This window comes from Kosakonia sp. R1.Fl (genome assembly GCF_023516815.1).
In the GTDB taxonomy this organism is placed as follows: domain Bacteria; phylum Pseudomonadota; class Gammaproteobacteria; order Enterobacterales; family Enterobacteriaceae; genus Kosakonia.
The window spans coordinates 3,558,824-3,616,494 of record NZ_JAMGSQ010000001.1 but is presented as its reverse complement, the minus strand read 5'-3'; the positions used below and the strand labels follow the sequence as shown (position 1 = coordinate 3,616,494).

Genomic DNA, 57,671 nt, shown 5'->3' with positions numbered 1-57,671 from the left:
TAAAGGTATAAAACAGGTAGGAGCCGATAACCGAGACAGCAATCACCGTCAGCGTCAGCGAAATCATAAACGCCAGAACCTGGCGGCTTAACGGATGGCCTCTGTTCATTTGTTTTCACCTAATCGGTAACCCATGCCGCGAATACTTTCCGGAACCCCCTTTAACCCGCAGTTTTCCAGCTTTTTGCGCAATTTGCTCATATGGCTGTCCACCGTGCGATCCAGCGTATCGCCTTCCGGCAGGCAGGCATTGAGCAACTCTTCGCGCGAGCAGACTTTGCGCGGGTTACGCGCCAGATAGGCCAGCAGTTTGAATTCGGTCGTTGTCAGTAAGGGAGAGATAACCTCGCCGCAACCATTGATCTCCACATAAAAATCTTGCGGATACACCGTTAAAAAGGGGGTGCGGATAGGCTTGTTGTGGAGTTGTTCGTGGCTGGCCTTTGCCCTGCGCAGCACGGCTTCGATACGTGCAACCACCTCAGTGGGATTGAAGGGTTTAACGACATAATCGTCCGCGCCAAGCCGCAGCCCCATCAGTTTGTCGATGTCCTGATCCAGGGCCGTTACCATGATGACCGGAATATTGCTCTCTTTTCGCAGTGTGGAAAGGACAGTCCAGCCATCGAACACCGGCAACTGGATATCGAGTAACACCAAATCGGGCTTTTTCAGCCGGCAGGTATCTATTGCCTGCTCACCGTCCGCCGCGCGCAGGTTGCGCATTCCCGAACGCTGAATATAACTGGTCAGAATATCCGCTATTTCATCATCATCTTCAGCAACAAGAATAAGATAGTTATCGTTCATGATTTCTCCACTCACCCCTGATATGGCAGGCATTCTGTGACCTGTCTTGCGCGAAAGCATACACCGGTGTTTTCGCTGCGGTTAATGCACTGATGCAAATGCCGTTTTTCTAAGCTGTTTCTGAAGCCAGGCAATAACGCGCAGGTCATCAGCGAACATCAGACCCGCTTGTGCGACGAAAGTTGCATCCAGGTAAACTCGCTGACGTCTCATTTTTTCTCAATGTCTGACGGCAACATCCGCAAGTGAATATTTACCAGGCAGACGTACACACTCGCTCCACATTCGGGTAATCAATTTTCCACAGTCCTGGATAACAATAGAAAGTAAGACATAGAAAATAACCTGTTACTGGAAAACGATGACATAAATAAACACGGTAAAAACATCTCATTTCATTACCGGTAACGCTATCTTTCGGAGTAGAAATATCAATGAAGTACTTACGGAAGCTCACCGCTGAAAAAATCAGTTCATTAATGATATTTTCGCTATGGTTATGGGGAATGTTCTATATATGGCTTATTTTGATGCACAACGTTGAGGAAAAAGTAGGTGCGACGCTGCTTTCATCGCCGTTTATCTATTCGGCGTTAAGCGTTTCACTTTTATTGTTTTTGCTACAGGAAAAAGCAGGCGTACTGAAAGAGCTGGCTATCGTAACCTTCTTTTTGGTTATCATTTTTCTTCATCTTATTCTTATCTTTAACCTTCTCTTACTCAGGCTCCCTGATATTTATGACGTTAGTTTTTATTATGAGTGTTTTTTGATTATTTTCCTCGGCGTCACACCGATGTATCTCTTATTAAGAATCATCTGAATATTATTGAATATGAAGCGGTGAACTTTTCCGATGCGCGTGGTGACAGGGAATCAGAAAATCCTGCATCGTTACATCGCAGGGGAATTAGCCGCCTCCATAGAACCTCCATAAAACATGCATTCTGCGTAAACATCAAAACGATAGAGTGCATCAACGCACTGTAATCCTGGCGCATATGTTAATCGGCTCGCAATGAAAGCGCATGGGTGATTAAGCATAAAGGTAAGTCAGGATTGTTCATCCATACCGGGTAGATACTTTTTTATAATGACGTCGATAAATAAAAACCCACCGTCCTCCACTGAAAATGTGAAAAGGACATTAAAACATCTGGCCGTAAAAAACGGGAAAAAGCTTTCTGTGACTTTTTTTCTGGTTATCGCGGAAAATGTGACCTATTTACTGTATCCCGTGCTGGCAGGCATCGCTATCAACGCGATTCTGGCGGGGAATGCTCTCACAGCCGCGCTGTATGGGCTGATGATCCTCTTTATCTGGATCCTCGGTGCAACCCGTCGCAGCATCGATACGCGCACCTTTGCACGCATTTATGCCGGTCTTGCCGTATCGGTTATTATTGCGCAGCGTAAATATCAGCTTAATCACTCAACCATCGCCGCACGGGTGGTGTTAGCCCGCGAATTTGTTGATTTTTTTGAGATGCATCTGCCCATGCTGATGACCTCGATTATTTCCCTTTTCGGCGCCGCCATTATGCTGCTCATTATTGAGTTTCACGCCGGGGTGATGTGTGTGGTTATCGTCATTATTCTGTCGTGTTTTCTTAAAGGTTATACCCGTAAAAATGAGTTGCTGTTTAACCGGCTAAATAACCGACTGGAGAAGGAGGTGGACTATGTGCATAAAGCCACCACGCTCTCGCTTAACCGCCATTATTCCTCCCTTGCCCGCTTGCGAATTAGTCTTTCCGATCGTGAAGCGCTGGGATACCTGGCGATCGGCGTGCTGATCGCCCTGCTCTTTACCCTGACCATTATATTAATGACCTCAACCCAGGGGGTGAACGCCGGGCATATTTATTCGGTAATGACGTATATGTGGATGTTTGCCACCAGCCTTGATGATGCTCCGCAACTGCTGGAGAAGTTTTCACAACTTAAAGACATTGGTCAACGCGTCAAGACGGATGATGTCGATACCGGGACATTATCACCGCAGCAGAAACCTTGAATTTACTCATCTCGCCTTAATTGTTCGGAATTGATTTCATGCCACAGTTTTTTATTGACCGGCCTGTCTTTGCCTGGGTTGTTGCACTGTTCATTATATTGAGTGGGTGTTTATCTATACCTCATCTTCCGGTCGCGCAATACCCGGCGGTCGCGCCACCGAGCATTATTATTTCGGTCAGTTTTCCTGGCGCGTCGCCTGACATGATGAATAGCTCGGTGGTTTCACTGATTGAGCGAGAGATCACAGGTGTCGACAATTTGCTCTATTTCGAGTCCACCAGCGACACCACCGGGATGGCGTCCATCACCGTGACGTTTAAACCCGGAACGGACAGCAAACTCGCGCAGATGGATTTGCAAAATAAGATAAAAACGGTGGAGCCGCGTCTGCCCCAGGCGGTGAGACAAAACGGCGTCAGCGTTGAAGCAGCCGAGTCTGGCTTTCTGCTGATGGTCGGTCTGAAATCCGATACGGGCGCTTATCAGGAGGCAGATCTGAGTGATTATTTCGCCAGGAATATCAGCGATGCGCTTCGCCGCGTGCCAGGCGTAGGTAAGGTTCAGCTGTTCGGGGGGGAAAAAGCCATGCGCATCTGGCTTGACCCGGTAAAAATGCACCATTACCAGCTTTCGGCCAGCGACGTCATCAGCGCGGTGAGCCAACAGAATGTGCTGGTTTCACCCGGCAGATCGGGAGACGAACCGGCGCTGCCGGGCCAGGACGTCACTTATCCGTTAACCGTGAAAGGGCAACTCACCTCTGTTGCGGAATTTAAAAATATCACCCTCAAAGCGACCACGGACGGCGCGCGTCTGACGCTTGGCGATATCGCACGCGTGGAGTCTGGGTTACAGAGTTATACCTATGGCATCCGGGAAAATGGCGTTCCGGCAACGGCAGCAGCGATTCAGCTTTCGCCAGGCGCGAATGCCATCAGCACTGCCGCCGGGATTCATCAGCGGCTGGCCGAACTGAGCACCGCGCTGCCGCAGGGCATGGCGTTTACCGTTCCGTTCGACACCGCCCCTTTTGTCAAAGTGTCGATCATGAAAGTGGTACAAACGTTAGCCGAAGCGATGGTGCTGGTTTTTCTGGTGATGCTGATCTTTTTGCACAATATCCGTTGCACGCTCATCCCGGCCATTGTTGTCCCGGTGGCGCTTCTCGGCACATTCACTGTGATGATGTTAAGCGGCTATTCCATCAATATCCTGACCATGTTTGGCATGGTGTTAGCCATTGGCATCATCGTCGATGACGCGATTGTCGTCGTCGAGAACGTTGAGCGACTGATGGCAGAAAAAGGCCTCCCGGCGCGCGAGGCGACCCGCGAAGCGATGCGGGAAATCACACCGGCGATTATTGGCATTACGCTGGTGCTCACCGCCGTGTTTATCCCGATGGCCTTTGCCAGCGGTTCGGTCGGGGTGATTTACCGCCAGTTCACGGTTTCGATGGCGGTATCGATCCTGTTCTCCGCTTTTTTAGCTTTAACGCTAACGCCTGCGCTCTGTGCCACCCTGCTGAAGCCGCAGCGGGAAAACGCGTCGTCAGCGGGAAGATTTGCCGCCGGGTTTAACCGTTATTTTCATCTGCTCACTTCGCACTATACCTCGGGGCTGGGGTATGTCGTAAAGCGAACCGGGCGGATGATGCTGCTCTATGCCGCGCTGTGCGCGGCCCTGGTGATGGGGTTAATCACGCTGCCATCCTCTTTTTTGCCCGAAGAGGATCAGGGCTATTTTATGTCCTCCATTCAGCTTCCCTCCGAGGCCACGATGCAGCGCACGCTCGCGGTGGTGAAACGCTATGAAGATGAGGTAGCCGCACGGCAAGCCATTGAAAGCAATATTATGATCCTCGGTTTCGGTTTTTCAGGCTCGGGGCAAAACTCCGCGCTGGCCTTTACAACATTAAAAGCGTGGTCATCGCGCAAGGGGATCGCAGCCCAGGATGAAGCCGATCTCATTCAGTCAAAAATGCAGTCCGAACCCGACGCGGTGACCATGAGCCTGCTGCCGCCCGCCATCTCCGATATGGGCACCTCTTCCGGCTTCACCTTTTATGTTGAAGACAGAGCGGGCAAAGGCTACGAGGCGCTGAAACAGGCCGCAGACACGCTGGTTTTACAGGCAAACAAGAGTGCGAATCTTGCGGATGTTTATATCGATGGATTACCCGAGGGCGCGTCTATTTCCCTGAACATTGATCGGGAAAAAGCGCAAGCGTTAGGCGTATCGTTTGAGGAGATCAATCAGGCCATTTCGGTTTCCTCGGGTTCAAACTACGTTAATGACTACACCAATGCTGGTCGTGTCCAGCAGGTTATTGTGCAGGCCGATGCAGCCTATCGAATGCAGCCTGAAACGCTGTTAAAAATATCCGTAAAAAACAGGCTCGGGGAAATGGTGCCGCTTTCAGCGTTTGTCACCTCGTCATGGCACCAGGCGCCACAGCAACTCAATCGTTATCAAGGATACCCGGCCATACGCATTACCGGCAGCGCTGCTCAGGGTCACGCCAGTGGTGAGGCGATGAAAACCATGGAGCAACTGGCAAAGGCATTACCGCCAGGGTTTACCGGCGAGTGGGCGGGCAGTTCGTTGCAGGAGAAAGCCTCGGCTTCCCAGTTGCCAGGGTTAATCCTCCTGTCTGTGCTGGTGGTATTTCTGGTGCTGGCGGCACTGTATGAAAGCTGGTCAATTCCCGTTTCCGTGATGCTGGCCGTACCGTTGGGTCTTATCGGCGCGCTGATTGCTGTCAGCGCAGCCAGTATGACCAACGATGTGTTTTTCAAAGTGGGCTTGATTACCCTGATTGGTCTTTCAGCCAAAAACGCTATTCTGATTGTCGAATTTGCCCGTCAGCTACGCAGTCAGGGTATGAGCACCCTGGAGGCGACATTACTGGCGTCCCGACAACGGCTGCGTCCGATTTTGATGACGTCGTTAGCCTTCACGCTGGGCGTTGTTCCCCTGATACTCGCCACTGGTGCCAGCGCCAGCACGCAGAATGCCATTGGTATTGGGGTTTTCGGGGGCATGATCAGCGGCACCGTATTCGCAATTTTCTTCGTGCCGGTATTTTTTATCGTGGTGACCACCTTTTTTGACGGGCGTTTGCGTTCCTTAAATGGACGAAAAGCGTGACGCATACACAGGCCGGTAATCCAGTCAGTGTTTGTTTAACAATGCCAAAACGGGCTGGATAAAATTTGCTTGTGGCATAAAGGGAACGGGCAACGCGGGTGTCTGTTCCCGCCTGTCGCCCGGCGTCATGCTTTAGTCAATAATATGGACATGACATTGACTGTTGTTATTCCAGGCAAAAAGCACCAGATGCCAGAGCCCTGGCGCTTTACGGGAAGGGTCAATTAAACCATTAAAACCGAGTGATTCCAGACGATTACGCACACCCCATGAACCGGGAACCCTACCCTCATTCACAAGGTTTTGCCATGGCGCAAGTGCATCTTGAAGATTAATGCCCGCAGCCAGTATGGCATCTGCACTCCGGAGATCAAAAATTTTATTCGCGATAACCCTGACTTTGACTATTTCAAGGCTGTCACTTCTGTTGCCACGGTGGGATTGCATGGCTGCCTCTACACCTGCCGGCGATGAGCTCAGGTACAGCGTTGGTTGATGGCGGTCAGAATAGCGCCCTGACGCTCTGGAGCCGGCTAATGCAAAGTGCCGGTAGGCCGGATCAACTGCGCGATAAAAGACCCCGTCAACCTCTGTAAAATGCGTGGTCAGATCCATAAATCTCCTCATTGTGTTCTGAGAAAAAGTCTGTCATGGCAGCAGCGTCGACTCTGCTTCGTTTAATGGCCTGATTTCCGGTCTGCATGCCTGTGCTGATACGGGGATAAACTTGATGCTGCTCAATATGTAGTCCGATCCGCGTTGCAAGGTCAACAAGCGAGGCGTATCACCGTCGATGGCACTTTTGCCATTCTTTGGGGACGGAAACATGGCTGACAGAAGACCACTTAATCCAGACGTCGTCGTACCTAAACCTGGTGGTGGCACACAACCTCGCGATCGCAACAATAACGGAAGGGTTCGTGAGAAACGCTCGGACGCAGGTAAATCGAGAAAATGATGACCGGGGCCACCTTGCGGTGGCCTTTTTGTTTTGTACGCTAAGCGAATTGGCAACGCAACCCTGCAAAAACTCTGCGAAATAACAGGCTTAAGAAAGTACTTAAAGCCAGGCAAAACAGACAGCCATGCAGCCATCCGGGCGTGTAAGTGGTTAAAATAAAAAAACATAAACATTGCCAAATCGAACTCGCTATGTCTTAATAGCGCCATCGGTTTGGAATACAGACCTTATGAAAGCAGTTTTAGTAAAGCAGTCCTCAGTTCAAGAGTTATCCAAAGATACCCTTCTTCGTGAGCCTCCTCCTAAGTGCCAAATAAGTCACTCTATAATCACAGGCCATTATCGCCGCGCTTCGTGGCTCATTAATTAAGGAAATATCAATGTCTAATAAAATGACTGGTTTAGTAAAATGGTTCAACTCTGACAAAGGTTTTGGCTTTATCACTCCGGACGATGGCAGCAAAGATGTGTTTGTTCACTTCTCTGCAATCCAGAGCGACAGCTACAAAACCCTGGATGAAGGTCAGAAAGTCTCCTTCACCATCGAAAGCGGCGCGAAAGGCCCGGCAGCTGGTAACGTTACCGCGCTGTAAGCCCCGCCCTTTATCAGCGGGCTTACCACAGCGATGAAGGCAAACGGCCTGAGCAGCTAAGCACGACTGAGAATAAAAACCCGCCTGGTGCGGGTTTTTTGTTGCCTGCATGTCGGGAAAACTGACAGCACTGCCGTAAAACAAGCATGGTGCTGTTTTGACAGGCCAGGAAACCAGAAAAGCGACATTGAGAAACATCCTGCCAGATGAATAAATATTGAGAGCCCGCCCACATTTAATTCTCTGCTATCGCCAAAGAACATAGAGCACTAATTAAAACCAGGCTAACCGGTAATTTTACATACCCGGCCATATGAATAATGGCACATATAATATATTCCCTCTAAGCTTTACCGTTGCCAATAAAACCTTTGCTGACTCATGATTACAACGGTTATCGAATAAAAGCGCCCTGCTTTTGTGATATCCATAATGCAATGTGCTTCATTTACATAAAATATATTTTTCATCTTTAATTTTTTCTTTTTTTCATTAAACAAAGCGCAGCAATTGTCGATAAGTAATTTGATAAGCCCTATCTCCAGCGTCCTCTTAAGAAGTGAAGACACCTGCAACCTGATAAGAAGTGAAAATGAAACCGTCTTTTGAATATTAAGAATTAATATTGAGGATACCTCTATGACAAAGCTGTTACCGTCAATAAAAAACCTGCCTGTTGCTGCCAAGCTGTTTGGTGGATTTGCAGTTTTGATAATTATCATTGTCCTGTCTTCACTTATTAGCATTCAGCAATCCAGCAATATCCGTGACCACGCGTTAAAAGGTAAATTAATTAATGAAATCAGTACGGAGCTAAACACTGCGCGGCGCAACCGTTTGACGTATCAATTAAACCACGATGAAAAATCTCTTGAGGCGAACAAAGTCGCCATTGAAAAAATGGACCAGAAAGCGGTTTCTGGCCTGGACTTCACCTGGGACGATGACGCCCGCGTGTTGTTTGATGAATTGCGCAGCACTATCCCGGATTACGCCACTCACCGGGACACGTTTGTTAAGCTGGAAAAAGTGACCGTCGGGCAGTCACAGAACCTGACATCAGCTGATATGAAAACCCTGCTCAATCAATTCACTACCCGCCTTGAGCAGCAGGAAACCACCACCAAAAACGAGATAGCGTTGCTGAACCGCCTCAATAATATCTGGACGACGGCGTATGAGATCCAATCATCGGCGGGTAAGCAAGGAATGGACATTTTTGCCCGTCAGTACGATGAAGCAACAAAAATGCTTAACGCTGAAAATGCGGCGTTTAGCGCTGAAGACAAAGAGATGGCGCAGGCGTTTCTCAGCGGCCTGCAGGGGCACGTCACAGCATATGCGGCTGCATTAAAAGAGTCGCAGAAGGCGGCGACAGAATTGACCGCCGTGGCAGAAAAAATTAATACCGTTACCTCGAATTTGGTTACAGGCCAGACGCAGAAAAATATCGATATCATTCAGCGGGTGATGATCATCATGGGCGTGGTTGCCCTTTGCGCCGTACTGACGGGGTTACTGGTCGCCTGGCTCCTTACACGGCAGATGACGCGGCAGATAAAACACAATCTGACACTGGCAGAACGTATTGCCGAAGGTGATTTGACCGCAACCATTGAACCTCAGTCAAAAGATGAACTGGGTCGCCTGACGCTGGCCATGGGCGTGATGAACGACAAGCTTCGCGAAATGATCACCCAGATAAAAGAGTCGGTGGTTCATGTTGCCAATGCCTCTTCGGACATTTCAGCAGGCAATACGGATCTGGCCTCCCGCACAGAACAGCAGTCTGCCGCCGTGGTTGAAACGGCGGCCAGCATGGAAGAGTTGACCTCAACGGTTAAGCGTAATGCCGACAATGCGCGCGAAGCCAGCCAGCTCGCGGTGCTGGCGGCGGAACATGCACGTTCCGGTGGGAAAATTGTCTGGGATGTCGTCAGCACAATGGAGACCATCACCGAAAGCTCAAACAAGATCACCGATATTATCAGCGTCATCAATGGCATCTCTTTCCAGACCAATATCCTGGCGCTTAACGCAGCCGTTGAGGCGGCGCGCGCAGGCGAACAGGGTCGCGGTTTTGCCGTGGTGGCGGGAGAAGTAAGAAGCCTTGCATCGCGCAGCGCCCAGGCCGCCAAAGAGATCGAAAGCCTGATTAAAGAGTCTGTACAACGTGTGGTGACCGGTTCAGAAATGGCCAATAAAGCCGGGACGACGATGGAGCAGATTGTCTCTTCTGTCACCAATGTGAGTGGCATCATGAACGAAATCTCAAGCGCCTCGGAAGAGCAGAGCAGAGGTATCGATCAGATTGGTAAGGCGGTCACCGAGCTGGATTCAACGACACAGCAGAATGCCGCATTGGTTCAGGAGTCGTCGGCGGCTTCATCATCTCTGGAACAACAGGCTGAACAGCTTGCACAACTGGTTTCGGTGTTCAAACTGCGTTCCGATACCGTTAAGCCGAAAAACAGCGTAGCGGCGCCTCACCGCAAGGTTGATCTGAAGCCCGCAACGTCGACCGGTCATAGTGCTGACTGGGAATCGTTCTGACGGTTATGACTTTCCAGTAAGTGCCCTCCTGATGAGGAGGGCACGGTTCACGGCCAAGTGATAAACGGTGGCGGCTTATTACCTGTCTGACAGCCAGGGTTCAACGATGGATACTTTCTGATTGTCAAAATCAATGGTGAGTGTTGAACCAAGGGGTAAAGTCAGCATCGGATGCGTATGGCAACAATCGAAACCATCCACGATCGGAACGTTTTCGTCACCTAAAACTTCGCGTAATACATCGTAAGGCGTCCGGCCGCTTCCGGCGTTATCGAATAATTCATGTTTACCAAGAAGGATCGCCCGTACTTTTTTAAATACACCATTGAGTTTCAGCATAGCGAATGAACGTTCAACGGTGGCAATGTCTTTTAAGCTATCTTCAATAAACAGAATGTCACCGGATCGTATTTCAGGCATCCATTCGCTACCCCAGATACCCGACAAAGTATTAAGGTTACCGCCAATAACGCGCCCTGTTTGTAACCCTTGCCCTATGAACCGGCAGTTATTCGCATACAGTGTTTTAGCGCGTACCGGCTCGGCATCATCCCAGTTAAGCCGTTCATCCGTCCATTTTTCCGGTAAAACATAGTCGTAGTGACCGTTATTCTGTCCGCAAAGTATTTCAATAAAAGCGTGATATGTGGCATCAACCAGCGGCGGAAATTCACCAAATGAAGCAACCAATGCCGGACCATAAAAGGTAATTAACCCTGTTCGCGCATAAATTCCCGCCAGTAACGCGGTGGTATCTGAATAACCGATGATTATTTTCGGGTCTGCTTGCAGGGCGTCATAATCAATATAAGGCAGCAAGGCGTTACTATTATTTCCCCCGATTGTCGACATCACACAGCGAATGTGCGGATCGCGAATAAGTTCGTTGAACTCCTGCGCCCGCTCAGCAATCGTACCGGAGCGATAGAAATCAGACTTGCCGGTCAGACGACCAGCTTTAAGACGAAACCCTTTCTCCTCCAGGAAGCGTTTTCCACGGCTAAACCGATTGGGTGCCGTGGTGGTTACCGGCGCTGATGAAGAGAAAAAACCAATGGTGTCTCCGACCTGAAGAGGCGGCGCCAGAAGAGGCTTGCTGAAGTTAATCACTGGGATCCTTGTCTGTACTTACCTGCCAGCTTGCGGGCAAACCTGTTTAGCACGCTTACTTAACGCCACGACTGACGGCCTGTTGCCGACCTGCCCGGCACTGATTTTTGCGGGCAGGAGCGAACGGTGCTGGCGCTATTTTTTCTTATTCAGCATCGATTTTAAATCGGCAAAGGGGTTATACGTTGCGGCCCCGACATCTTTTTGCGCGTCTTCCCCCGCCACTACGGTAGTGCCGAACTGATCGGCTTCCGTATATTTCGAGTGTTCGTGGTCATGGCAAAACAGACACAACAGCTCCCAGTTACTGCCATCTTCCGGGTTATTGGTATGGTCGTGATCGATATGGTGAACCGTTAATTCGCGCAGATTTGAATAGACAAACTCGCGGGAACAGCGCCCACACACCCACGGATAAATTTTAAGTGCTTTCTCACGATAACCGCTTTCCAGCCGCGCGTAGTTTTTTGGGATCAAAGCCATTGCCAGTGCCACCTGTTATAAAAAGATAATTTTCTACTATATCCCAAAAGCGACGCACTGGCGTAACCCGCGGCGGTGACTTTGCTCAAAGCACCGCAGATGGCCTGATTTTTAACCAGATAAACGCACAGCCGTTTTACCTCGCTCAAGCAACTGTGCACTGACAGCCGCTTTATCGCCGCTGCATCGCGGTTCGACACCCGGCAAAGATATCCAGTGCGGGTTGATAAACACGGCTTTGCACTGTGAACAGCCCGAGAATCGAGTGATAGAGATGGTCATGGCTATAGCTGTTGCTATCGGCATGGCTGCGCATACAGGAGAGACTGATCCCGGCATGCTGTACAAACGCGGGCGAAAGCCACATCACCAGCGGGACATGAGTTTGCTCCTCGGGCGCAATAATGTACGGCGTGCCGTGCAGGTACATCCCCCGCTCGCCCAAAGACTCACCGTGGTCGGAAACGTAAATCATCGCCACGTCGCGCTGTGCTGCATAGCCTTGCAACACCGTAATGGTTTTACCCAGCATCCGGTCGGTGTAGACCAGCGTATTGTCGTACGTATTGAGCAGCGCCTCGTTACTGCACTTCTCAATCTGATTGCTGTCACAGGTAGGGCTGAAGATGTTGGCCTGCGCCGGGTAACGTTCGAAGTACGTTGGCCCATGGCTGCCAATCTGGTGCAACACAATTAATGCATCCCCCGCCATCGCATCAATACGCGCTGTGAGCTGGTGCAACAACACTTCGTCATAACAGGTGCCATCTTTATTGACGCAGAGACCGGCAATGTTCTGTGCGGGCATATCATCGGTGGGCACGCGCGCGCAGATACCTTTGCAGCCGCCGTTGTTATTATTACGCCAGAGAATATGGATGCCGGTGCGTTGCAGGATGTCGAGCAGGTTCTCTTCCGTTGCGGCACGCACGTCGTTGTATTGCGAACGGGTCATGCGCGAAAACATGCACGGCAGCGAAATGGCCGTCGCCGTGCCACAGGATGAGACATGTTTAAAACTGATGATATCCTCGCGCTGCGACAGCGTTGGGTTGGTCGGGCGTGCATACCCATTAAGCTGGAAGTTCTGCGCCCGCGCCGTTTCCCCAACCACCACAATCACCAGTTTTGGCCGCTCCGCAACCGTACGCGTGGCATCTTCCGCCACCGTGCGTAAAGGCTGCGATTTCACGCTGTACTTGCGTTTCAGGTAGCCATTGGTATTGCGGACAACGTTAAACGGCAGCGCCTGGTCTTTTATCTGCATATTGTTGCGCAGCAGCGAAGCGTAATCCTTATAGAACGCCAGCGTCACGGCGGCAAAAAGGGTTAACGTCACAACAATTTGGCATAGCCACCAGAACAGGTGTTGTAGGGGACGGCCGATATTTTTGCCGGGCAGCAACACCATCGCCGCCGCCGGCACCACGCCCAGAACAAGTAGCGTAAGCACCAGCGGAACAGAAAGATACGAAGTGAGCTCAGCCTGATTCGTTTCAAAGAAATTCTGCACCATGCTGCGGTCGATCAGCACGTTGTAGCGCAGCATAAAATAGCTGCAACTGGCGCTGATAACGACCAGCGCCGCCAGCAGCGGTTTACGCAAGTACGGCAGCATCATTACCGGTGTCAGCAACACGTTAAAAAAACAGAACAGGAAAACCGGCAGGCTGATGACAAACAGCAAATTGTGCAGACTGTTGATCTCAATTTTGGACCACAGCGTTTGCCACAGCGCAATATTGCCAAAGGTGGTAAAGAACAGAGCGGCGACCCAGGTCAGTTGCACCGGGTTGAGCCGAAACGACGACAGACGTTGAAACATGCGCAATTCTCAATGGGTTAGAAATGTGCGCAGTATCAACGCCCCGGTGTCAGGAAGTTGTTAAGGTAGCCGGCTCCTTTTTCCCAAAGCCGGTTTTCTATGACTCGCCTGCTCATTATCGAAGATAACCCTGAGTTGGTGGCCAACCTGTACGACTTCTTTGAGCCGCTGGGCTACGTGCTGGATGATGCACGAGATGGTGCCACCGGCCTGCGTATGGCCACGCAGAATGACTACGATGCCATCCTGTTGGATCTGATGCTGCCACGCCTGGATGGCATGACGCTGTGCAGCAAACTTCGCCGCGAATATCAAAACCCGGTGCCGGTACTGATGCTGACCGCGCGCGATCCGGTCGATGACCGCGTGCAGGGTTTTGCGCTGGGCGCAGACGATTACCTGGTAAAACCCTTTTCACTCAAGGAGCTGGACGCACGTATCCAGGCGCTGGTGCGCCGCGCCCAGGGGCGGCAGGTGCAAGGCACGCTAAGCTGGGAAGATCTGCGGGTAGATACCCGCGCGCCGCAGGCATGGCGGCAAGGCCAGACCATCAATTTGACGCCGACCACCCACAAATTGCTGCTGAGTCTGATGCGCGCCGCACCCGGCGTCGTCAAAAAGCAGGAGATGGAGTACCTGCTGTGGGGCGACGAGCCGCCGGAAAGCGGCGCACTGCGCACACATATTCATGACCTGCGCCAGCGAGTTGACAAAAACTTCACATCTGCACTGATAGAAACGGTACATGGCATCGGTTTACGCCTGCACAAGCCTGGGGAGGCTTGCGCAGAATAATCATCAGAGGCAGAGCATCTACCATGAAATCCCTTTACCAGCAGATGACGCTCAATACGCGCATTACTGTTTCATTTGTGCTGTTGATGGTCGCGGTGATGGCATTTGTGGTCGTGGCTGAGCAACTCGACTACGACGAACTCCGCGCCTGGGCGATGGCGGAAAGCCTGCGCGACGAAGCCCCCCGGCTGGAAGAGGAGATTGCCAGCGGCATCCTCCCCGCTATGCCGCAAGGTAGCCAACTCTACAACGTGCAGACCGCACCCGATGCATTGCGCCAGTACACACCGGGCTATCATCGCCTGAAAGCACCCGACGAACAGCACTTACTGGTATTCACGCTGCATAACCAGCGCTACTACCTGCTGCAGGATGGCAGTCGTTATGCCTGGCTGGAGTGGATGATTGACGGTTTCGCGCCGCTTATCATTCTGTTGTGCGTGCTGTGCGCCTTCTGGATTGGCCGTTTAACATCGGCGCGCGTTACCGTTCCCATTACACGGCTGGCCAACGCCGTCGAGCGCAATCAAAAGCCGTTACCTTTCCAGGACGCGAACGATGAGATCGGCGTGCTGGCGCGCGCATTTGCCCAACACAGCGAGGAACTGGAGCGGTTTCTCCAGCGTGAGCGCTGCTTTGTCGGCGATGCCAGCCATGAATTGCGCACCCCGCTGGCGATCATTGGCGGTGCGGCGGAAACCATCATGCATCAGTTACCTGCCGACAGCCATCTGGTGCCAGGCGCGGAGCGGATCGTGCGCACCACCCAGGAGATGCAGCGCCAGTTGACGTGCCTGTTGCTGCTTTCACGCGATCCGCAAACCCTGCCCCGCAGCGAGGTCGCGCTTCGTCCTTTGCTCGAAGAGTGCATCGCGCGCTGCCAGCCCTGGCTGGCAAAAAAGCCCGTCGCGCTGATACTGGACGCCGCGGAGCAGACCCACATACAGACCAATGCTGAGCTGGCGCGCAGCGTTTTCTGGAACCTGCTGCGCAATGCCTGCCAGTACACCGCAGCGGGAGAGATCCGCCTTGCGCTGCATGGCGCAACCCTGACCATTTCGGACACCGGCCCTGGCCTGCCGTCGAGTATCGATCCGCGCCATTTTCAGCGCTTTCACTCCGGCATGCAGCAAAATGGCGAGGGGCTTGGTTTATCGATTGTGCAACGCATTGTGGAGCATCTTGGCTGGCGCATGACGGTCGAAAGTTCGGATCAAGGCTGCCGCTTTACGCTGGATATGCAGCGCACGCGCTAACCACGGCTATTTATTGCCAGGTTTCTGTTTCCGGTACGGTTTTGACAATTTCCTGACATCTCGTTTTGCATACTGCGCGCTCAAATCTTTCTTCAGGAGATGCACATGCAATCGTCAGGCCCCAGCGCAACTGGCAAATATTCTCACGGCAAAACCGGCATCGCGCGGATCGTCAGTACACTTATCTATTCGCGCGACGGTTTTCTTACCGCTGTGTATAGCGAGGCGGCGTTCCGCCAGCTGCTTGTTTTACATAGCGTATTGATGATTACCGCTTTGGTTGTCAACGTCAGCGGGGTTGAGCGCGCGCTGCTGCTCGCCGTGTGCTTTATCAGCCTGTTAGTGGAGTTGCTAAATTCTGCTATCGAGGCGGTAGTCGATCGCATTTCACTGGAGCGCCACCCGCTGTCTAAAAACGCCAAAGATATGGGCAGTGCCGCCCAAACGACGGCGCTGCTGATGGTCGCCGTTGTCTGGGGTGTGATTTTGCTGGCATAACCGTTACATACCGTCTGCATCGTCAACCGCATTGATGATGCAGACTTACCACACGTTTGCAGTCGACCGCCTTTCACACTCCCCTTCGCCAGCACGACAGAATGTTACATTTATGTATCACATGATTGACGTGAAAGCCGATTATTATCCCTTCTCACAGTTGTGAGATACGGCATCTGTTTTGTCTGCCACCCGCTGAAAGGGATAACAATACGCTTTCAGGATGCGGAACCCACCGATACTTCAGGAACGCTGCACCATGGACACAAAAAAGGCTTCTATGCCGTTACGATCGCTGCAGGCACTCTGTTTAGTGAATTTTTTCATGGCGGATGTCAGGGATGGCCTTGGCCCCTTTTTGGGGATATTTCTCACTGAACATCACTGGCAAGCCGACAACATTGGCTGGATGATGACAGCTGGCGGTCTGGCGGGTCTGGTGGCGACCATGCCTTCCGGGCTGGTCGCTGACGCCACCCGGCATAAGCGCGGCATCCTTGTTGCCTGCTGCTTGCTGATCACCGCCGCCACGCTGTTACTCTGGGCGTATCCGACACTTTTTGTCGTTGGTTTTTCACAACTTGTCACCGGCGTATCCGCCGCGTTTATTGCGCCGCTGTTAATGGGTATTACGCTTGGCTTAACCGGCTCGCCAGGGTTTAACCAGCAGATGGGCAGGAACGAGGCGTTTAACCACGGCGGAAATATGAGTGCCGCGATGCTGGCGGGCATTCTGGTGTGGTATTTCGGTACCGATGCCGTTTTTATTCTGATGACCGGCATGGCGATATGCGCAACGTTCGCGGTATTTGCTGTTCGCAATAACGACATTGATAACCGCGCCGCACGGGGGCTCAGTCACAATGAAGATCCGGCAACCGTCCCCCGACTTTCCGCGATTATCACTCACCCCGCCCTTATCGCGACCGGCGTGACGCTGATGCTGTTTCATCTGGCTAACGCGGCGCTGCTGCCGATGCTCAGTATGCGTGTGGCCTCCGCGCCAGGCGCGGAAATGAGCGCCGGTGTATATGCGGCGGCGACCGTCATTATTTCGCAACTGGTGATGATCCCCGTCGCCTTATTTGCCGCCGCCAGGGCGGGAAAATATGGTTACCCGCTGCTGATTACCGCAGCGTTGCTGGTTCTGCCGCTGCGCGCGGCGCTGGCCTGCGTCTCGGCCGGACCGCTTTTTATGATCCCGGTTCAGATACTGGATGGCGTGGCCGCAGGGCTGCTGGGCGTGGCGGTACCCGGTTATATCGTTAAATTGCTGGAAGGCAGCGGGCACACCAACGCCGGGCAGAGCTTTATCATGCTGTTACAAGGTGTCGGGGCCGCATTCAGCCCGGCGATGGCGGGAACAATTGCGGCGAAATACTCCTACAGCGTGGCGTTTGCCGTGCTGGGGGCAATCGCCCTGCTGGCGCTGGTTATCTGGTGGCTACGCCGGCTTTTTTCAGGAGTTAGTAAAGAGCGGCAGTATGAATGACGCGCGCCCCGGCGCGGCTGAAAAAGCGCGGCGGGCAGTCTCCGATTAATAGCGCGTTGGCGGCACGCCGAACATGGCGCGAAACGCAAAGGTAAACGAGGCCGGGCTTGAATAGCCAAGCTCCAGCGCCACCTGCGTCACGCTGCGTTTGTTTTTTAACATCACCACGGATTCCAGCAAACGCACCCGTTTTTTCCATTCGCTGAACGCGACGCCGGTCTCCTTTTTGAAACGACGTGAAAACGTGCGCACCGACATACCGCTACAGGAGGCCCACTGTTCGATGCTGTGCGCGTCGCCGGGCGTTTTCTGGATCTGGCTGCAAACTTTCGTCAACAACGGCGATACCGGCCAGGAGACCGATAACCCGGCATCGGGTAAACGTCTGAGCAGGGAAATCAGTACCTGCACTAACTGCGCGTCATCGCCTGCGTCGTCATACTTTTCCGGCACGTTTTGCGTGGCGTAGTGAATATACTCACGCACAAAATCACTCACCACCACCACCTTACTGCCGCTAAAGGGGATGGTGGCAAAATCGGCCTCGACATACAGGCTTTCCAGCAATACGTCGCTGCCGGCAAGAAGACGGTGCGGCATGCGCGCCGGGATCCAGACCCCATAAAGCACGGGCACCACCAGCGTCTTGCCTTCAATTTCCACCCGCATACTTCCCTCGCGCGCATAGAGAAATTCCGCGAACGGATGCTCGTGCATGTCCACGCCCGTATCGCCGCGTAAAGGGTAACTGCGAAAGTACACCGGGCGCGGCAAGGTCATCAGCACCGGCGCGGGCTGGCCGCTAATGGGCTGACGAGGCGGCAACACAAGCTTTGAGCACATAACAACCTGACCTCTATTCGATGAAGTTTGTCTTGATAGCACAGCGCAGGCAAAACGGGTTTCCTGAATAATGAACGGGTCATAAATATATTTCACCCGTTGTGAACAATTTACCAGCCAGCTGCCTGAGCGATAAGCCTTTTTCGCACTGACGGGCAGTGAATAACGGGGGAATTACCGGCTGAGCGCACGCTACGTTGAAGGAAAGATGATGGCTAACGAATGTACCGTCGATGTGATCAGTAAACCCGGCCACTGGCTGCGGATTGTCCAGGAACTGCTGTCCCAGGCAGGCATCATGATTAATGGTCCCGAACCCTGGGATATCCGCGTGCATGACGCGCGTTTTTTCAGGCGCGTGTTGCAGCAGGGTTCACTCGGGCTCGGTGAAAGTTATATGGAGGGCTGGTGGGATTGCAAACAGCTTGATGTGTTTTTTGACAAGCTATTGCGCGCCAGGCTTGATGAGCAGCGCCCGGCGCGTTTGGCCGACCTGATGCGCATCGCCGCGGCGCGCATCATCAACCCTCAGTCCCGTCGCCGCGCCTGGCAAGTGGGCGAAGTGCATTACGATCTAGGTAACGATCTGTTTAGCCGTATGCTCGATCCCCATATGCAGTACTCCTGCGGTTACTGGAAAAACGCCGATGAACTCTGCGCGGCGCAGGAGGATAAGCTCGCGCTGATCTGTGAAAAACTGCAGCTTAAACCGGGCATGACGCTGCTGGATATCGGCTGCGGCTGGGGTGGTTTAGCGCAATACGCAGCGCGCCATTATGGTGTCAGCGTTGAAGGCATCACCATTTCGGCAGAGCAAAAAGCCTACGCCGAAAGCCACAGCGAGGGGCTGGATATTCGCATCCTGTTGCAGGATTACCGCGATCTGGATAAACGCTATGACCGCATCGTCTCCGTCGGCATGTTCGAACATGTCGGGCCGAAAAACTATGCGACCTACTTCAACGCCGTCGATCGCTGCCTGAAGCCGGATGGTCTGTTTTTACTGCACTCCATCGGGTCGAATAAAACCCTGCATAATGTCGATCCCTGGATCAATAAATACATTTTCCCGAATGGCTGCCTGCCCTCCTTAAAACAGATTACCGAAGCCAGCGAGCCCTATTTTGTTATCGAAGATGTGCATAATTTCGGTGCCGATTACGACAAAACATTAATGGCCTGGCATCGCCGTTTTAATCAGGCCTGGCCGCAAATAGCAAGCAATTACTCCACGCAATTTCACCGCATGTTTAATTATTACCTCACCGCCTGCGCGGGCGCATTTCGCGCCAGAAATATCCAGCTCTGGCAAATCGTATTAAGCCGCGGCGTCACCGGCGGGCTGCGCGTGGCGCGCTAAAGAGATGATTAATCAGGCAAGCACAACCCCCTCGCCGCCTGCCTGAAATTAAAAATGACGTTATGCCGTTATCTTCGCTGGAAGCTAAATAATATGAACGTAAATTTTTTTGTTACCTGCATTGGGGACGCACTTAAATCGCGCATGGCGCGAAACAGTGTCCTGCTACTCGAACAGTTAGGCTGCCATGTTCAGTTTCCTGAAAAACAGGGCTGCTGCGGTCAACCGGCAATTAATAGCGGCTACATTCGTGACGCCTTGCCGGGCATGAAAGCGCAGATTGCGGCGCTGGAAATCAACGACTACCCGATTATCTCGCCTGCCGGTTCCTGCATGAACGCGATCCGCCACTACCCGGACTGGCTGGTCGATGAGCCGGAGTGGGCGATGCGCGCCGCAAAGGTTGCCAGCCGCATGGTTGATCTGACCTCCTTTATCGTTAACCAGCTTGGCGTAACCGATGTCGGCGCGCGCCTGCCAGGACGGGCGGTCTATCACCCCTCATGCAGCCTGTTTCGTAAGCTTGGGGTACGTGATGAACCGCTAATACTGCTGCGCGAGGTGCGTGATCTGGAAATTGTGCCGTTTGGCGCCCAGGAAACCTGCTGCGGATTTGGCGGCACCTTTTCGGTCAAAATGGCCGAAATTTCCGGCGAAATGGTGAAAGAAAAGGTCGCGCATATCATGCAAGCCAGGCCGGATTACCTGATCGGCGCGGATGCCAGTTGCCTGCTGAATATCGGCGGGCGTTTACAGCGTGAAGGCCAGAATGTTCGTGTGCTGCATATCGCTGATGTGCTGATGAGCCGCTAAGGAAACACTATGTCGCTAAAAACCAGCAATGTTCCTTTTTATGACCGGGTACAACAGCAAATTGACGATCCGGTCATGCGCCACGCCGTGGCCAACGCGCAGGATCGGATCGGTATCAACCGGCAGAAAATGGTCGATGAACTGGAAAACTGGCCCGACTGGCGCTCGCGCGCCGCTGAAATTCGTGCCCATGTTCTCGACAATCTCGATGCCTATCTTTACCAGTTAAGCGAAAAGATCCGCGCTAACGACGGTCACGTCTTTTTCGCCGATACGCATGAAGATGCCACCCGCTATATTTTGCAGGTTGCCCAGGAAAAGCAGGCGCGCAAAATCGTTAAATCGAAGTCGATGGTCACCGAAGAGATCGGCATGAATGCCGCGCTTGAAGCGGCTGGCATTGAGGTCGTGGAAACGGATCTGGGCGAGTATATTCTGCAACTCGCCAAAGATGCCCCCTCGCACGTGGTGGTACCGGCCATTCATCGGGATCGCCATCAAATTCAGCAGGTGTTGCGCGAAAAGCTGGGTTATAACGGCCCCGAAACGCCGGAAGCCATGACGCGTTTTATTCGCCAGAAGATCCGCGAGGATTTCCTCAGCGCCGACATCGGCATTACCGGCTGCAACTTTGCAGTCGCGGAAACCGGCACGCTCAGCCTGGTGAGCAATGAAGGCAATGCCCGGCTTTGTACCACCGTGCCGAAAACGCACATTGCCGTGATGGGCATGGAGCGCGTGGTGCCGACATTTGCCGAACTGGATATTATCCTGACGATGCTGGCGCGCAGCGCGGTTGGCGCCCGTCTTACGGGATATAACACCTGGCTTACCGGCGCGAAAGGCAGCATGGAGAGCGACGGGCCGGAATCGTTCCATCTGGTTATTGTCGACAATGGTCGCTCACAGGTGCTGGGCTCGCCTTTCCAGGACATCCTGCGTTGCATCCGCTGCGGTGCCTGCATGAATACCTGCCCTGCCTACCGTCATATCGGCGGACACGGTTACGGCTCGATCTATCCCGGCCCGGTTGGCGCGGTGCTCACGCCGTTGCTCGGCGGTTATGATGATTTCAAAAACCTGCCCTATGCCTGCTCATTATGTACCGCCTGCGATGATGTCTGCCCGGTGCGCATTCCGCTGTCGTCACTGATCCTCGAGCACCGCCGCACACTGGCGGAAAGCGGAAAAACGCCCGCTATGGAAAGACACACCGTTCATCTGTTCAATTACGCCAACCGTCACCCCCGGCTGTGGAAAGTTGGCATGGTCGCTGGCGCGCGCGCCGCCCAACTGATGATCCGCAACGGCAAAATGCCCTTTACCATCTCAGCCATCAGCAAGTGGACGGAGGCGCGCGATCTGCCCGCTGCCGATGGCGAGAGTTTCCGTGGCTGGTTTAAAAAACACCAAAAACAGCAACAAAACGGGGAGCAAGCCTGATGGAAAACCGTGATGCTTTTATGCAAAAAATTGCTGGTCGACTCGGTCGCGAACCGCGTCAGATACCGCAGCCGCTGGAGTTTGCCGGACACGCTCCGCTGACAAGCCGCTACGCCGGGCAGATCCAGCAGCACCCCTGCGACAGCTTTATCGAATACGCGACCACGGTTATGCAGGCTCACTGCGAAGTGGCTCCGCTGGCAAAAATTCCCCAGCTTGCCGAACGGATCTGTAACCAGTACGGCGGCGGCCCGCTGTTGATGAGCGGCGACGCCCGGCTGGCAAACATCGGGATCACCGCGCATTTGCAGAACACATTTCCAGCACATTGCTGGGATTCAGCCAGCGGAGAAGAGAATCTGCGTCGCGCCGCACAAGCCAGCATTGGCGTGGTCTACGCCGAATATGGTCTGTGCGAAACCGGCGGTGTGGTGCTCTTTTCCTCCCCGTCACAGGGGCGTGCTATCAGCCTGCTGCCCACCACCACCCTGTTCGTTATCTATAAGAGCAGATTGCTGTATGGCGTCACGCAACTGGCGCACGTTTTGCGCCAGCGGGTGCAGGAAGGCGAAACGCTTCCCTCGTGTATCAATCTTATCGCCGGGCCAAGTTCGACGGCCGATATTGAGCTGATTAAAGTCGTTGGCGTCCACGGGCCGCTGAATGCCGTCTACTTAATTATTGAAGATTGCTGATGCGGATAATCTGACAAATCCAGTGACGCGTGACGCTTTTGCGTTCGGGGAGGAAACAGAGATAACTTCCCCAAACGCCGCGCATTAACAGCGGGTATTGAAATGAGAAAAAAGTCCTCGTTATATCTGATGAGCTTAACCATCCAGGATATTCTCCAGTGGATCGAGAGCAATATTGCCGAACCGTTACCGCTTGGCGTATTAGCGAAAAAATCCGGTTACTCTGCGTGGCATTTCCAGCGCGGTTTTAAACAAATCGCCGGCATGTCGCCTGGTGTTTACATCCGCTATCGGCGCATGGTGATGGCGAAAGCGTTGCTGAGCGAAACGCATCGCTCTATTACGGATATTGCGCTGCACCTGGGTTACCAGCAGCAATCAACATTCTGCCGCGCGTTTCGCGAACAGTATCAATTAACGCCAAGGCAATATCGCCTTTATGCTCAGGAGCAGGCGACGCAGGAGTAAACCTGTCTCCGCGTTGCCACCCATCCAGGCTACACTGAAACGCTCGACCAGCGCGTAAAGGAATAGGGATGACAGCTAAGGATTTATCAAAAATGGGCGCCGCAAAGGTGGCGCTTTTTGTTGATGAGCATGGCCAGCGCGTCATTGAGAAATATCCTGTCAGTGAAGTTGAATATGCTTTCTATCAACATGCGGCGCAGCGGCTCAACGCGGCAAAGATTGCCTCGCCAGGGCTGTTATTCGCCGATCCGGCGCGACAGTTAGTAAGGCTTGAGTATATTCCCCATCCGGTTTCGCAGGATGCCGTGGCAGGTGATGAGGTGTTAGCGATGCTGGCTCGCTTGCATCGCGTTGCGCCAGAGGCGTCATGGCGCTATCACCCGCACAGCTGGTCAGTTTCCGCGCTGGAAAAATCGCTGGCGCTGCTGGCGTTGCCGGAACCGGCTTCGCAACAACTGCGCCGTTTTCAGCAATCCAGCGAGGTGCTCTTTCGCCATCCGGGGTTAATTTCCGGCGACAGCAATGCGGGTAACTGGGGACGACGGGATAACGGCGAGCTGGTGCTCTTCGACTGGGAACGATTTTCCACGGGAAGCCCGGCGATTGACCTCGCGCCGCTGATAAAAGGGATGGGCACCACACACGCTTTTCAGGCGCTTGCCGGGCGCTATTGTCGTATTGCGGATCATGCAACACCGCGCGAACTCGGCCGGGAGATTGCCATCGCCAAAGCGTGGATTGTCACCGAAGTGGTGACGCTGCTTGCTGAGCGGCAGAAAACCGATCTTCCGCGCTATCTCGACTGGTACCGGGAAAACCTGCCAGTCTGGTTAGACAGCACCGTTACCCTGCTCTGATCGCGGTAGTTTATTGTTCGGTTCGCGTAGCTTTCACCACGGTTTCGGCATAGGGTGTTATGAGCATTAGCTCATTAACAGGAACCGAATGATGCGTGATCTTCCCCCCACTGCGACACTGCGCGCCTTTGAAGTGGCCACCCGCCACACCACCTTTACCGCGGCGGCGGCAGAGCTGTGTATTACGCAAAGTGCCGTCAGCCATCAGCTAAAAAACCTTGAGGAAATCTGGGGATTACCACTGTTTCAGCGCGGCAAGACCCTCAGTCTGACGCCAGCCGGTGCCGCGCTCGCCCCGCTGGTACGTGAATTTTTCAGCAAACTGGAAACCACGCTGGCGGATTTGCGTGAGCAAAAAGGCCGGGTGCGACTGCGCGTCAACACCACTTACTCTTTTGCGCTGAAATGGTTGCTGCCGCGCTTGCCGGGTCTGGCGCGCTTACACCCGGAAATTCTGGTGACGCTGGAAAGCACCGATCAGGCCATTAACTTCGCCAGCACCGATGCCGATGTGGCGATCCGCTTTGGTCACGGGAATTATCCGGCGCTGCATACAGAATTTATGTTCCGCGAGCAGCTTTTCCCGGTTGCCAGCCCGGCACTTTTGCAGCGTTTTGGCACGCCGGATGAACCTGCCGAACTGCTGCGCTACCCGCTGCTGACGCGTGATGGCGCCGATCTGGTTCCCAAATGGGACGCCTGGTTTAAGCAAGTCGGCGTGAATACCGATGTGCTGCATGAGAACGTGCGTTTCGCCGATACCAATATGACCATCGAAGCGGCGTTACTGGGCCAGGGAATTGCGCTGGCGCGCAGTGGGCACGTTGAAAAGGAGATCGCCGATGGCTCGCTGGTGCGGCTTTTTGACGTGCCTTTCCCGTCGCCGGCAGCCTATTATTTTGTCTGCCCGCAGGGGATCGAAACACAGCCGCACATTGTGACATTCCGCAACTGGCTGTTAGCAGAGTCACAACAGGCACAGCTTAACTATCGCTAAGCATGAGTATTTATTCATGCCGGTGTGATGACACTTCACTTTTCATCCGGGCATGTGCTGATTAGCATCGATACATGCCCACTTACCTTGTTTTGCTGACGTTATTCGCCGCCCTGCTGCATGCCAGCTGGAATACGCTGTTACGCGGCGGCACGGATCGCTTATGGTCGATGACCATCATGTGCGCGACGATAGCCCTCACCTGCATTGCCGTGGCACCGTTTTTACCCTTGCCGGCTTATGCCAGCTGGAAATACGCGCTGCTGTCAGCGCTGCTGCATGTCGGTTATAACCTGTCTCTGGTACGCAGTTATCAGAGCGGCGATCTCGGGCAAACCTACCCGATTGCGCGCGGTTCTTCACCGCTGATGGTGACCTCGGCGGCGGCGCTGTTTGCCGGGGAAAAGGTAGCCGTGAACGCGCTGGCTGGCATTGGGTTGATTTCCGGCGGTATTCTGCTGCTTGCCCTGCAACACCGCCGTCTGGCGCTGCCGGGTCTGACATATTCGCTGGTCACTGGCGTGTTTATCGCCGCTTATAGCGTGGTGGATGGCATTGGTGTGCGCATCGCGGGTAATGCCATCGCCTATACCGTGTGGATGAGTGCGTTATGGGGCGCGCTGATGCCCGCGCTCTATATCGGGCTTCGCGGTGCAAAAAGTTTACTGCGCTGGCGTCCCGATGTATTGCCTGCCGCCGCCGGCGGGCTGGTTTCGCTGCTGGCTTACGGCATCATTATTTATGCGATGGCGACCGCGCCAATGGGGGCAGTTTCAGCGCTGCGTGAAACCAGCGTTCTGTTTGCCGCGCTACTGGGTTATCTGTTTCTCGGCGAAACCTTAACGCTAAGAAAAATGCTGGCGTGTACGGTGATCGCGACCGGCACGGTAATGATTGGTTAATCACATCAGGAGAACTCACCATGTCTCATTGTCCGACAATTGCGCTGCTTGGCCCGGGGGCTATCGGCACGACTATCGCGGCGGCGCTGCATGAAGTGGGCCGCGCACCCGTTTTGTGCGGGCGAACCGCCCACCCGCAGTTGATTCTGCGCCACGATGAGGGGGAAATTGTGGTGCCCGGCCCGGTATTGAGCGATCCGGCAGCGCTGCATAAGCCGTTCGATCTGGTGTTTGTGGCGGTGAAAACCACGCAGGTTGCACAGAGCGCCGGCTGGCTGGCGACGTTATGCGATGAAAACACCGTTGTGTGCGCGCTGCAAAATGGCGTCGAGCAAAAAAACCAGCTCGCTCCACTGGTCAACGGCGCAAGCGTGCTGCCGTCCGTCGTCTGGTTCCCGGCGCAGCGTGAGCCGGATGCCTCTGTCTGGCTGCGCGCTAAACCGCGCCTGACGCTGCCGGACGTGCCGCAGGCAGAACGGGTGGTGAAAGCACTCAGCGACACACGCTGCGCGGTGGAGTTGTCAGCGGATTTTACGTCGATCGCCTGGCGCAAGCTGTTGCAGAATGCGGTCGCCGGTCTGATGGTGCTCGCCAATCGCCGCGCCGGCATGTTCACACGCGAGGATATCACCGCGCTGGCGCTGGCGTACCTGCGTGAATGCCTGACCGTGGCGCGGGCGGAAGGCGCGATGCTCAGCGATAACGTGGCCCAGGAGATTGTGGACGGTTTTCACCGTGCGCCTGCTGATTTGGGGACGTCAATTCTCGCCGACCGCCAGGCGAATCGCCCGCTGGAGTGGGATATCCGTAACGGCGTGGTGCAGCGCTATGGTCGCACGCATGGCATTGCCACGCCCATCAGCGATGTGGTGGTTCCGCTGCTGGCCGCTGGCAGTGAAGGACCCGGTTGATCGTCCGGCTTTGCGCGAAAAAGGGAGCGTGATGCTGTTCATTTCGTCATCAGAAAACACGGTGTGCCAGGCTTAAAGGGAAATTTGTTCGCCTGCAAGGGCAACGCCTGGTTTACCTTCTGACGACGCGAGGAAAGCATGACACAGATATCGTCTCTCTCTGACCACGAAATTCAGCTGCTTGATCGCTACTGGCGCGCAGCCAATTATCTCTCTGTCGGGCAAATCTACCTGATGGATAACCCGCTACTGCGCGAGCCGCTCAGGCCAGAACACATCAAACCGCGCCTGCTGGGCCACTGGGGAACCACGCCGGGGCTGAATTTTATCTATGTTCATCTCAACCGCGCCATTCGCCAGCGCGATCTCGATATGATTTATATTTGCGGCCCCGGCCATGGCGGGCCAGGCATGGTGGCCAACACCTGGCTTGAGGGAAGCTACAGCGAAATTTACCCGCAGATAAGCCAGAACGCCGAGGGCATGAAGAAGCTGTTCCGCCAGTTTTCCTTCCCCGGCGGCATTCCCAGCCACGCCGCACCCGAAACACCGGGCTCGATTAATGAAGGCGGCGAGCTGGGTTATTCACTTGCTCATGCGTTTGGCGCGGTGTTCGATAACCCGTCCCTCATCGCCGCCTGCGTGATAGGCGATGGCGAAGCGGAGACCGGCCCGCTGGCCTCGAGCTGGCACGGCATAAAATTTCTTAACGCTGCCCGCGACGGCGCGGTGCTGCCGATCCTGCACCTGAACGGGTACAAAATTGCCAACCCGACGCTTCTCGGGCGCACCAGCGATGATGATTTACAACAGCTCTTTCGCGGCTACGGCTACGAACCGCTGTTTGTCAGCGGCCATGAACCCGCCAGGATGCACCGCCAGATGGCACAAACGCTGGAACAGGCGCTGAACAGCATCCGTGACTATCAGCAACAGGCGCGAAGCGGTAACGCGCAGACCACCGTGCCGCGCTGGCCGATGATCATTTTGCGCAGCCCCAAAGGCTGGACAGGCCCGCAAACTGTCGATGGTAAGAAAGTGGAGGATTTCTGGCGCGCGCACCAGGTTCCGGTCTCGTCATGCCGTGAAAACGATGAACACCGGCAACTGCTGGAACAGTGGATGCGCAGCTATCTGCCAGACGATCTTTTCGATGCATCAGGGCAACTCAAAACAGAACTACAGGCACTGGCACCGGTCGGCGATAAGCGCATGGGCGCGTCGCCGTGGGCCAACGGTGGTCGTTTACGCCGGGAGCTGGTGACGCCGGACCTGCATCACTACGCCGTCGAAGTAAGCTCACCGGGCGAGACGCAGGCGGAATCCACCGCCGCGCTGGGCGCCTATCTGGCCGGTATTTTCGAACGCAACCGCGATAATTTCCGGCTTTTTGGCCCCGACGAAACGGCCTCCAACCGGTTGAGTAAAGTGTTCGATGTAACGAATCGCACCTGGCAGGAACCGCTTAAACCCTATGATGAGCAACTGGCGCGCGATGGCCGGGTGATGGAGATCCTGAGCGAACATCAATGCCAGGGCTGGCTTGAGGGCTATTTGCTAACCGGGCGTCACGGGCTGTTCAACTGTTATGAGGCGTTTATTCATATTGTCGACTCGATGTTTAACCAGCATGCGAAGTGGCTGAAAGTGACGCGCAACTTGCCCTGGCGCGCGCCGATATCGTCGCTCAACTACCTGCTCTCCTCGCATGTCTGGCGCCAGGATCACAATGGCTACAGTCATCAGGACCCCGGTTTTATCGATCATGTCGCCAATAAAAAAGCGGATATTGTGCGCATTTACCTGCCGCCGGATGCCAACACGCTGCTGTGTGTTGCCGACCACTGCCTGAAAACCTGGGATCGCATTAATGTCATCGTCGCCGGGAAACAGCCTGCGCCTCAGTGGCTAAACCTCGACGACGCGGCAAAACACTGCGCTGCAGGGATGGGGATCTGGTCGTGGGCTGGAAACGTGCAGCGGAATGAAACCCCGGATGTGGTGATGGCCTGCGCCGGCGACGTGCCGACCATGGAAACCCTCGCCGCGGTCGATCTGCTGCGTCATTACCTGCCGGAACTGCGTGTTCAGGTGGTGAATGTCGTGGATCTCATGGCGCTGCAAACCCAGGATCAGCATCCGCATGGTCTGAGCGAAGCGGCCTTCGAAGCGATTTTTACTGCTGATAAGCCGGTGATTTTTGCCTTCCACGGCTACCCGAGTCTGATTCACCGCCTCACTTATCAGCGCAACAATCACCGCCATTTTCACGTGCACGGCTTTATGGAAGAAGGCACCACCACTACGCCATTTGATATGACCGTGCTCAATGAACTGGATCGTTTTCATCTGGCGCAGGAGGCGATTTTGCGCGTGCCGTCGTTGCAGGGTAAAGCGGATGACATCCTGGAGGATCTGGCGCAAAAAATTGCCGCGCACCATCAGTATGTTCGCGAATATGGCGAAGACTTGCCCGAAGTGCAGAACTGGAAATGGCCATCGCAGCAAGGGGAAGGCAACGTACCGGAGTAAACAGGCGTGCAACTTGCACGCGTAATGTTCCATGCGTTACCAGCACGCCGTTCGCCAGGCGCGGCGTGCTGGCATTAGGGAGCACTCTGCTGGCACATCTTTTGGTAGCAGCTATACCTGTTAAGAAGATGATTTTGCTCGGGAGCTGTATGGAATATCTGGCCTGGACCGCTGCGGCGGGTTGTTTGTTGTTGTTTATGTCTCTCTCTTACGGCTGGATAAGCCGTGTCCCGGTGCCCATTTTTGGCCTCTATCTGCTGGTGGGCATCGCCTGCGGGCCGTGGGTGTTGGGGCTGATTGGCATCGATATTGTTCGCCACGCCCCGCTTACCAGCCGGATAACCGAAATGGCAATGGCGGCGTCGCTTTTTATCACCGGGCTAAAAATCCGCCTGCCGCTCACCTCACCTTACTGGCGAATGGGCATTATGCTGGCGCTGCCCGCAATGCTGCTAACCATAGCCGGGATTATGCTCGCCGCCCATTTTATGGCCGATCTCTCGTGGCCTTTATCGCTGGCGCTGGCGGCCATTCTCGCCCCTACCGATCCGGTGCTGGCAAGCCTGGTGGCTATCAACGATGCGCAGGATGATGACCGCCTGCGGATCGCGCTCTCCAGTGAAGCGGGTCTCAATGATGGCACCGCGCTGCCCTTTTTGATGCTGGCGCTGGTCTGGCAAAAAGCCGGTGGCGCAATCAGCGCCGATGAATGGTTTCACTGGTTGAGTGTCGATCTGCTCTGGGCGCTGGTCGGCGGGCTGGGTATCGGTTTTGTTCTCGGACGCTTAATTGGCCTGGTCGCCACGCGCTCACGCCATGCGCAGGGGGAAGTGGCACCGAGCGATTTTATTGCGTTGGCGCTGATTTGCCTGAGCTTTTCGCTGGCGATGATGCTCAGCGCATCCGGTTTTCTCGCGGCGTTCGCTGCCGGTATCGGCCTGCGCAGTGCGGAGATGAGCGTACAAAAACGCCATACCAGCGAGGATGATCACGACCTGCCCGCCGAGATGCAGGTGAATCCGCATACCCGGCACGGGCTCGAAGAGCATAACCCGATCAAATCCGTCGGTCTGGTGGTGGGCGATGCGCTCTCCTTTGGCGATACCGTTGAGCGGCTGCTGGCTGCCGGGCTGGTGATCGTGCTTGGCGTGACACTGTCACGCCACTGGGATGCCAACGCGCTACTGTTAGCCTTCACCGTGTTTATCATCATTCGCCCCCTCGCCGTCTGGTTGCTGACCTGGCGTTCGGGTGAATCCGTGCTGCATCGGTTAAGTCTTGGCTGGCTGGGTATCCGCGGGATCGGCAGTCTTAACTATATCGCCTACGCCTGGACGCATGGCCTTCAGAACGCGGGAGCGATCACCGATATCGCCATCACCATCGTGACGTTAAGCGTACTGGTACATGGGATTTCGGTCACGCCGTTACTCACCCTGCGGCGAAAACAGGAACCGCGCTGAAAGCGAGATATTCATACGGCATAACGGCAAAATATCCTGTCGCGATGCGCATGTGCGCGTATCATCAGAACCAAAGGAGAATAACGGTTATGTTCTGTCCGTTATTCCCTTTTCATCTGTAAAAAAATTTAACTTTTTCATTTTTGTGCCGATGCCAAAGATTGCCACTGACACAGGCTGTCACGACACGATGATAACGTTTATCCCCTTGAACTTGCGGTTTTCCCTGTAATTGCCAGGAGTAAATAATCGATTTGGTGCCTATTTAGCCAGACCTGGCGCTGACAAGAAAAAAACAACAGCGTATTTATCCGCTTTCGAACGACCTTCGCGTAGCGATTACGACGAACTTGCTAAAAGGGATGATGTATTAATGCTTAACACACAGCAGCAATTTACAGAATATATGCAGAAGCTAACCACGCTTATACAGGGATCAGAACTTACCTGGGATCGCGCATTACTCTCGCAACTTGAAAATACCGAACTTTTGCTCCCGGTTATTGGCGCGTTCAGCGCCGGTAAAAGTACGCTGCTCAATACCTTCTTGGGCATGGATATCTTGCCGGTGGGGATCGCGCCGGAAACAGAACTGGCGACGGAACTGCATTATGGCGAAAATCCCTGGCTGCAAGCCATCCGCCATGATGGCAGCGAAGAGCGTTTGCCAGTAGAGGCCCTGGCTGATGTCAATAAAAACTCAGCGGATTACTCACATTTGCGCCTGCATATCGACAACCCCGCGCTGAAAGCGATTGCGCCTTTAGTGCTGGTGGATATGCCTGGCTATGGCTCGTCACTGGAAAACCATAACAAAGCGCTGGCCTATTATCTTCCGCGCGGTGTGCATTTCATCGTGGTCACAAGTGTTGAAGATGGAACCGTAACACAATCCATGTTGCGTCATCTCGACAGTATTAAAACCTTCGACAGCGATTTTTCCTTTGTTCTGAGCAAGACCAATTTACGTGCGCCAGAACAGGTTCAGGAGGTCTCAGGCTTTATTGAAGAGCAACTGCAACTCTATTTTGATAAAGACATGAGCGTTATTCCGCTGGACAATAAATCGGCCACGGCTTTTTATGATGCCCTGGTCGCGATTGATCCCGAGCGGCTATTCCACAATCTGTTTATCGATCGGCTGAAAGATCAGAATATCGATTTGCTCAGTCAAATTAACTTTGCCAGCAATGTCGTTAAAAACAGCAAAAAAGATAATGATAATGCCATTGTTTCGTTAGAACAGGCGCTGGAAGATCTGCTCAGGCAACGTAATCGCACGCAGCAAGAACTGACCTGGCGCTATTCCGGGCCGCTCATCACCCGCATTATCAACGCGATTGATAGCGATCTGCATAACCAACTTGATCGTCTGGCTAAGCTCGCCGCCACCAGCAATGCCCCTTCTGCACTGGAGCGAGAAATTGTCGACATCATGCGTTCGAACTTAACGAATACGTTAAAACGAGAAATGGACCAGATTTCTGCCGAGCTGGTTGAAGAGATTGCCGTCAGCCTCGCCCAAAGTAATACCATGATGGTGGCGCTGGATGATAACTGGGCGAAAAATATTGCTGATAAAACAGAAGGAAAGTTGAAAGCTGTCAGCGGTTTCGTCGAAACCCTCAGTGAAAAATTCCCCAGTAAAGAAGGCGCCGGAAAAGCCTACCGGGTGCTCTCCTCTATTCTGGCCATCACGACCAATGTCCTCAACCCGGTGCTGGAGTTAGCTATCGTCTTTTTGCCTGATATTATTCGCTTTTTCTCTTCACTCAACGCCGAGGAAAAAGCACGCGATAAGCTAATGAATAGCGTGTTTCCCGGCATCAAAAGTGAGCTTCGTAAAGCCTTGCCCGAAATTGTCGACGAGCAATTGCAAACCTTATTGAATACCGTGAGTAATGAGTTTGAAGGGCAAATTAATCAGCAACGTACCTTAATTAGCACCTACCAACAAGAGCGCGAACAGCAACAGGCATCTATCGACCAACAACTTGACGCATTGCAGCAGCTTTCGCTTGCCCTGCAAGCGCTGGCCACAACTTACTTGTATCGTTAAGCAGGACACGGTTATGGAATATCAATATTTGATCGAGAAGACGCAAAAACTCGAAGCGCTCTTTCCCAACGTACTCGATCTCTTTGAACAGGAAATTCAGCAATTAAAGCACCAACATTGCCTCGATTCGGCCAGCGCGTTATCTGCCGCATTTGAAAAAATCAGTACCGACGGGCGCTTGCTTAATATTGGTATAGTTGGGCGCGTCAAAGCGGGAAAATCCTCGCTGCTCAACGCATTGTTCTTTGACGGGGAAAACGTCCTGCCTAAAGCGGCGACGCCAATGACAGCGGCATTAACCACGCTTTCTTATGGCGAGCATTTTCGCGCACAGGTGGAATTTTTTACGGTCGAAGATCTCAAGCAAATCGAACACAATGCAAACAAATATACCTTTGAATTAAAAAAAATAACCGACAGAAAATACGCAGAATTCGCCTCCCGTCCGCTCACATCCGCAACATCAGATGAGTCGCGGGTAACGGCGCATATAACCCGGCAAGCCCTGCAGGAAATCCAGAGCTCGTACCCCGAGCTTTGCGCGTCCCATGATCAATATACGCGTATGCAAAAATCGGGGTTAACCCTTGCGGACCTTGAGTATGTCGGCGTCATTGAGCCAGAAAATTGTGAAGCCCTCTCCACAGAGCTGCTTAACTATGTTGGCGCAGAGGGGAAATATATGCCCTTCACGAAAGTCGTCCATATTTCAATGCCGCTCGCCTCACTCAAGGATATAAGCGTTATCGACACGCCCGGGATGAATGACCCTGTCCAGTCGCGTGAAGCGCGCACCGTGGAGTTGCTGAAAACCTGCGATGTGGTGTTTATTATCAGCCCGGCAGGGCAGTTTCTGAATGAAAACGATCTGGAAGTCATGGGACGTATCACCGCTAAAGAGGGTGTGCAGGAACTGGTGTTAGTCGCCAGCCAGATTGATACCCAACTGTATGGCAGTGAAAAGCGCCCTCACCTGAACCAGACGCTTGAAAATATCAAAAACTCGCTCATCAACAGAGCGACCAGCACGCTGAAAAACCTCAAGCAACATCATCCGGAAGTCGGCGCTGTGTTTGACAGCATCATTCGGGCTCCGCAAGAACACCTTTTGCACTGTTCAGGTGTGGCGTATGGGCTTTCTCACCGGCTGGCAACGCCCGAGACGTGGGATGCGAACGAGACCAAGACCTGGGACAATCTGACCAACGACTACGCCGACTTTTTTACATTGCAAAACCAACAGCTCACCCAACACAGCCTGGCTTTGCTTGCGAACATCGACAACATTCACCGCAAAATAGAGGCGGTTCGCCGCAAAAAAGACGACATTATTCGTGAAAAAATGCAGGTACTGGTCGCGCGTAAAAACCAGGTGGTTGCGGAGTTTACCGAGGCGCTTCTGCGACAGATCGAGCAGCGTATGACGCTGATTAATAGCTCAGATTTAGACGCGCTGGCAAAACAAAGCGCGGCGCTGAAAGGTAAAAGCAATATTCTTGATAAACGGCTCAACCGGACTTATCGCGACTGCGTTGAAAACTACTATCGGGAAGTGATTGCCGAACTGAACCGGGAAGCCGATAAGCAGTTCCAGGTTACCCGCAGCGCTATCGGCGACCAAAGCACCAGTGAAACAACGCAATATACGCGCGAAAAATCAGGCGCATATAACTGGGTTGCGCGCAAATTATGGGGCGGCGGGACTGAAACGGTTAGCAAAACGGAGACAATTATCCATACCGGCCCGACGTCGGTGGCGTTAAAAGGGTTTGTGCACGAGGTGGGGGAAAAATTAAAAGAAGCCTCCGTTAAACAACATAGCGGCCTGGAAATCGCGATCAGTAAAAATGTCACCCCGCTTATCAACGAGATCCTCGAGGGAGAATGTGAGGCGGTGATGATTGCCGATGTTATTCTCTCTGTGGCAGCAAAATTACCGCGTCAAACGTTTTTATTGAATATCTCCGTTCCGCCTGAGCTCGCACCAAAAGGCAGGCTGAAGGGAAATGCGGCCGACGAGTATATAGACAGAGCTGATGATTTTGTCGCCAATGTCCGGCAAACCGTTTATGACGATATTGATCACTATTTCTCCCGCATAAAAAGCACTTTACCCGACACCATTTCATCAGTCTTTGTCGCTGAACTGGACGGTAAAATTCACCAAATTGCGAATCAAGTTGAGAACAGTACCCTGACCCTTGATCGCTTACAGCGCTTTGCGACGCAGATTCAGGGAGTGAGAAAATGAGTGACGCGCTACATATTGATAAAGCTGTCTTTACCGATCTTGATACCCTCAGCCATTTCTGGTGCTTTAAGCGTAAGGCGCTAGCCGCAACCGTCTCGCGCGCGCTGAGTGACTACGAAAAACAGGTTGGCACAACAGTCGCGGAGTTGAAACTCAACCATCAGCAGCAGTTGACGCACCTGGAAACGGAGCAGCAAGCGCAGCTACAGCATCTCAACGCACAACATCAGCACGATATGGCACAACAAAAACAGGTGCTGACCACCCAAATCAACGCGCTCGAAGCACAGCGCATTGAGCAAAATCTGCGTAACGAGCGGCTGGTGGAAAAAGTGGCAGTGCTCGACGAGACAATCACCAGCACGCAAACGCTGCTATCGCAAAACCGCGCCAGTCTGCACGTGCTGGAGGAACTTAAGCAGCAACTGGACGTGTCGCATCAGCAGCTCCAGCAGGATTACTCCCAGCTTCATCATGATAACCTGACGCTGAGTGAACGCTTCGCGCTGCTGCAGTCCATTTTATCTGCGCAACCTTCGCGGAATGCGGGGCTGGAGGCATTCCGCCAGCTTCTGCATAGCGACTATGCCTCCTTCGCTGCTGAAGAATCATCGCTGGCGGATGAAGCTGGCGCGTTGCTTATTCTGCAAAACGTGCTGGCTGACCTTGAGCAACTCAACACCTTCCCGGCGGCCGCCGGTAAAACGGTTGTCGGCGTTGCAGGCGGGTTCAGCAGCGGCAAATCGGAGTTCATCAATAGCTTTATTCAGGATAAATCCCTGAAGCTGGCGACCGGTATTAATCCCGTTACGGTGATCCCGAGCTTTGTTGTCTACGCGCCAGACTCCCGCATCTGCGGCTACGCCAAAAACGGTTGCAACGTGCCTTTAAGCAGCAAACTGTATAAAGCGTTATCGCATGATTATCTGGCGGCCTTTGGCTTCGATCTGCGCACCGTGATGCCGACAATTAGCCTGCAAGCGCCAATGGATGAGGCGTTATTTGAGCACATCTGCCTGGTTGATACCCCTGGGTATAATCCCGGAGCGGTTAACAGAACGGAAGCAGCCGATCGCTCGACAACCCTTGAATTCCTTACGCAGTGCTCCGCAATGATCTGGGTGATTGGTTTGGATCCCGCCGGAACGATTGCCCAGTCTGACATAGAATTTATTCGCCAGAGTGCTTTTACCGCTGACGATGTTTACGTGGTTCTGAATAAAGCCGATGTGAAACCGCAGGAAGACATTGAGGCGATCATAGAAACCGTGGCCGACGAACTGCTTTTCGCCGGGATTGGTTATGCCGGCATGACTGCCTACTCATCGACGCGACGAACAAGCTATGCCACGAAAGGCTGTACGCTGGACGCATTCCTGAAAAACCACAATACGCGGTTCAACACCACATCGGCTTATGAAGAGAAAATTGATCGCGTGTTTAGCGCCTATAACAAAGCGTTGCAAAGCGATATCGATAATATTCAATTGTTACGCGTCAGGCTCAAGGATTTGCAATTCAGAACCCTCGCGGATTCCGGCGCCAAAGCGTTAAAAGAGCTTCAGCCCGTGATCGAATTTTTCAACCCGCAAATGGCTGACGAGGCACGGCTGCAGAAACTCATTGAGCGTTCACAACAGTTAAGCGCCGCCTTCAGGACAGCACTGCGCGAGGCCATTACGCTTACTCAGCCAGGCTGATATTGCCCAACGAAGCACGGCGTTTAACCCCTCGCTGAATGTGCTCTCCTGATGTACAAAGGCCCTGTTTCGGGCCTTTTTTACCATGTTGCGCATTGCCGAAACCATTTCAAGCCGCTTAATGCGGTTGGTTTTCCCCCGCGACAGCCCTATCTGCTGGCAGCTGGTGAGAAGCATTGATGCACGCCGCGATATCTTTATTATCGCTGCACGCAATGCGCTGGTTTATCTGCGCCATCATCCACGGGAAAAACGGGTTGGAACTGGCGCGCATCAGCGTATCAAGACTCACCGCCAGCGTATTGGTTTCGCCGCGTAGCGAAATGGCGCCGAGGCTTATGCCGTATTGGTTGCTCTGCGCCGGATAGAGGCCGTACAGGGAGTCATTCAGTGGAAACGGCAGCGCAATGTGCGACAGCGAAAACATCCCCGGCGGCCAGGCGATGTGTAAGTCCTCCTGTGTCTCCTGCATCGCTTGCGCGGGCGTCGTGCGGGCAACCGTATCAAAACTGTTGGCGGCGGCATTGGCAATGACGGTTGTCGTGTAGCGACGTGGCGGCGCGGGCAGCAATGTGTTCACTGCCTGCCAGGATGACGGGCGAAACAACGCACCGGCATTGGCCGCCTGGTTGATATCAAATAACACTAACTCGCTGCCGTTTGGCGGCAGATAGCGGTACAACGCATCAATCACCGCGCGGGCACTGACCGTCGAATCCATCACCGACTGGAACGTCAGCACCGGCGGCAAGTCTTTTATCTGTCCGCTGCGCGCGGCCTGCTGGATCTGCTGCTGTAACGCCTGCGTTAACAACCATGATTGGCGGGCGGCGTTAACCGGAAACGAATTGTATTTATAGGGATTGAATTCGGGCACCACATTAAGCCACGCCGCTTTAGCAAAGGCCGGAAACGCCGCAGGCCAGCCAGCGAGCCCGGCAAAACGCGCATAGGACGGGACGCCGATCATCGGCGATAACAGAATGATTTGTTGTGGTCGGCGCAGCGCAGTGTTGCCAAGGCTATCCAGCGCATACTGAATCGCCAGCGCGCCCCCGTTCGAGTAGCCGACGAGATGCAACGGGACAGACGATCCCGCAAGCCTTGTGGCTTCCCGCACAGCCAGTCGCGGGGTCGCCAGCCATTGGTCGCGATCCACTGTCGTCAGCGCGCCCGGTGCTGTTCCGTGCCCCGGCATGCGCGGCACCACCACCACAAATCCATGCTGCTGCCAGGTCTGCGCCAGGTAACGCATGCTGTAAGGCGAATCCGTCAGCCCGTGCAGCAACACCGCCGCGCCGCGAATAGTGCCTTGCGGCATCAATACCTGAGAACGGTTCCAGTTGGGTTGAAAACCGGCGGGGTAAACCCGGCTTTGCCCGTAAAACCGGTTAAGCGGTGTTTTCTCATCGTCGCTAAGCGCATCCGTGAGCTGGTTTTTCATGTCGCGGAAAAGCGTGTCTTCGCGCGCCAGATAGTCGGCAAAACTGGCGCGGTCGATCGCTTCGGCAGACATTTCATCAGCAGACCAGCGGTGCCAGGGCTGCAATGAAGGGCCTTTTTCCGACTGATAAACGCGGCCAATAAAAAAAACGATGCCGAGCACAAGCAGCCCAACGGCAAGCTTTCTGGCAAGTGGGATGAGTTTAAAACCTGACATTATTGCCCTTTGTCGCCACCAGGCGCGGCGATGCCGTTACGAAACAGTGCACAGAGAATAGTGCCACTTTTCAGATTGCGGCAAATCACTACGTCGGCAGGCAAGCGTAAAAAAACCCTGGTGTGGCAGGTGTTGGCAAATGGTGTTTTCAACAAGTGGAGCCAGTAGAAGCCAATAAAGGAAGGCAAAAAACCGCTATTGGCAGATTATTGCCACCGTCTGGTTTCGCGGTCGGTGGCAATAACCCCTCGTTCCTGAGGTCAGATATCATCCGTCGTATGGTGTACAACAATTTCCAGCGTATTGCGGATAATGTCGCTTCGTACCACATCATCCGTGCTTTCGATCATCCGGATTAGCTCCAGAATCAACGCCTTATGGGTTATCCGTTCATCGGCTGCGACTATGCGTCTGATGGCGACACCAAGAATGGCGGATTCCTCTGCAAGTTTTTCACCACCGCTGCGAAAATATTCCATGAGAGAAAGATCAGAAAGATTTTCGTACCCATCAGAACTTTCAAGCATAGCCTGGCTCATTTCATTACCCCATATTGAGTGCATGCTTATCAGCACTTAAGTCAGTGTTTTTTACTACTGTCCGGCTGCTTGTTGCCAAACAGTGGATAAATGTTATCCCTGCGATCCTCATTCCATTCCATGCCTACCGCGTCTGCGCCATGGCGCATTTCGCCCAGCGTGTTATTGCTGATTTCGGCAATAATACGCCCCAGCATCTTGCGCCGTTGGCTGTCAGGTTCACTGCTCTCCATCGAACGCAGCCGGGCTATCAGTGCCTGGGTGCTGATAGGAGAGTTGTCTTTCAGGAGCGACAACACGGCCACTCCGATAAGTTCATCTGTCAGTTGCTCTATTTCACTACTGTTCATAACTGCATCTCGGGTTGCCGCCCGTTGCCGAAGTGCAATTGCGGCATAAAGCCAATTCTCACGTGGTAGCGTTCTGCCAGAGCTTATGGCGCCCCGTGAGAATTGACTCAAATAACCAGGTCATTTATCGCGATTAGTCTTTTCATCTTAACGATCAAACAGCAAACCAATCAGCGTGTGATAGTGGCTCTCCTCTTCCGGGCCAGATGCTTTTTCAAGCCGCGACAACAATTTGGTACAAATAGCCTTACGGTTCAGATTGCGGCCTTCGGTCAGGATCTCGACAGCAATGCGTCCTAATGTTTCTTGCTGCGTTGGCAGCGTGGCTTTATCAAAATAGCGCGTAACCGCATTCGCTGTGTTTGGAAGAAAACCATTCTGTTGCATCTGTTAATCCTCTAAAGTCCATGAGTCAGGAAAGTACAATTAAAGTTATACAAAGATTGCTAATATGTACATAGAAATTGTACAAAATAATTAGCCCCCTATAGAAACACTCTATAAATCGATATAAATCATCAAGTTAACACAAAAACAAAAGCATTCGGACGCAACGGACTTGTACAAATTACCTGTATCGGCGTCTGTTTAGTTGTTAACATTTCTGCATAATCACCTGCGGACATACGCGAACTATTTGAAAACAAATGGAATAGCGGCGCGACGTCCTGGCTATCTTCTGCTAAGGTAAATATTCCTAAATCTCCCGCCGGAACTCCTATGCTTACCACCATCATTTACCGCAGCCACCTGCATGACCATGTCTCGTTTACGCTGCTTGAAGAGATGGTCGCAGCCGCCAATATCAAAAATGGTCAGGCCAGCGTGACGGGGATCCTGCTGTTCAATGGCACGCATTTCTTTCAACTGCTTGAAGGGCCTGAAGAAAACGTTGCGGCTATTTATCAGGACATCTGTAACGATGACCGCCATTACAATCTGGTCGAAGTACTTAGGGACTACGCACCGTCAAGACGCTTCGGTAAAACGGGAATGGAACTGTTCGACTTGCGCGATCACGACCGTGAAGCGGTATTGCAGACCGTGTTTGATAAAGGCACAACGCGATACCAACTGACCTACGGCGATCGCGCGTTGCAGTTCTTTCAGACCTTCGTTGAAGACAGCGAGAAAGAGTTCTACTACGAAATTCCACCGGGCGATGCCTGGGAGTTTATTGCCGATGGCAACGCGATAACCCTGCCGCCAGGCGTCCCGGATAGCCACGCCAACTGCCATTTTGCTTTCCAGCCCATTGTTGACCCCTTTGCCCGCCAGATTGTCTCTGTCGAAGCCCTGCTGCGCACCCGCGTAGGCGGCTCGCCGCAGGACTGGTTCGACGATATGGCCGGAGATGATATTTACACCGCCGATTTACAAAGTAAGCGTGTCGCCTTCGCGATGGCAGCGGCGTTAAAGCTGGGTGCGCAGACGCTCTCGGTAAATCTGCTGCCCATGACGCTGGTAAAGGTGCCTGATGCCACTGAATTTATTGTGCAGGCGATTAAAGAGCACGGGCTGGTTCCTGAACAGGTCATCGTGGAATTTAACGAAAGCGCCGTGTTTTCATGCATTGATGCGTTTACCCAGGCGGTGAAAATGCTAAAAGGTGCCGGTATTCGTGTGGCAATCGATCACTTCGGTGCCGGGTTTGGCGGGCTGGTATTGCTGACGCAATTCCAGCCGGACAGAATCAAAATCAACCGCGCCCTGATTGCGGACGTGCACAAAAGTGGCTCCCGCCAGGCCATTGTCCAGGCGATTATCAAATGCTGTACCTCGCTGGAAATTGCTATTTCCGCGGTCGGCGTCGAAAAGGCGGAAGAGTGGATGTGGCTTGAATCGGCGGGTATTTCTCAGTTCCAGGGGCATCTTTTCGCGCGCCCGGATGTAAACGGCATACCGGCCGTGGCCTGGCCAGAAAAAAGAGATGAGATGATATAAGCTGTGCAGCGAAGTTGTACAAAAAAGGATTTGTACAACTTTGCAAAGTTAACTTAGTCTGTGAAAAGAGCACACTGGCGTTAAAGAGTACGAGGGAGCTATGGCTTTTTATAGTATCGGCGAGGTTGCCGAACGCTGCGGGATAAACCCGGTCACACTACGCGCATGGCAGCGTCGCTACGGGCTGTTAAAACCGCAGCGCAGTGAAGGTGGTCATCGTCAGTTCGATGAGTCGGATATTCAGCGCATTGTGGAGATCAAGCGCTGGATCGATAACGGCATTTCCGTAAGCAAAGTTAAGGCCTTGCTAGACGACAACAAATTCGCCGGGGAAACAAGCTGGGCGTCACTGCAGGAAGAGTTGATGTCCATGTTGCGACAAGTGAATCCTTCCCGACTGCGCGCCACCCTTCACGCGTTGAGCCAGACACATGCGGCGGATGTACTTATCGACGATATTCTGGTGCCGGTACGCCAGCGGCTCAGTCGTGATAAAAATACCGCGCGCGTGGTGTTAAGCCTGCTGGACGGCGTATTAGTGGAGTTCGCCGCGTCAGGCATTGCCACCGCGCGTGAACAGGCAGCAAAAACAGCGCTGCTGATCGCCTGGGGAAATGACGATCGCACCCATTTATGGCTCGAAGCATGGCGCTTGTCACAGCTGGGCTGGCGCATCGATGTCCTCGCCGAACCGCTCGACTCCCCTCACCCGGAATTTTTTCCCGGCCAGCATCTGTTTGTCTGGACCGGCAAACCGCTCACGCGCGGCCAGGCGCAGCAGCTTGCCCACTGGCGCGAACAGGGGTTTGCTATCGCTCACCATAGCGGCAAGGCAGAAAGCATCTGAGACTGGCATTCAATTCAGTCTTGCTTCTCTATCGCTGACGGTTTGCTGAAAACCGTTTTGTCTCCCCACTACTCCTGATGATCGCGGAGATCATCAGCTCTGGTTATAATCGCTTCGCCAGTTCGCACAGAAAATAATATTAATAAGGGGAGCATTGTGACGGAAAAAGCATCAGATTCAGGTTTGAAGGAACAGATAACGGATTTTGCCAGTAATGTTATTTCCAGCCGATTAAAAGGGCCGCTATATATCTATTTATTGTGCTCACTGGTCGCGTTTAACTGGAAGCACATATTACTTATCGCCATGTCGGATGAGAAAATAGAAATCCTCCTTAAAAACATCACCAGCACTTACCATTTCTCGCACAACTATTTTTACTGGCCACTGGTGGTGGGTTTTGGCATGTCAATAGCTATGCCGGTACTGGATTTTATTGTTAATTTCTTTTCCTCGTTTGTACGCATTGGTGTTAACTGGTCAGATCGCGTCGCAAATGCCGTATGGCAATGGATTCTGCAACGTGTAAACGCAGGCAGAGCAAAGACATTGAGAAAAACTCAGGCGCTCGAAGTTGATCTTGCAAAAGCCCAATTTCAACTTGATAACGCCCAAAAATCACTCAGCAATGCCCGACAACTCTCCTCCTCTGTTCGCCAGGAAATTATTTCGCTTGCCGCGCGGCTGGCTGTCATTTCCGGGAATATAAGCACTAACCTAGCAGAATTAAATGACCCTGATAAAATTATGAATACCATTCATAAATTTTTCGATTTTGAAGAATATAACTCAGCGCGTGCGCTGGCAGAGAAAATCTATATTTCCAATGGTTCTGCAGAATTTATAGAGGCATTGTCACGCGCAACGCACCCACTCACTGAAGATGAAATCGCAAAGATCATGGCATTTCTGAACCTTCCGTCCACCACTGCCGAAGAGAGCGACCCCGCCACTGCACAAGGTTAACCATCCTGCCAGGCAATTATCCTTTCCCTGAACAGAGCCCGGTATAAACCGGGCTCGCAGTAACCTACCCCATATCACTTTCCAGCCGCTGGCGATGGCGCAAACCGGGGAACCACTTCATCCAGAGGGCTACCACAATCAACGTGCCGACACCGCCAATCGCCGCCGCAGGCACCGCGCCAAGCCACGCCGCCAGCATGCCGGATTCAAACTCGCCGAGCTGGTTAGAGGTGTTGATAAAAATCGAGTTAACCGCGTTAACCCGCCCGCGCATCTCATCTGGCGTATCGAGTTGCACCAGCGAACCGCGGATCACCATGCTCACCATGTCGAAACCACCGAGCGCGAACAGCGCCAGCAGCGACAGCCACATCCAGCTTGAGAAGGCGAACACCAGCGTCGCCACGCCAAACCCTGCCACGCACATAAACATGATCATGCCGACATTGCGCGTCAATGCGCGGTGGCTTAACCAGAAACCCACCAGCAGTGCGCCAACCGCTGGCGCGCTGCGCAGCAAGCCCAGACCAAGCGGCCCGGTATGCAGCACATCATGGGCGAAAATAGGCAGCAGCGCGGTTGCGCCGCCGAGCAGTACGGCAAACAGATCGAGCGAAATCACCCCCAGCACATCCGGGCGATTACGGATAAACCCAACGCCGGCAAACAGCGAGGATAACGTCGCCGGCGTGCGCGGCGGCTGCGCCTGTTCATACCGCAGGGTCATCACCAGCAGCAGTGACACCAGATAAAGCCCGGCGGTAACGCTGTACACCACATCGGCTCCCGCCGCGTAGAGAAAACCGCCAAGTGCCGGGCCGACAATCTGCGCCGCCTGTCCGGAAACCGCATTCGCCGCCGTTGCGCGCGGTAAAATGGAGAGCGGCACCAGCGCCGGCAACATCGAAACCATCGATGGCGACTCAATGGTTTTGGCGCAAGAGATAACGAAGATAAGCGACAAAATCACCCACACGCTGGCATCGCCCTGCCACGTTAACCATGCCAGCGCGGCAATGGCCAGCCACTCGAGGATTTGCGCCAGCAACACCACGCGACGGCGGTCAAACTGGTCGGCGATATGCCCGGCAGGCAGCGCCAGCGTCACCGAGGGAATAAACTGCACCAGACCAATCATCCCCAGCCAGAACGCGCTCTGTGTCTGGGAATAAATTTGCCAGCCGACGATGATAGATAACATCTGAAAACCGAAGCTGGAACTGGTTCGCGCCAGCCAGAAGGCGACAAACGAACGATGCTGCAATAAACGACCATCACTGCCTGGTAACACCGGAGCCATACGTTATTCCATCTCTGTTATTAGTGTCCTGCCGACGGCGCGCCCGGCGCACCGGAACGCACAAACGGCGGGCGGGCAAACCAAATCACCACCACCAGCGCCAGAAATCCCCAGCCCAACAGCCAGAAATAGTCGATGGTCGACAGCATATAGGCCTGCTGTTCAATGGTTTTATCCACCGCCGCCAGGTGTTGCTGCGTCACGCCGCCCATTTTATGCAGATAATCAGTGGCCGCCGGGTTATACACGGAGACGCTTTCCGTCAGGTTGGCATGATGGTAAACCTCACGCCGCGACCAGATCCAGGTGGTGAGCGACGAAGCAAACGAGCCGCCCAATACACGGAAAAAGGTTGCCAGCCCGGAGCCTTCCGCCACTTCGGCACCGTGCAGATTCGACAGCACGATGGTGGTGATCGGCATAAAGAAAAACGCCACGCCGATCCCCATAAACATCTGCACTTCCGCCACGGTGCGAAAATCGACACTGGTATTAAACTGCGCGCGGATAAGGCAGGATGCGCCCATGGTCAGAAATGACAACGACGCCAGCAGGCGCAGATCCACTTTATGGGCGTAGCGACCGATAAACGGTGTTAACAGCAGCGGTAAAAAGCCCATCGGCGCGGCGGCAAGCCCGGCCCAGATGGCGGTATAACCCATCTGCGTTTGCAGCCACTGCGGCAGGATAATGTTAATAGCGAAAAAGGCCGCGTAACCGAGCGTCAGCGTTGCGGTGCCAATGGCGAAGTTGCGATCTTTAAACAGCCGCAGGTTCACAATCGGGTGCTGCTCCCCCAGCTCCCAGATGACAAACGACACCAGCGCAATGGCGGAAAGCACCGACATGACAATGATTTCCGTGGCGTTGAACCAGTCCATGTCGTTACCCTTGTCCAGCACCACCTGCAACAAGCCCACGCCGAGTACCAGCAGGGCAATGCCGATGTAATCAATCGGCGAATGAGAGGTAGTCTCTTCGCGCTCGCGCATCTGCGTCCAGACCACAATGGCGGCGAAAATCCCAATTGGTACGTTGATATAGAAGATCCACGGCCACGAGTAATTGTCGGTGATCCAGCCGCCGGTAATCGGCCCGACAATCGGTGCAACCACGGTCACCATCGACAGCAACGCCAGCGCCATGCTGCGTTTGCTGGTCGGGAAAATCACCAGCAATAGCGTCTGGCACATCGGGAACATCGGCCCGGCAAAAAAGCCCTGCAGCGCGCGGAAGATAATCAGCTCGGTCATGCTGTGGGCGAACCCGCACAGAAACGACGTCAGAGTGAACAGCGCCACCGAACCAACAAACAGCTTGAGCTGACCAAAGCGACGGGTAAACCAGCCGGTCAGCGGCAGCGCAATGGCGTTACACACGGCGAACGAGGTAATCACCCAGGTTCCCTGATCCGAACTGACGCCAAGGTTACCGGCGATGGTCGGCAACGCAACGTTCGCGATGGTGGTATCCAGCACCTGCATAAAGGTTGCCAGCGACAGCGCAATCGTTGCCAGCAACAGGCTGGGTGGCGTAAACGCCGACTTATCTTGCATAACGTCTCTCTTAGCGGGCGCTGGACGCTACCGCCTGGCTGTTGTCATGAAGAATTTTCGCCACCAGCTGATCGGCGTTGTCCAGTGCGTTCTGGTAAACGTCGGTGGTGAAGCGCGGCGCAGCAACCGTTTTGGGCGGCAGCAGATCGCCATCGGCGTTACGAATATCCACGCGGGCAAACATCGACAGCCCCACGCGCAGCGGATGTTTCTGCATGTCATGCGGATCAAGGGTGATGCGCACCGGCAAACGCTGGATAATCTTGATCCAGTTCCCGCTGGCGTTTTGCGCCGGCAGCAGCGAAAACGCACTGCCGGTGCCAATGCCCAGACTCTCAATGGTGCCGTGGTACTCCACATCGTCACCGTAGAGATCGGCGGTCAGCGTCACTTTCTGCCCCAGACGCATGGTATTCATCTGGCTCTCTTTAAAGTTGGCATCCACCCAGACCTGATCCAGCGGCACAATCGACATCAGCGTGGTGCCAGAATCGACGCGCATCCCCAGTTGCACCGCGCGTTTCGCGACAAAGCCGCTGACCGGCGCAACAATGGTGCTGCGCGCGTTATCGAGGTAACGCTGGCGCAACGTGGCAATCGCGCTTTTGATTTCCGGATGGCTATCGATAACCGTGTCATCGGTCATCGCCAGGTTGGTGCTTAACGCCTGTTGCGCCGCCGCGAGATCGCTTTTCGCCGTGGCAACCGCGTCACGGTAGTGCGCTAAATCCTCAACGGAAATCGCGCCGCTGGTGGCGATTTTTTGCCGACGCGCATAGTCGTTCTGCGTGGTTTGCAGCGCGGTTTGTTTCGCCGCGACCTGCGCACGGTAATTATCGACCGTGCTGTATAAGCCGCGCACCTGACGCACGGTGCTGGCGAGATTCGCTTCTGCCTGTTGCAGGGCGATTTCGGTGTCACTCGGATCCAGCAACACCAACGGCTGCCCTTTTTCGACGTAATCGCCTTCATCAACGGAAACCTGCGTCACCGTCCCGCCGATTTGTGGCGTTAAGGTCACCAGATTGGCGTTGACGTACGCATCGTCAGTGCTTTCGTAGTAACGGGCATATAACAGATACCAGGCCAGACAGCCTGCGGCGATAAGCAGCAAAACAATGAACAAAATAGCGAAGTTGCGCTTACGTTTGCTCGGCGCGCGTTCGGGTTGTGCAGATGAAGTTTGCATCTTGATACCTTTTCAGGACAGCTTAGCGATGTGGGCGGGTTGCCTCGTCCGGCAACATTTTTATCAGCAGTTCTACCAGCAGTCGCGACTCATCGGCGGTCAGACGACTGGTCAGCGTACTGAGAATCGAGGCCAGCGCCTCATTCTGAAAACGATCACAAATCACTCGCCCTTTGTCGGTCAGTTCGAGAATGACCTGCCGTTTATCTTCCGGGTTGGTGGTGCGCACAATCAGATCGCGCTTGACCATGCGTTCAAGCATCCGGCTCATCGCTCCGGCATCCATCAGCAAATTCTTGCTCACTTCAACCGGGCTATTAAAGCCTTTATAGATACTTATCAATACCTTGAACTGTGCTGCGGTGATATCCGCAGCGGAAAAGTACTGGCTAATAAGCTGGTCTTTGAACTGGTTTGCCAGATGAATCAACAAACCGAGATGAAGTTTAGGGTTGGGAATATCCGCAGCGTTCGTCATGATATTTGCCTGGTCAGTAATTACAAATGAAATTACTGACCAGGCAGTTAACTGTCAATGAATTGTCAAGATAAGCGCACATTTTGTCAGTTCTCACTGCTGCGCTTAGCTGCCTTACCCATTCTCCCTTGCCGCAAGCGCAGCGGGATAAAAACCTCCCAACGTTCGCTTTTGATGGCGCGTTCTATAGCGGGTTTAACGGCCTGTTTTCGCCTCTTTCCCTTTTTGGGCACCCTATCGCGTTGAGATAGTTCTTAAACACACTGGTTCTACCGATATTAGTCGCCTGCTGAACGTAAAGAAATGTCAAAAAAAGCCACTAAAAAGTCAGCAATGCCTGCCAAAAATGAGTGGTAGTGACGTATGTTATTAATGAAATCGAAAGTGTATTCCGTTAACTTGTTAATATTAAGGAAAATTTATTTTTATAAAAATAATAACAAGCGAAGCGGTGTGCCGAAAATATATTCAATCGAACCTGTTTACGCCTCGGTTTGACTAAATGAGGTCAGTGTCTAAATTTAATATCAAGCGATACACGTTAGTATGAAAATATAATGCAGGAAGGATATCAGGATTATTATTTATCTATTTTATTTACCTCGCGTTAATAAACGCCGCACAATTTCCCCTGATATTTTTTATTAATCGTATAACTGCTGATCACAGCGGCAGTACTCTCTTTTTCTTATCCACTCAACTATGAAAGGATTAGATATGACGCCTCAAGAAAATTATCACGACTGGTTACGCGATGCACACGCAATGGAAAAACAAGCTGAGTCAATGCTTAATGCCATGAGTGGCCGCATCGATAATTACCCCGATTTACGCGCAAGAATTGAGCAGCATTTAACGGAAACACAAGGGCAAATAAAATTGCTGGAAACGGTGATGGATCGTAATGATATTAACCGTTCATTAATGAAAGATGCCACCAGCAAAATGGCGGCGATGGGTCAATCATTTGGCGGCATGTTTGCACCGGATGAAATTGTTAAAGGCGCAATCAGCAGCTACGTCTTCGAGCAATTTGAAATTGCCTGTTATACCTCGCTTATTGCTGCGGCTGAAAAAGCCGGTGACAGCGCCAGCATCGATATTTTCAAACAGATCCTGGCGGAAGAAAAAGCAATGGCCGAATGGGCACTCAATCATATTCCGGATGTGACAGAACAATTTTTGCTGCGCAGCGCAGCGGAAGGCGTGGAAGCTAAAAAATAATAATTTTGACTTTTCAGGAGGCAAGCAATGTTTCGTCATGTAAAACAACTGCAATACACCGTGCGCGTCAGTGAACCGAACCCAGGGCTGGCCAACCTGCTGCTCGAACAGTTTGGCGGCCCGCAAGGGGAACTGGCGGCGGCATGCCGCTATTTCACCCAGGGGTTGGGTGATGAAGACGCCGGTCGCAAAGAGATGTTGATGGACATCGCGACAGAAGAGCTCAGCCATCTGGAAATTATCGGTTCGCTGGTAGGCATGCTCAATAAAGGCGCGAAAGGCGAGCTGGCAGAAGGCACCGAAAGTGAGGCGGAGCTGTATCGCTCGTTAACCGAAAACGGTAACGACAGCCATATTACCTCGCTGCTTTACGGCGGTGGTCCCGCGCTGACCAATTCCGCCGGTGTCCCGTGGACCGCCGCTTATATTGATACGATTGGCGAAGTGACTGCCGATTTGCGTTCGAATATCGCCGCCGAAGCGCGCGCGAAAATTATTTACGAGCGCCTAATCAATGTCACCGACGATCCGGGGGTAAAAGACGCGTTAGGTTTCCTGATGACCCGTGAAGCCGCGCATATGCTCTCTTTTGAAAAGGCGCTCTACTCGATTCGCAATAATTTCCCGCCAGGAAAATTACCGCCAATCGAACAGTACACCAACGTCTACTACAACATGTCGGAAGGTGACGATCCGCGTGGTAGCTGGAACAGCGATGAGAACTTTGACTATGTCGCCGATCCACAACCGGCGGTCGACGGCGGTGACGGCTCCGCCACCACGACGCTCAGCCCGGAACAACTGGCGCTGGTAAAAGCGATGGCCGAACGCACCAAATCCGATCCGACTGTAGATCCACTCACCGGCGCCGACCTCGGTAACGGTGAACCCCAGCCGAAATAAGCATCCCGAAAGCATCTGCCTTGCAGATGCTTTTTTTATCGGCGTTGTAACGCACGCAACTCCTGCGCATCGTGGCTACAAAACAGCCGGATCTCCTCGCCATGCGTTAACGCCAGCTCGCGCAGACGTTGCTGGTTAACCCTTCTGGCACCGTTATCCATCGCCATCATCCATTGATAAAAGCGCAGCCCCGGCGTGCAGTGGCGCTCCGTTCCCCCGATTTCACCCCGGTAAAACCAGGCGTCACCGCCGTGCAGTAGCCAGCCAGCGGAATGCTGAATGGCAATACCGGCATGACCCAGCGTGTGACCAGCGAGCGGAATGAGCAAAATCTCCGGCGGCAATCCACGCAGGGTCGTCACGGCATCAAAGCCGTACCATTTTTCCCCTTCGGCGGTATACCCCTGCCAGCCCGAAACGCCCTGCCACTGGCCGGGACGATAGCGCTCGCGTGTCAGCCAGTTGTGCCGCTGCTGCGCAGTGTCGATTTCGCGCTGTAAGAGATGGATTTGCGCCTGCGGAAAATCGGTCAAGCCGCCGGCGTGGTCAAAATCCAGATGGGTTAATACAATATGCCGCACATCTTCAGCCTGAAACCCCAACGCTTTAACCTGTGCCAGCGCCGTTAAGCTTTCCCGGTGCTGGATGTTGTTCATCAGGCGAAAAAAAGCCGGGATATTGCGCCGGGGCTGGCGCATATCAGTGGTGCCAAAGCCGGTATCGACCAGCACCAGACCGTGGTTTTGCGTTTCCAGCAGCAGGCAGTGACACGCCAGATGCGCATGCACACCTTTGCTGAAACCGTCATACAGCGCGCCGCCGAGTGGGCACATACAGCCGCAATTAAGATGATGAATAATCATGTTTGCCCTCCGCGCGCGTTATTAATGCGCATGCGTACCTTCAGAGAGATTAACGGGCTTGATTTGAATCACCTGCCCCTGTTCCCACGCATCCGCGCCCTGCGCCACCGGGTGCGCTGGCAGATCTTTGCGCTGTTGCCTGATAGCAGACGTGTTCACATCAAAGCGGCGATCGCGGTCAGCAAGCAGCGCCGGATTAAGTTGCCCATCTTGCGTAAATCCCATCATCAACGCGGGCACGCCCAGCGGCAGCGTCTGGTCACGCTCCGTGTGCCAGGTATGCCAGGTCTTACCGTAGGTATTCACGATATTGCTCATCAGCGCTTTTTCCGCGACAGTCGGTAAACCCGGCGCAATAAGCGAGCCGGATTTCACTTCATAACGGTGGCTATGCCAAAGTTTTTTCTCCTCGGGCGGCAGTGTTTTGAAAAGTCGCTCACTGATGATGTATTCCACGCCCATCAGCCGCGCATTCGTGGTATTACCGTCGTAAATCACCGCCTGCATAACATCATTATTTAACACGGTGACATAATGATGGGCTTCCATTTGCCCTTGCCGATCGCCGTTATAAAAATGAAAGCCATCCAGGTAGGCGCTTATTGCCTCAATCGGCGGGCGAGATTGTATTAGCGCTGCGCCTGTTTCGAGGGTTTTCATTTTTCCGGAGGTTTTCTCACCAGGTATCGCCGTTTGCGGTGCGCTATTATTGGCGCCACAGCCAACAAGCATCAGGGGAATAATAAGATGTAAAGCCAGACGCATGGATCTTTTTCCTTAAAGTCAGGTGGAATAATCAGGGTAGCGTATGCTGCGTATTCGACCAGTTATATTGCGATTATGTCTGGCCATATCCTTATTAGCGAAACGGTAAAAAAGAAAAAATGTCGTTCTGTACATAAGATTATCCACAACCCTTCCCCACGCTGGCAAAAAATGCATTGCCGCAATCTCTTTCTTATTGAGCAAACGCAGCGAAATGCATTCGCTACTTAGCGTGTTTATTAGCCATTCCGTTTCGGCCGATTAAATTAACATTGCGCAGATTCAACCTCGGCGAATTATTCCGGGCGAAGATATAGATATATTTCAATAAAACCTCAGCGTTTAATTTCAACGCAAGAAATACACACCTTTGTTGTATGCCGTTACAGGCAGCGCCTGCTGTGCCAGGGTTACGCCGTCACAAAAAATGCGCTACGCCCTGAAAAAAACCGTAACGGTAATGGTGGAATTGCTAAGGTTTATGAGTGGGTAGCGCAGTTAAGCGATTTGCGTCAAGTTTTTACCATTTTATAGAAAGGTATTGGCTATCAAATCTGTAGATTCATTCAAATACCTTTATCAGGAAGCAGTGTATATCGTAACGACAGAACACAAGCAAATGGAGCCCGATATGAGCACGTCAGACGATCAATCCCTCTCGTCATCCGTCGAGAAATGCCCCTTTCATAACAAAAGCAGCGAAAAAAGTGCAGGCCCGGTAACCAGTAACCACGACTGGTGGCCTAACCAGTTACGCGTAGATTTGCTAAACCAACACTCCAACCGTTCTAACCCGCTGGGTGAAAATTTTAACTACCGTGAAGAGTTCAAAAAGCTCGATTACTCCGCGCTGAAAGCTGACATTCGCGGTGTGCTGACCGACTCCCAGGAGTGGTGGCCAGCAGACTGGGGCAGCTATATCGGCTTGTTTATTCGCATGGCCTGGCACAGCGCGGGCACCTATCGCACCGTTGATGGACGTGGCGGTTCTGGTCGTGGTCAGCAGCGCTTCGCGCCGCTCAACTCGTGGCCGGATAACGTCAGCCTTGATAAAGCGCGTCGTCTGCTGTGGCCGGTAAAACAAAAATATGGTCAACAAATCTCCTGGGCCGATCTGATTATTCTGGCGGGCAACGTGGCGCTGGAAAATGCCGGCTTCCGCACTTTCGGTTTTGGTGCCGGGCGTGAAGATGTCTGGGAACCGGATATGGATGTCGACTGGGGTAATGAAAAAGAGTGGTTAAGCCACCGTCACCCGGAAAGCCTGGCGCAGGCCGCGATTGGCGCAACCGAGATGGGGCTGATTTACGTTAACCCGGAAGGCCCGAACGCCAGCGGCGAGCCGGTTTCTGCCGCCTCTGCCATTCGTGCCACCTTCGGCAATATGGGCATGAACGATGAAGAGACCGTCGCGCTGATCGCCGGTGGTCATACTCTGGGCAAAACCCACGGCGCCTCCACGCCGGATAACCATGTCGGGCCAGAGCCGGAAGCCGCACCGCTGGAAGCGCAGGGTCTGGGCTGGATGAGCAGCTACGGTAGCGGTGCTGGCGCTGATGCCATCACTTCCGGTCTGGAAGTGGCATGGACGCAAACGCCGACCCAGTGGAGCAACTACTTTTTCGAAAACCTGTTCAAATATGAGTGGGTGCAAACCCGCAGCCCGGCGGGTGCTATCCAGTTTGAAGCGAAAGATGCCCCGGAAATTATCCCTGATCCGTTCGACCCGGCGAAAAAGCGCAAACCCACCATGCTGGTGACCGATTTGACGCTGCGTTTCGACCCGGAATTCGAAAAAATTTCGCGCCGTTTCCTCAACGATCCACAGGCGTTTAATGAAGCCTTTGCCCGCGCCTGGTTCAAACTGACCCACCGCGATATGGGGCCAAAATCACGCTACATCGGCCCGGAAGTGCCAAACGAAGATCTGATTTGGCAGGATCCGCTGCCTGCGGCGGTTCATCAGCCGAACGGTGCTGATATCGCTAATTTGAAAGCGGCGATTGCCGAATCCGGCTTGTCGGTGAGCGAACTGATTTCAGTCGCCTGGGCGTCTGCTTCCACCTTCCGTGGCGGCGATAAACGCGGCGGCGCGAACGGCGCGCGTCTGGCGCTGGCACCGCAAAACGGCTGGGAAGTGAACGCCATCGCCGCGAAAGCCCTGCCCGCGTTGCAAAGTATTCAGAAAACGCTGGCGAAAGCCTCGCTGGCAGATGTGATTGTGCTGGCGGGCGTGGTTGGCGTTGAAAAAGCAGCGGCAGCAGCCGGTGTGCAGGTTAATGTGCCGTTTACGCCGGGGCGTGTCGATGCGCGTCAGGATCAAACTGATGTGGACTCTTTCGCACTGATGGAGCCGCTGGCCGATGGTTTCCGCAACTATCGCCGCGTGTGGGATGGTATCAGCACCGAAACGCTGCTGATTGATAAAGCGCAGCAACTGACACTCACCGCCCCGGAAATGACCGTGCTGGTTGGCGGCCTGCGCGTACTGGGTGCGAACTATGACGGCAGTAAGCACGGCGTCTTTACCGACCAGCCGGGCGTACTGAGCACCGATTTCTTCGTTAACCTGCTGGATATGCGCACCGCATGGAAAGCCGCCGACGAGAAATCAGAGCTGTTTGAAGGCCGCGATCGCAAGAGCGGTGAGGTGAAATACACCGCCACGCGCGCCGACCTGGTGTTTGGCTCCAACTCGGTACTGCGCGCGCTGGCCGAAGTTTACGCCAGCGCCGACGGTAAACAGAAATTCGTCACCGACTTTGTTGCCGCCTGGACAAAAGTGATGAATCTCGATCGCTTCGATCTGCTCTAATCCCTCTCTTTATCCTCAAGCCTGCGACCTGTCGCAGGCTTTTTTATGCCGCGCGTTCAGGAATGCGCGCAATCACCTTAATTTCGAAATCAAAACCCGCCAGCCAGTTCACACCCACGGCTGTCCAGTTGGGATACGGCGGCTGCGGAAAAATCGCCTGTTTAACCTCCATGATGGTGGCGAACTGGTTTTCCGGGTCCGTATGAAAGGTGGTGACATCAACCAGATCATCAAAAGTACACCCCGCCGCCGCCAGTGTGGCCTGCAGATTATCGAACGCGAGGCGCACCTGGGCGGCGAAATCGGGCTCCGGGCTGCCATCGGCGCGGCTGCCAACCTGACCGGAAACAAACAGCAGATCGCCGGAACGTATCGCGGCGGAGTAACCATGCTGTTCATACAACGCATGGCGATGAGCGGGAAAAACGGGTTCGCGTGGGAGCATAGGGTTACCTTTTGTTAGTTGATTTGAGATACACTTCGTATATGAAGTTAATCCACATACACTGCGTATGTCAATTCACATACGCGAGGTATTTAAAAGGGAGTCAATATGGCCGTAAAACGTCGCGCGCAAACCATGGAAGAGAACCGCGCCAAACTTATCGCCGCTGCACGCAAGGCGTTTGCCGAAAAAGGCTTTGCGGCGGCATCAATGGATGAACTGACCGCCAGCGTGGGCTTAACGCGCGGGGCGCTGTACCACAACTTTGGCGATAAACAGGGCTTACTTGCCGCCGTGGTGGCGCAGGTTGATGGCGAAATGGCGCAGCGCGCGAAGATGCGCGCGCACGCCACCGATAATGCCTGGGATGCGCTGCTGGCTGAAGGTGTCGCCTATATCGAGATGGCGCTCGATGCGGAAATCCAGCGTATTGTGTTGCTCGATGGACCGGCGTTTCTTGGCGATCCTTCGCGCTGGCCAAGCCAGAATGCCTGCCTGCAGGCCACCCGTATCGCCGTGGCTGACATGGTGGCAAACGGCGAGATGAAAGAGGTGGATGTGGAATCCGCCGCGCGTTTGCTCAACGGCGCGGCGTTGAATGCCGCGTTATGGGTCGCCGCCAGTGATAACCCGCAACAGACGTTACCCAAAGTGATTGACGCATTTTGCTTGCTGGCGAATGGGCTGCGCGCAGAGAAAAAAAACCCGGCGTAATGCCGGGAATAATGGGTAGATAACGAGTTTGAGCGTGGCGGCAAAGTGCGCCGCCGCGAAATCAGGGTAACAACAAATGAAGCCGCAAGCCGGAGAAAACAGAGTCAGTGGCAGGGCTCGCGGCTATTAAAAGGGATAAATATAACGCGGAGATGACACAGCGTCGGTTGCCAATAATACGCCCGTCGCCTGCACTCCTGTGCCACTGGTGAAGCATGTTACCCGAGTGTGTTCAACCTGAAGCGGCTTCTTTCTCCAGCCTGAGCACAAAATGGTTATCGTGACGGGCAATCTTCGCCCCGCTGTTGCCGTAGTTTGCCGAGAGCATAAAAAACGTATCCGCATCGACATCAAATGCCAGCTCAACTTCCTGGTGCTTTCCTGAGCTAATCATTTGATACGCCTGCTTTAAATTATAAGCTTTTGCTATAGCCATGGATAAGTCTCCGCGCATGCTGTTGCTTACTGTAAATCTCGCCTTTACTTTATAGCCTGTTTTGCCGAACTAACCTGCAATTTTTCCACTGAAGATGCGAAAAACCCAGCTGTTATAAAGCAACGTTACGGGCACCAGTAGCGCAAACATCACGAGCAGAAATCGCTGCGTGGCCGGTGGCGCGGCGGTCTGCATAATGCTGAGAACAGGCGGCACTATCCATGGAAAAAGCGTAAACACCAGCGCACAAAAAGCACAACTGACTATCACCTGCACCGCCGCCAGCGGTAGAAATATCCGCCGCAATATCAGCCCCAGCCATAACAACGCAACTGCCAGTGCAGCCACCAACGAGAGCGGTAACCACAGCCACGGGTTAAACAGATGCTGACGCCAGGTTTCATATAGTTGCGTAGTCCACGCCAGCAACCCCGCCAGCAGTAACCCGGTGATGATAGCGAGCCACGGCATCACCCGCCTTCCCCACGTTTCCAGCTCGCCGGTGCAGCGCCAGACTATCCACCCGGCTCCCATCAGGCTATATCCGCAGACCAGCGCAAAGCCGCAATAGAGTGGAAAAGGACGCAGCCACTCAAAACCGCTGCCGGTAAACTGGCGCCCATCGGTGGCAATCCCCTGTAGCAGCGCGCCCACAATGATCCCCTGCGCCAGCGCCGCCAGTAGCGAACCAGCCACCAGCATCAGGTCAAACAGCCGTGGCGCATAGTGGCGGTACTCAATTGCCATGCCGCGCATCACCAGCGCCAGCAACATCACAAACACCGGGATATAGAGCGCGCTGAGGATGATGCCGTACGCCAGCGGGAAAAGCCCCAGCAAGCCGCCCGCCGTGAGCACCAGCCAGGTTTCGTTGCCATCCCAGACCGGCAGTAAAGAGAGATTGAGAACATGGCGCGACTGCGGGCTGCGCTGAAAGGCGCACAGAATACCGGTGCCCAAATCTGTGCCATCAAGCAGAACATAGATCAGCAAACTGAGCGCCAGCGCCGCGGCACAAAGCGCGTCAAGCCAGGGCAATCCTAAAATATCCGGCATATCACGTCCCCTTCCCGGTGCGTTCGGCGACCTCAGGCATGGCACTCTTTTCATGCCTCGCCGGTAAGCGCGACATCAGCTTCAGCAAAAACCACAGCCCCAGCGCAAAGAGCGCGATATAAACCACCACCGTCACCAGCAGCGAGCCAAGCACCAGTTCAGGTGAAACCGGCGCCACACTGTGCGAGGTGCGCAGTAAGCCATAAACGGTCCAGGGCTGACGCCCCGCTTCCGTCACCAGCCAGCCTGCGAGCATGGCGATAAATCCGGCGGGTGCCAGTAGCACCATCACGCGTTGTAACCAGCGTGCCCGCCACAAACGCCCCCGCAGGCGCACCACCAGCCCGGCGATGCCCGCAGCCGCCATGGCGATGCCAAGCCCGACCATCACGCGAAACGACCAGAACACCACCGGCACCCACGGCAACGCTTCCGCCGGGTACTGGTTGAGCGTATGAATGCGCCCTTCAAGATTGTGCCGCAAGTAGAGCGAACCAATATCGGGAATGGCGACTTCGTATAAATTGCGGCGCTGTTGCATGTCCGGCAGCGCAAATAATCGCAGCGGCTCGCCTTCGCCCGGCGGCGGTGGATCCCACGCGCCTTCCATCGCCGCCAGTTTTATCGGCTGATGGTCGCGCGTGTTTTCGCCATGCAGATCGCCAAGCACGATCTGTACCGGTGCCATCACCACCAGCATCCACAGGCCTAGTGAGAACATCTGGCGCGCCGCCGGATGTCGCGCCTCGCGCAGCAGATGCCACGCCCCGCAGGCCGCCACCAG

General features: G+C 53.7%; 53 protein-coding genes (2 of these 53 running past the window's edge). 30 read left to right on the top strand and 23 right to left on the bottom strand.

Translation table 11 applies throughout. The features are described 5' to 3' along the window. Both M8Q36_RS17110 and M8Q36_RS17105 read right to left on the bottom strand, forming a co-directional pair. Positions 1 to 109: the 5' end (the start) of an ATP-binding protein gene (locus M8Q36_RS17110; RefSeq protein ID WP_249881687.1), read on the bottom strand. The gene continues 965 nt to the left of window position 1, outside the view; only the first 109 of its 1,074 coding nucleotides appear in the window; it begins with the start codon at positions 107 to 109; the stop codon falls past the left edge of the window. Next, complete coding sequence (locus M8Q36_RS17105) at positions 106 to 810, bottom strand: response regulator (RefSeq protein ID WP_249881686.1); 705 nt, start codon at positions 808 to 810, stop codon at positions 106 to 108. The genes M8Q36_RS17110 and M8Q36_RS17105 overlap by 4 nt, the downstream gene beginning before the upstream one ends. A 434-nt stretch (positions 811 to 1,244) precedes the next feature. On the opposite strand from M8Q36_RS17105, the gene crrC reads away from it, so the two are divergent. The 3 genes from crrC to M8Q36_RS17090 all read left to right on the top strand — a co-directional run bounded on the left by crrC (position 1,245) and on the right by M8Q36_RS17090 (position 5,977). Next, positions 1,245 to 1,631, top strand: a complete 387-nt coding sequence (gene crrC / locus M8Q36_RS17100; protein WP_249881685.1) for a colistin resistant protein CrrC — start codon at positions 1,245 to 1,247, stop codon at positions 1,629 to 1,631. 270 nt (positions 1,632 to 1,901) lie between these two features. Beyond that, entirely contained in the window at positions 1,902 to 2,825 is a 924-nt protein-coding gene (locus tag M8Q36_RS17095; protein WP_249881684.1) for an ABC transporter six-transmembrane domain-containing protein, read from the top strand. A gap of 38 nt (positions 2,826 to 2,863) precedes the next feature. After that, positions 2,864 to 5,977 carry a multidrug efflux RND transporter permease subunit gene (locus M8Q36_RS17090; RefSeq protein WP_249881683.1) on the top strand — a complete coding sequence of 1,038 codons (3,114 nt, stop codon included), beginning with the start codon at positions 2,864 to 2,866 and terminating at the stop codon, positions 5,975 to 5,977. Positions 5,978 to 6,109: 132 nt separating this feature from the next. Here the strand turns inward: M8Q36_RS17090 and M8Q36_RS17085 are convergent, their stop codons facing one another. Further along, complete coding sequence (locus M8Q36_RS17085) at positions 6,110 to 6,592, bottom strand: RES family NAD+ phosphorylase (RefSeq protein WP_249881682.1); 483 nt, start codon at positions 6,590 to 6,592, stop codon at positions 6,110 to 6,112. Positions 6,593 to 7,318: 726 nt separating this feature from the next. On the opposite strand from M8Q36_RS17085, the gene cspE reads away from it, so the two are divergent. Further along, positions 7,319 to 7,531, top strand: coding sequence for a transcription antiterminator/RNA stability regulator CspE (gene cspE / locus M8Q36_RS17080; protein WP_016495754.1), 213 nt, complete (start codon positions 7,319 to 7,321; stop codon positions 7,529 to 7,531). Between the two features lie 350 nt (positions 7,532 to 7,881). Here cspE and M8Q36_RS17075 read toward each other — a convergent pair whose 3' ends face one another. After that, positions 7,882 to 8,277 carry a hypothetical protein gene (locus M8Q36_RS17075; RefSeq protein WP_249882851.1) on the bottom strand — a complete coding sequence of 132 codons (396 nt, stop codon included), beginning with the start codon at positions 8,275 to 8,277 and terminating at the stop codon, positions 7,882 to 7,884. Between M8Q36_RS17075 and M8Q36_RS17070 the strand changes: the two genes are divergently transcribed. After that, the gene (locus M8Q36_RS17070; RefSeq protein WP_249881681.1) at positions 8,171 to 10,084 is read left to right on the top strand and encodes a methyl-accepting chemotaxis protein; all 1,914 of its coding nucleotides are present in this window, start codon (positions 8,171 to 8,173) and stop codon (positions 10,082 to 10,084) included. The genes M8Q36_RS17075 and M8Q36_RS17070 overlap by 107 nt on opposite strands. 78 nt (positions 10,085 to 10,162) lie before the next feature. Here the strand turns inward: M8Q36_RS17070 and M8Q36_RS17065 are convergent, their stop codons facing one another. The 3 genes from M8Q36_RS17065 to M8Q36_RS17055 all read right to left on the bottom strand — a co-directional run bounded on the left by M8Q36_RS17065 (position 10,163) and on the right by M8Q36_RS17055 (position 13,502). Further along, positions 10,163 to 11,194, bottom strand: a complete 1,032-nt coding sequence (locus tag M8Q36_RS17065) for a S66 family peptidase (protein ID WP_249881680.1) — start codon at positions 11,192 to 11,194, stop codon at positions 10,163 to 10,165. Between the two features lie 135 nt (positions 11,195 to 11,329). Beyond that, positions 11,330 to 11,677: an HNH nuclease YajD gene (yajD, locus tag M8Q36_RS17060; RefSeq protein ID WP_249881679.1), complete on the bottom strand. Its 348-nt coding sequence runs from the start codon at positions 11,675 to 11,677 to the stop codon at positions 11,330 to 11,332. A 172-nt stretch (positions 11,678 to 11,849) separates the two neighbouring features. Further along, positions 11,850 to 13,502: a phosphoethanolamine transferase gene (locus tag M8Q36_RS17055; RefSeq protein ID WP_249881678.1), complete on the bottom strand. Its 1,653-nt coding sequence runs from the start codon at positions 13,500 to 13,502 to the stop codon at positions 11,850 to 11,852. A 99-nt stretch (positions 13,503 to 13,601) separates the two neighbouring features. Here M8Q36_RS17055 and M8Q36_RS17050 point away from each other — a divergent pair, with 99 nt between their 5' ends. The 4 genes from M8Q36_RS17050 to M8Q36_RS17035 all read left to right on the top strand — a co-directional run bounded on the left by M8Q36_RS17050 (position 13,602) and on the right by M8Q36_RS17035 (position 17,543). Continuing rightward, positions 13,602 to 14,297 (top strand): response regulator transcription factor, encoded by a 696-nt coding sequence (locus M8Q36_RS17050; protein WP_249881677.1) that lies wholly within the window; start codon positions 13,602 to 13,604, stop codon positions 14,295 to 14,297. A gap of 23 nt (positions 14,298 to 14,320) precedes the next feature. Next, entirely contained in the window at positions 14,321 to 15,553 is a 1,233-nt protein-coding gene (locus M8Q36_RS17045; protein ID WP_249881676.1) for a sensor histidine kinase, read from the top strand. Positions 15,554 to 15,658: 105 nt separating this feature from the next. Beyond that, complete coding sequence (locus M8Q36_RS17040) at positions 15,659 to 16,051, top strand: diacylglycerol kinase (RefSeq protein ID WP_249881675.1); 393 nt, start codon at positions 15,659 to 15,661, stop codon at positions 16,049 to 16,051. A gap of 280 nt (positions 16,052 to 16,331) precedes the next feature. Continuing rightward, positions 16,332 to 17,543 carry an MFS transporter gene (locus M8Q36_RS17035; protein ID WP_249882795.1) on the top strand — a complete coding sequence of 404 codons (1,212 nt, stop codon included), beginning with the start codon at positions 16,332 to 16,334 and terminating at the stop codon, positions 17,541 to 17,543. Between the two features lie 45 nt (positions 17,544 to 17,588). Here M8Q36_RS17035 and M8Q36_RS17030 read toward each other — a convergent pair whose 3' ends face one another. Beyond that, on the bottom strand, positions 17,589 to 18,386 hold the full coding sequence (locus M8Q36_RS17030; RefSeq protein ID WP_249881674.1) for a helix-turn-helix domain-containing protein: 798 nt from the start codon (positions 18,384 to 18,386) through the stop codon (positions 17,589 to 17,591). Between the two features lie 211 nt (positions 18,387 to 18,597). Here M8Q36_RS17030 and cfa point away from each other — a divergent pair, with 211 nt between their 5' ends. From cfa to M8Q36_RS16960, 14 genes are all read left to right on the top strand, one after another. Then, the gene (cfa, locus tag M8Q36_RS17025; RefSeq protein ID WP_249882794.1) at positions 18,598 to 19,746 is read left to right on the top strand and encodes a cyclopropane fatty acyl phospholipid synthase; all 1,149 of its coding nucleotides are present in this window, start codon (positions 18,598 to 18,600) and stop codon (positions 19,744 to 19,746) included. Between the two features lie 93 nt (positions 19,747 to 19,839). Next, complete coding sequence (locus M8Q36_RS17020) at positions 19,840 to 20,559, top strand: (Fe-S)-binding protein (protein ID WP_249881673.1); 720 nt, start codon at positions 19,840 to 19,842, stop codon at positions 20,557 to 20,559. A 9-nt stretch (positions 20,560 to 20,568) separates the two neighbouring features. Beyond that, positions 20,569 to 22,002, top strand: a complete 1,434-nt coding sequence (locus M8Q36_RS17015; RefSeq protein WP_249881672.1) for a LutB/LldF family L-lactate oxidation iron-sulfur protein — start codon at positions 20,569 to 20,571, stop codon at positions 22,000 to 22,002. Beyond that, complete coding sequence (locus M8Q36_RS17010; RefSeq protein WP_249881671.1) at positions 22,002 to 22,697, top strand: LutC/YkgG family protein; 696 nt, start codon at positions 22,002 to 22,004, stop codon at positions 22,695 to 22,697. Before M8Q36_RS17015 ends, M8Q36_RS17010 begins: the two co-directional genes overlap by 1 nt. Positions 22,698 to 22,799: 102 nt before the next feature. Continuing rightward, positions 22,800 to 23,165, top strand: a complete 366-nt coding sequence (locus tag M8Q36_RS17005; RefSeq protein ID WP_249881670.1) for a helix-turn-helix transcriptional regulator — start codon at positions 22,800 to 22,802, stop codon at positions 23,163 to 23,165. 68 nt (positions 23,166 to 23,233) lie between these two features. Next, entirely contained in the window at positions 23,234 to 24,022 is a 789-nt protein-coding gene (locus tag M8Q36_RS17000) for a phosphotransferase (RefSeq protein WP_249881669.1), read from the top strand. A 91-nt stretch (positions 24,023 to 24,113) separates the two neighbouring features. Beyond that, the gene (gcvA, locus tag M8Q36_RS16995) at positions 24,114 to 25,019 is read left to right on the top strand and encodes a transcriptional regulator GcvA (protein ID WP_249882793.1); all 906 of its coding nucleotides are present in this window, start codon (positions 24,114 to 24,116) and stop codon (positions 25,017 to 25,019) included. A 74-nt stretch (positions 25,020 to 25,093) separates the two neighbouring features. Next, on the top strand, positions 25,094 to 25,921 hold the full coding sequence (locus M8Q36_RS16990; RefSeq protein ID WP_249881668.1) for an EamA family transporter: 828 nt from the start codon (positions 25,094 to 25,096) through the stop codon (positions 25,919 to 25,921). 20 nt (positions 25,922 to 25,941) lie between these two features. Continuing rightward, positions 25,942 to 26,832 (top strand): oxidoreductase, encoded by an 891-nt coding sequence (locus M8Q36_RS16985; protein ID WP_249881667.1) that lies wholly within the window; start codon positions 25,942 to 25,944, stop codon positions 26,830 to 26,832. Between the two features lie 138 nt (positions 26,833 to 26,970). Next, the gene (locus tag M8Q36_RS16980) at positions 26,971 to 29,364 is read left to right on the top strand and encodes a phosphoketolase family protein (RefSeq protein ID WP_249881666.1); all 2,394 of its coding nucleotides are present in this window, start codon (positions 26,971 to 26,973) and stop codon (positions 29,362 to 29,364) included. A 149-nt stretch (positions 29,365 to 29,513) separates the two neighbouring features. Then, complete coding sequence (locus M8Q36_RS16975) at positions 29,514 to 30,827, top strand: cation:proton antiporter (RefSeq protein ID WP_249881665.1); 1,314 nt, start codon at positions 29,514 to 29,516, stop codon at positions 30,825 to 30,827. Between the two features lie 373 nt (positions 30,828 to 31,200). After that, on the top strand, positions 31,201 to 32,886 hold the full coding sequence (locus M8Q36_RS16970; RefSeq protein WP_249881664.1) for a dynamin family protein: 1,686 nt from the start codon (positions 31,201 to 31,203) through the stop codon (positions 32,884 to 32,886). A gap of 13 nt (positions 32,887 to 32,899) precedes the next feature. After that, positions 32,900 to 35,137, top strand: a complete 2,238-nt coding sequence (locus M8Q36_RS16965; protein WP_249881663.1) for a dynamin family protein — start codon at positions 32,900 to 32,902, stop codon at positions 35,135 to 35,137. Further along, complete coding sequence (locus M8Q36_RS16960) at positions 35,134 to 36,837, top strand: dynamin family protein (RefSeq protein ID WP_249881662.1); 1,704 nt, start codon at positions 35,134 to 35,136, stop codon at positions 36,835 to 36,837. The genes M8Q36_RS16965 and M8Q36_RS16960 overlap by 4 nt, the downstream gene beginning before the upstream one ends. A 118-nt stretch (positions 36,838 to 36,955) precedes the next feature. On the opposite strand, the gene M8Q36_RS16955 is transcribed toward M8Q36_RS16960, so the two are convergent. From M8Q36_RS16955 to ycgZ, 5 genes are all read right to left on the bottom strand, one after another. After that, positions 36,956 to 38,497, bottom strand: a complete 1,542-nt coding sequence (locus tag M8Q36_RS16955; RefSeq protein ID WP_249881661.1) for an alpha/beta hydrolase — start codon at positions 38,495 to 38,497, stop codon at positions 36,956 to 36,958. Beyond that, positions 38,497 to 38,649 carry a hypothetical protein gene (locus M8Q36_RS16950; RefSeq protein WP_160269839.1) on the bottom strand — a complete coding sequence of 51 codons (153 nt, stop codon included), beginning with the start codon at positions 38,647 to 38,649 and terminating at the stop codon, positions 38,497 to 38,499. Before M8Q36_RS16950 ends, M8Q36_RS16955 begins: the two co-directional genes overlap by 1 nt. A gap of 108 nt (positions 38,650 to 38,757) precedes the next feature. Beyond that, positions 38,758 to 39,036, bottom strand: coding sequence for a biofilm development regulator YmgB/AriR family protein (locus tag M8Q36_RS16945; RefSeq protein WP_249881660.1), 279 nt, complete (start codon positions 39,034 to 39,036; stop codon positions 38,758 to 38,760). A gap of 41 nt (positions 39,037 to 39,077) precedes the next feature. After that, a complete protein-coding gene (locus tag M8Q36_RS16940; protein ID WP_249881659.1) occupies positions 39,078 to 39,386 on the bottom strand; it encodes a hypothetical protein in 309 nt (102 codons plus the stop codon). A gap of 147 nt (positions 39,387 to 39,533) precedes the next feature. After that, entirely contained in the window at positions 39,534 to 39,773 is a 240-nt protein-coding gene (gene ycgZ / locus M8Q36_RS16935) for a regulatory protein YcgZ (RefSeq protein WP_016495733.1), read from the bottom strand. Between the two features lie 333 nt (positions 39,774 to 40,106). Here ycgZ and M8Q36_RS16930 point away from each other — a divergent pair, with 333 nt between their 5' ends. From M8Q36_RS16930 to M8Q36_RS16920, 3 genes are all read left to right on the top strand, one after another. Further along, positions 40,107 to 41,330 carry a diguanylate phosphodiesterase gene (locus M8Q36_RS16930; protein WP_249881658.1) on the top strand — a complete coding sequence of 408 codons (1,224 nt, stop codon included), beginning with the start codon at positions 40,107 to 40,109 and terminating at the stop codon, positions 41,328 to 41,330. A 100-nt stretch (positions 41,331 to 41,430) separates the two neighbouring features. Continuing rightward, positions 41,431 to 42,177, top strand: a complete 747-nt coding sequence (locus tag M8Q36_RS16925) for a MerR family transcriptional regulator (protein WP_249881657.1) — start codon at positions 41,431 to 41,433, stop codon at positions 42,175 to 42,177. A 156-nt stretch (positions 42,178 to 42,333) separates the two neighbouring features. Beyond that, positions 42,334 to 43,143, top strand: a complete 810-nt coding sequence (locus tag M8Q36_RS16920; protein ID WP_249881656.1) for a hypothetical protein — start codon at positions 42,334 to 42,336, stop codon at positions 43,141 to 43,143. Positions 43,144 to 43,207: 64 nt separating this feature from the next. Here the strand turns inward: M8Q36_RS16920 and M8Q36_RS16915 are convergent, their stop codons facing one another. The 4 genes from M8Q36_RS16915 to M8Q36_RS16900 are packed head-to-tail and all read right to left on the bottom strand — an operon-like array spanning position 43,208 to position 47,666. Then, on the bottom strand, positions 43,208 to 44,443 hold the full coding sequence (locus M8Q36_RS16915; protein WP_249881655.1) for an MFS transporter: 1,236 nt from the start codon (positions 44,441 to 44,443) through the stop codon (positions 43,208 to 43,210). A gap of 20 nt (positions 44,444 to 44,463) precedes the next feature. Further along, positions 44,464 to 45,999, bottom strand: coding sequence for a DHA2 family efflux MFS transporter permease subunit (locus M8Q36_RS16910; RefSeq protein WP_249881654.1), 1,536 nt, complete (start codon positions 45,997 to 45,999; stop codon positions 44,464 to 44,466). A 10-nt stretch (positions 46,000 to 46,009) separates the two neighbouring features. Next, positions 46,010 to 47,188 (bottom strand): HlyD family secretion protein, encoded by a 1,179-nt coding sequence (locus M8Q36_RS16905; RefSeq protein WP_249881653.1) that lies wholly within the window; start codon positions 47,186 to 47,188, stop codon positions 46,010 to 46,012. A 22-nt stretch (positions 47,189 to 47,210) separates the two neighbouring features. Continuing rightward, a complete protein-coding gene (locus M8Q36_RS16900) occupies positions 47,211 to 47,666 on the bottom strand; it encodes a MarR family transcriptional regulator (protein WP_249881652.1) in 456 nt (151 codons plus the stop codon). A gap of 717 nt (positions 47,667 to 48,383) precedes the next feature. Between M8Q36_RS16900 and M8Q36_RS16895 the strand changes: the two genes are divergently transcribed. Both M8Q36_RS16895 and M8Q36_RS16890 read left to right on the top strand, forming a co-directional pair. After that, positions 48,384 to 48,890: a ferritin-like domain-containing protein gene (locus M8Q36_RS16895; RefSeq protein ID WP_249882792.1), complete on the top strand. Its 507-nt coding sequence runs from the start codon at positions 48,384 to 48,386 to the stop codon at positions 48,888 to 48,890. 27 nt (positions 48,891 to 48,917) lie between these two features. Then, on the top strand, positions 48,918 to 49,793 hold the full coding sequence (locus tag M8Q36_RS16890; RefSeq protein WP_249881651.1) for a manganese catalase family protein: 876 nt from the start codon (positions 48,918 to 48,920) through the stop codon (positions 49,791 to 49,793). Positions 49,794 to 49,828: 35 nt separating this feature from the next. Here the strand turns inward: M8Q36_RS16890 and M8Q36_RS16885 are convergent, their stop codons facing one another. Next, entirely contained in the window at positions 49,829 to 50,656 is an 828-nt protein-coding gene (locus M8Q36_RS16885) for an MBL fold metallo-hydrolase (RefSeq protein WP_249881650.1), read from the bottom strand. Between the two features lie 21 nt (positions 50,657 to 50,677). Next, complete coding sequence (locus M8Q36_RS16880; RefSeq protein ID WP_249881649.1) at positions 50,678 to 51,421, bottom strand: OBAP family protein; 744 nt, start codon at positions 51,419 to 51,421, stop codon at positions 50,678 to 50,680. 631 nt (positions 51,422 to 52,052) lie between these two features. Between M8Q36_RS16880 and katG the strand changes: the two genes are divergently transcribed. After that, entirely contained in the window at positions 52,053 to 54,236 is a 2,184-nt protein-coding gene (katG, locus tag M8Q36_RS16875) for a catalase/peroxidase HPI (protein WP_249881648.1), read from the top strand. A gap of 43 nt (positions 54,237 to 54,279) precedes the next feature. Here katG and M8Q36_RS16870 read toward each other — a convergent pair whose 3' ends face one another. Then, positions 54,280 to 54,681 carry a RidA family protein gene (locus M8Q36_RS16870; RefSeq protein WP_249881647.1) on the bottom strand — a complete coding sequence of 134 codons (402 nt, stop codon included), beginning with the start codon at positions 54,679 to 54,681 and terminating at the stop codon, positions 54,280 to 54,282. Between the two features lie 108 nt (positions 54,682 to 54,789). Between M8Q36_RS16870 and M8Q36_RS16865 the strand changes: the two genes are divergently transcribed. Then, on the top strand, positions 54,790 to 55,395 hold the full coding sequence (locus M8Q36_RS16865; protein WP_249881646.1) for a TetR/AcrR family transcriptional regulator: 606 nt from the start codon (positions 54,790 to 54,792) through the stop codon (positions 55,393 to 55,395). 232 nt (positions 55,396 to 55,627) lie between these two features. Here M8Q36_RS16865 and M8Q36_RS16860 read toward each other — a convergent pair whose 3' ends face one another. From M8Q36_RS16860 to M8Q36_RS16850, 3 genes are all read right to left on the bottom strand, one after another. Next, positions 55,628 to 55,789, bottom strand: coding sequence for a hypothetical protein (locus tag M8Q36_RS16860; RefSeq protein ID WP_016495717.1), 162 nt, complete (start codon positions 55,787 to 55,789; stop codon positions 55,628 to 55,630). Positions 55,790 to 55,900: 111 nt separating this feature from the next. Further along, the gene (locus M8Q36_RS16855; RefSeq protein ID WP_249881645.1) at positions 55,901 to 56,887 is read right to left on the bottom strand and encodes a cytochrome d ubiquinol oxidase subunit II; all 987 of its coding nucleotides are present in this window, start codon (positions 56,885 to 56,887) and stop codon (positions 55,901 to 55,903) included. 1 nt (position 56,888) lies between these two features. Continuing rightward, on the bottom strand, positions 56,889 to 57,671 hold the 3' portion of the coding sequence (locus M8Q36_RS16850; RefSeq protein ID WP_249881644.1) for a cytochrome ubiquinol oxidase subunit I. 594 nt of this gene lie beyond the right edge of the window; the window shows 783 of its 1,377 coding nt (coding positions 595-1,377); its start codon lies off the right edge, out of view; it ends in the stop codon at positions 56,889 to 56,891.

Coding starts and splice junctions, on each gene's coding strand:
- M8Q36_RS17105 (WP_249881686.1), bottom strand. CDS start 810: ATGAACGATAACTATCTTATTCTTGTTGCTGAAGATGATGATGAAATA.
- crrC (WP_249881685.1), top strand. CDS start 1,245: ATGAAGTACTTACGGAAGCTCACCGCTGAAAAAATCAGTTCATTAATG.
- M8Q36_RS17095 (WP_249881684.1), top strand. CDS start 1,902: ATGACGTCGATAAATAAAAACCCACCGTCCTCCACTGAAAATGTGAAA.
- M8Q36_RS17090 (WP_249881683.1), top strand. CDS start 2,864: ATGCCACAGTTTTTTATTGACCGGCCTGTCTTTGCCTGGGTTGTTGCA.
- M8Q36_RS17085 (WP_249881682.1), bottom strand. CDS start 6,592: ATGGATCTGACCACGCATTTTACAGAGGTTGACGGGGTCTTTTATCGC.
- cspE (WP_016495754.1), top strand. CDS start 7,319: ATGTCTAATAAAATGACTGGTTTAGTAAAATGGTTCAACTCTGACAAA.
- M8Q36_RS17070 (WP_249881681.1), top strand. CDS start 8,171: ATGACAAAGCTGTTACCGTCAATAAAAAACCTGCCTGTTGCTGCCAAG.
- M8Q36_RS17075 (WP_249882851.1), bottom strand. CDS start 8,277: ATGCTAATAAGTGAAGACAGGACAATGATAATTATCAAAACTGCAAAT.
- yajD (WP_249881679.1), bottom strand. CDS start 11,677: ATGGCTTTGATCCCAAAAAACTACGCGCGGCTGGAAAGCGGTTATCGT.
- M8Q36_RS17055 (WP_249881678.1), bottom strand. CDS start 13,502: ATGTTTCAACGTCTGTCGTCGTTTCGGCTCAACCCGGTGCAACTGACC.
- M8Q36_RS17050 (WP_249881677.1), top strand. CDS start 13,602: ATGACTCGCCTGCTCATTATCGAAGATAACCCTGAGTTGGTGGCCAAC.
- M8Q36_RS17045 (WP_249881676.1), top strand. CDS start 14,321: ATGAAATCCCTTTACCAGCAGATGACGCTCAATACGCGCATTACTGTT.
- M8Q36_RS17040 (WP_249881675.1), top strand. CDS start 15,659: ATGCAATCGTCAGGCCCCAGCGCAACTGGCAAATATTCTCACGGCAAA.
- M8Q36_RS17035 (WP_249882795.1), top strand. CDS start 16,332: ATGCCGTTACGATCGCTGCAGGCACTCTGTTTAGTGAATTTTTTCATG.
- M8Q36_RS17030 (WP_249881674.1), bottom strand. CDS start 18,386: ATGTGCTCAAAGCTTGTGTTGCCGCCTCGTCAGCCCATTAGCGGCCAG.
- cfa (WP_249882794.1), top strand. CDS start 18,598: ATGGCTAACGAATGTACCGTCGATGTGATCAGTAAACCCGGCCACTGG.
- M8Q36_RS17020 (WP_249881673.1), top strand. CDS start 19,840: ATGAACGTAAATTTTTTTGTTACCTGCATTGGGGACGCACTTAAATCG.
- M8Q36_RS17015 (WP_249881672.1), top strand. CDS start 20,569: ATGTCGCTAAAAACCAGCAATGTTCCTTTTTATGACCGGGTACAACAG.
- M8Q36_RS17010 (WP_249881671.1), top strand. CDS start 22,002: ATGGAAAACCGTGATGCTTTTATGCAAAAAATTGCTGGTCGACTCGGT.
- M8Q36_RS17005 (WP_249881670.1), top strand. CDS start 22,800: ATGAGAAAAAAGTCCTCGTTATATCTGATGAGCTTAACCATCCAGGAT.
- M8Q36_RS17000 (WP_249881669.1), top strand. CDS start 23,234: ATGACAGCTAAGGATTTATCAAAAATGGGCGCCGCAAAGGTGGCGCTT.
- gcvA (WP_249882793.1), top strand. CDS start 24,114: ATGCGTGATCTTCCCCCCACTGCGACACTGCGCGCCTTTGAAGTGGCC.
- M8Q36_RS16990 (WP_249881668.1), top strand. CDS start 25,094: ATGCCCACTTACCTTGTTTTGCTGACGTTATTCGCCGCCCTGCTGCAT.
- M8Q36_RS16985 (WP_249881667.1), top strand. CDS start 25,942: ATGTCTCATTGTCCGACAATTGCGCTGCTTGGCCCGGGGGCTATCGGC.
- M8Q36_RS16980 (WP_249881666.1), top strand. CDS start 26,971: ATGACACAGATATCGTCTCTCTCTGACCACGAAATTCAGCTGCTTGAT.
- M8Q36_RS16975 (WP_249881665.1), top strand. CDS start 29,514: ATGGAATATCTGGCCTGGACCGCTGCGGCGGGTTGTTTGTTGTTGTTT.
- M8Q36_RS16970 (WP_249881664.1), top strand. CDS start 31,201: ATGCTTAACACACAGCAGCAATTTACAGAATATATGCAGAAGCTAACC.
- M8Q36_RS16965 (WP_249881663.1), top strand. CDS start 32,900: ATGGAATATCAATATTTGATCGAGAAGACGCAAAAACTCGAAGCGCTC.
- M8Q36_RS16960 (WP_249881662.1), top strand. CDS start 35,134: ATGAGTGACGCGCTACATATTGATAAAGCTGTCTTTACCGATCTTGAT.
- M8Q36_RS16955 (WP_249881661.1), bottom strand. CDS start 38,497: ATGTCAGGTTTTAAACTCATCCCACTTGCCAGAAAGCTTGCCGTTGGG.
- M8Q36_RS16945 (WP_249881660.1), bottom strand. CDS start 39,036: ATGAGCCAGGCTATGCTTGAAAGTTCTGATGGGTACGAAAATCTTTCT.
- M8Q36_RS16940 (WP_249881659.1), bottom strand. CDS start 39,386: ATGAACAGTAGTGAAATAGAGCAACTGACAGATGAACTTATCGGAGTG.
- ycgZ (WP_016495733.1), bottom strand. CDS start 39,773: ATGCAACAGAATGGTTTTCTTCCAAACACAGCGAATGCGGTTACGCGC.
- M8Q36_RS16930 (WP_249881658.1), top strand. CDS start 40,107: ATGCTTACCACCATCATTTACCGCAGCCACCTGCATGACCATGTCTCG.
- M8Q36_RS16925 (WP_249881657.1), top strand. CDS start 41,431: ATGGCTTTTTATAGTATCGGCGAGGTTGCCGAACGCTGCGGGATAAAC.
- M8Q36_RS16915 (WP_249881655.1), bottom strand. CDS start 44,443: ATGGCTCCGGTGTTACCAGGCAGTGATGGTCGTTTATTGCAGCATCGT.
- M8Q36_RS16910 (WP_249881654.1), bottom strand. CDS start 45,999: ATGCAAGATAAGTCGGCGTTTACGCCACCCAGCCTGTTGCTGGCAACG.
- M8Q36_RS16905 (WP_249881653.1), bottom strand. CDS start 47,188: ATGCAAACTTCATCTGCACAACCCGAACGCGCGCCGAGCAAACGTAAG.
- M8Q36_RS16900 (WP_249881652.1), bottom strand. CDS start 47,666: ATGACGAACGCTGCGGATATTCCCAACCCTAAACTTCATCTCGGTTTG.
- M8Q36_RS16895 (WP_249882792.1), top strand. CDS start 48,384: ATGACGCCTCAAGAAAATTATCACGACTGGTTACGCGATGCACACGCA.
- M8Q36_RS16890 (WP_249881651.1), top strand. CDS start 48,918: ATGTTTCGTCATGTAAAACAACTGCAATACACCGTGCGCGTCAGTGAA.
- M8Q36_RS16885 (WP_249881650.1), bottom strand. CDS start 50,656: ATGATTATTCATCATCTTAATTGCGGCTGTATGTGCCCACTCGGCGGC.
- M8Q36_RS16880 (WP_249881649.1), bottom strand. CDS start 51,421: ATGCGTCTGGCTTTACATCTTATTATTCCCCTGATGCTTGTTGGCTGT.
- katG (WP_249881648.1), top strand. CDS start 52,053: ATGAGCACGTCAGACGATCAATCCCTCTCGTCATCCGTCGAGAAATGC.
- M8Q36_RS16870 (WP_249881647.1), bottom strand. CDS start 54,681: ATGCTCCCACGCGAACCCGTTTTTCCCGCTCATCGCCATGCGTTGTAT.
- M8Q36_RS16865 (WP_249881646.1), top strand. CDS start 54,790: ATGGCCGTAAAACGTCGCGCGCAAACCATGGAAGAGAACCGCGCCAAA.
- M8Q36_RS16860 (WP_016495717.1), bottom strand. CDS start 55,789: ATGATTAGCTCAGGAAAGCACCAGGAAGTTGAGCTGGCATTTGATGTC.
- M8Q36_RS16855 (WP_249881645.1), bottom strand. CDS start 56,887: ATGCCGGATATTTTAGGATTGCCCTGGCTTGACGCGCTTTGTGCCGCG.